This window comes from Pedobacter sp. A2324 (assembly GCF_059693705.1).
The window spans coordinates 1,144,008-1,201,678 of sequence record NZ_JCASSK010000001.1 but is presented as its reverse complement, the minus strand read 5'-3'; the positions used below and the strand labels follow the sequence as shown (position 1 = coordinate 1,201,678).

The window sequence follows — 57,671 nt, the reverse complement described above, 5'->3', positions numbered from 1 at the left end:
ATATTTGAATAACTTTTAGCAAGTGAGTAATTACCCGCGGATACAATTTTGGCGCCGTTAGATTGTAAAAGATAAACATAATCGCCCCTTTTCCACATGTCGCCGGTATTCACTGCACCAACCGCAGATAATTTGTTCTGGATCGCCAGGGTGTTCAGATCAATCTGGTAAACGCCATCGTTCGCACTCACCAAACCCCTTGTGCCCTCTACCTTAATGATGCCTCTCCAGTTACTGGATTCCTGTACATATCTGGCCTCCTCCTTTAAAGTGTATTCGTTTACCTTCACAATAGGCCCGTTCACTTTACACAGTAAGTAAATGCTGCCATTAATTACCGATGCAAACTGAAGGGTAGAAGTTTTAGCCGTGTTAGACAATATCTTTCCAGGATTTTCTTTTTCATAAGCGCGGATGGAAAGGGTATCATCGCCATAGCGGTAAAAACTTACCGCACCCGAATTCTGAGCATAAGAGCCCTCGCCAATGACAAAAAAACCATTTTCATATTTACGTGCAGCGGTATCTGTAACTGGTTCCTCTACGGTATCCTTTTTGCATGAGTAAAGCACCGAGCTGATCAATACAGCACCAATTAATAGTTTTTTAGTTTTGAAATGTTTCATTTGTATATTATTTTATTTTAAAAGCTTCAGATCTGCGGCACCTCCAAATTCGGTTGAGATTTCACCAATGTACCTCGACCGCTCATTGTTGAGATCCGGATAGAAAGGGTTTCCATTATTGTTCTGTGCCGTATACACCTTCACAAAATCGATTGTACTTAAGGCGATTTTTCTCCCCGCAGCATCTGCCGCCCAGTCAATATCAAATGTATTGTAACCCCGGCCAAATTGTTCCTGCAAGGCGAGGTATTCGTTCGAACCATTATCGGTATAACCATATGCCAATGGTTTATTGCTGAGTATAGCCCCAGCCACCAGCGTATTTTTCACCAGGGTTCCGCTAAAGGAGATGGTATTGCCCGTTGCCCAGGACGGGAAATAATCCTGGCTGTGGAACTGGTTTCTCAATACCAGCCCCTCCTTACCCTGGTTATCTGTCCACCGGATATCATCACTCAGTGTAGCAGGCTTGTGGTAGGTAATGGTATAACCTTTAATTGTTGTAGAGGCATTATACTCACTCCCCGCAAGCTCATACCAGGTGTCATCAGGTAAACCGTTTTTATTTTCATCCTTCATCACACAAACAATTCCAGGCTCAGAGAATTCCATACCCGAAGCAATCAAGGGATTGCCATAAATTCCCAGATCGGCACCTGAACCATTTTCAACCGGATGATCAAAACCAAAAACAATAAAACCACCGTAAGCCCCAAGTGAAACCAGGCCGTTGCCCGCGCTACCGATCAGAATATCTGTTTTAACCAGGTCGTTGGTAAACTGTCCGGGAGCCTGCTTGAATTCGTAAATCTTATTGATGTAGGGAGATGAATGAACAACCGGATTCTCTTCCTCCTTTACCTCGCTCACCTCTTTTTTACAGGAAATCAGCAACATAGTGGATAGAATCAAAATTCCGGGAAAGTTGATTTTCATAGTAAAAGTATTTACGGCAGCTGAAAAATACACACGCATAAAGCAGGGTATAATTCAACATGCTCAACCTCATCGGCAAAAGCAGCGACAAAACCTGGTTAAAAAATGATTATTAAACTTAAAGTCTCATTGTTAGTCCCAATCCCCGAGGACTACAAATCATAATGCAATTAGGCAGGTCTCCTGACTTACGTCCGATTTTCTGCCTTCCCATCATGCTTTGAAACACGAAAGTGGCGAGAATAGAAAATCGTTATGACGCTTACAGTTGCGGGACAGTTACGGAGTTTCACCGTATTCCCTTTTAATCCCGAACAAAGCCGGGAACCAAAAGCGTGGCAAAGGTAAAATTTAATCTTTAATACACAAACGTGAAATGCGCCGGAATATCTCCTGTAATAACAGACCATTTCTTCTTACCATTGGCATCGAAACAATAAAGTGTACCCTGGGTAATATAATCCTTCGCATCGCTTACGTAAACATCCTTGGTATGGGGATCAACAATGATCCCGTAAGGAATTTTTATCTGCGAATCGGTTCCATCGGTAATAAATTTTTTACTCATAACCGTTTCATCCTTAACGTTAATCATCGAATAGCTGATGGTGTTTTTTTGTTGAATGTAACTCCATTCAGTCGCAAAGATGTAAGCGGTATCTTCATCAATCCACAGGTTACTGGCCGCAATTTCAAAAGTTTTTTTAACATGATCAGTACGGGTATCAATCACAAACAATCTGGAGGGGATGTTATAATAGTCTCCTCTAGATGTCACATATAAATCGCCATATCGGTCGGCTTTTAACCTGCTTAAATTAATGGCCACATCAATCCTTTTGGTTTCAGTAAAGCTGGTCAGATCGATTACGGAAATGGTCCGCTCATAATTTGGCGGACTATAACCACCTGAATTGGCTATATATAGTTTTTCTCCAACAACGGCCATTTCTTCAGGCTGGCGCCCAACCTCTACTTTACGTTTGATTTCAAGTGTAGCGGTATCAATCTCCGAAATGTTACCATTCGGCGCATTCGGATCGCCTACTTTACCCAGGTAAGCACTCACATAAGCTTTGCCTTTATCGAAAGCGATGTACCTGCAGTTGGGAATGTCAATTTGCTTGATTTTCTTAGCTGTTTTAACATCCAGAATCTCCAGCTTATTAGAAACATTAACCACAACATAAAGCTTCGATCCATACACCCCAATATCATTCCCCACATCTCCCAAGCCTTTAACAACCTCAGGATTAGCTTGTCCGTAAATATTCCGACGGTAAATGCCAGTGCGCAAATCAACATAATCAAGCGATGCCTTATTCATGTTCATATTGCCTTCGTTCAGTACATACATACCCTTTACCACACTCAGCGGATTTGCAGGGAAAGCAGTTTGATTCTGCTCCGGGATTACGCCCGGGTCTTTCCTGCACGCCCCCAGCAGCGCAATAAAAAGGAGACTTACAAGTAAAGGTATTTTGTTCTTGATCATATCGTAAAGCTTATTTTAAAACGGTAAAAGCGGCGCGGCATAGGGAAATTTGCAATCATTTCCCGGTCCTGGTTAAAAATATTATTGACTTCCAGGCTCATTTTCATCGGCCTCCCGGATATCTTCATACCGTAGCCCAATCCAGCATCATGAGTATACCAGGGCTGCATATAATTGTAAACAGCGTTGTTCACAGTACTCAGCTGATTGTATCGATAACCTGAATAAATATAACTGTAGTTGAATTTCAGCCTGTTCCAGTCCAAACTGCAAACAAATGAGCCACTATGAACCGGAACGTAGGGGATATTAAACGGATAAATTTCCCCCTCGGTGACATCCCTCGCCTGCTGAAAGGTGTAACTGATGGATGCATTAACAATAAGATTCTGGGCTATTCTCCAAAACGTTTGAATATTCATCTCAACGCCCTTTATCGCTACTTTGCCAATGTTATACATCGTCCAACGATACAGATTGGCACTTGGTACTGCCACAATCTTATCCTTAACTTCATTGTAATAGGCATCTGCCTGCAGAGCGAACGAAACCAGCGCTACATTTGCAGGTTTTAAAGTGTAGGTAAAACCCAGATTATACTGATCGGTAAACTCCGGCCGGAGCAGTGCGTTTCCAATAAAGGTATAATACAGGTCATTAAAAGTAGGAAGTCTGAAAACGTTCTTGTAAAACGCCCGGAACATTAGCTTTTTGCTCGCAAAGGGATGATAGGTTGCCATCAGTGTCGGACTAAACTCCTGTTTATCTCCGGCGCTGTTATACGCCTTCACCCGGTCGAAAACAAATGTACCCAGTAGCGATGCCTGAAAACTAAAATCATTCAGCTTGAGTTCTGAAGCCAATGAAGCGAGCACCGTGTGCCTGGTGGGATATGGAAAACGATACAGGTTTGCATCCAAACCATTCCACTGATAATCGGCAGATAAAGAAACACCCCATCCTGGTGAAATGAAATACCGGCTGGCACCTGATAAATAGATCTCCTGCTGTCTGAATCTATTATCCTGGAATCCATCGAGCGTTACAAAATCAGGATCCAGATAACGAAGATAATCGTTGGCATACTTCGCATTGAACATCCAGGCATAACGCTTGTTTTCATTGCTTTGAAAATGTCCCTGAATAAAAAAATTTCTGTCCCACTGCCGCTGATGGTAATCGAACCTGTTCGCTACAATTGCTCCCGGTAGTCCCCTTTCAGATGAATAAGCATAAACCTTTGCCGACCAGCTTGAACTATCCTTTAACACCCCGGCAAACCCAAGCTCTGCCCTCAAAGCATTAATATCCGTGTTATTACGGAGGGCAGTGGTATCATAAACACCATTCGTATATCGAAACCGGTATTCACCGTTAGCCTTTACCCACTCGCTGCTCAACGAAAGTGCAGTATGGTTTGTTACTTTCTGATCGTATAAAACCGAAGGATTGATAAGGCCGAAGGATCCTCCTTTCATACTCAATCTCAGCTTACTCATTTCATCACCGGCAAACTGCGGTTGCCGGCTGTGCATGTAAATCGAACTTGCCGATGAGAAGGACTTTGCAGGCTGAAAGATTTCACTTCTTTGCCCGCTATACAACGATACTTCTTCCATGTTATCCAAAGAAAACCTACCCAGATCTACCTGCCCATTCTGAGCATTCCCCATTTGAACGCCATCGTAAAAAACAGTGGTATGGTTACTCCCCATGCTCCGTACGTTCACGGTTTTCAACCCACCAACGCCCCCGTAATCTTTCAGTTGAATCCCGCTGAAATAACGCAGGGCATCTGCAACAGAGAAACTATTTAATCGCTGCAGCGCCTCACCCCCCATTACCTGGGCCGGACTGGCAGAACTATTGAAAGTACCTGTTTTTTTACCCTGTACCCTGACTTCTCTTAGATGGTTGACATTTGCTGAATCTGCTTGCTGCGCGGAGAGATGGTTGCAAAGCAGGCTAAGGGCCGTAATTAGACAGCATTTCAGGAAAACAGAAAGCGGCATATCAGCTTTATTTCGCCGTAAATTACACGCCGGTTCCGTTATCATTTGAGTAATCGGGCTCGTAACGATAGGACTTTAAAATATAATTGAATAACAGATTATGTATCTAAACCCCAATTCCCGAGGGTGTAAATAACCAGTGCCAGTGGCAGGTCTTCTGACTTATCTCCCGGTATTTCCAGCCTTCCCGTGCTCAAAAAAAGCACAGTGGCAAACTGAATGGAAATCCGTTATGGAGCTTACAGCTGCGGGACAGTTCCGGATTTACACCGGATTCCCTTTTAATCCAAAACATCAGTTAAGGAACCAAAAGCAGGGCAAAGGTAAAAATATCTGGCTGTTTCCTATACAAAAGTCAGCTTTTTGAGTAAAAAAAAACGCAGCCTGGTTAGGGCTGCGTTTTCAAAAGAAAGCAATTAGTCTTTATGCTAATTTAACGTTTACCGCGTTAATACCTTTTTTACCGTCTTTTACTTCGAATGTTACTGAATCATTCTCTTTGATCTGATCCTTTAAGCCTGTAACATGAACGAAGATTTCATTCTTACTTTCATCGTCAACGATGAAACCAAAGCCTTTCGACTCATTGAAAAATTTTACTGTACCTGATGCCATAATAATGTTTTAATGTTTACTTTATAGGTTTGATTAGGATTGCAAGATATAAATTACTCAGATTTTTTAAAAGAAAAAAATTAATGATTTTTTTGTGAATATTTCTCAAAACCACTTTGGGGAATAATTCGTATATGATAGCTATTAGTCTAATGATGTCGGATATCTTAATAAATCATATGCAAAAATCTACTTTCCTTGATCCTTTGTTCAATTTTTTTGAGAATCTTCACCCAGTCCCAGATAATTTAAAGCTGGATTACCTCCTGCAATGCAGTGTAATTGAAATCAAAAAAAACAAGTTTATTATCTCGCCAATCGACCAAAATGAATCGTTATTCTTCATCATTTCTGGCTGCGTGCGCGGATTTGTAAAAGACCGCAGTAAAGACATCACCACCCGCTTTGCCTTTGAAGGGGAACTTATTGGCGCCATCCGTCATACCGATGGCATTGAAATTCATTCTAAAGAATACCTGCAGGCTTTGGAAGACTGCACATTAATCCGCATTCCCTATAGCGTTATCGAGCTGGCCTACAACAAATATCCTGAAGCACACATCGTTGGCCGAAAAATATTCTCCTTACACTATTATATGGCATCTGAACGTGCTATACTGGCCAGAATACCAATGGCCGCCGACAGATATGAAACCTTCTTACAATCCGGTGCCAGCCAGATGGATCGCGTACCTTTGCGATGCTTGGCCAGTTACCTGGGCATGAGAATGGAGACACTTAGCCGCATCCGTGCAGCAGAACAGGTGAAATAGAACTATAAAGCCTATCTTAGATATTATCTGTTCACAAAGATAATCTTAATGCTTTGCGTCAGCTGGAGCGTTCGTTGTTGAGTCAGCGAATATCGGCGTGGTATCTTTTACGGTACTATCTAATTTCGAGGTATCAGGATATTGATAAGTGCTGTCGGCATTTTCCTGATCAGCTTTCTTTCCGGTGCAAGAAGATAAAAACAGAACTGTGGCGGCAAATGATGTAAAAAGAATATTTTTCATGGTATCAATTTATATCTAAAATCACCGGGAGGGCAATTTTGTTTTAAAATTCTGAATATACATACGAAATTGTAATTTTTCACGACATATTTTACACCTCCAAGGTGTATAATTCCAATAAACCAAATCGTGTAGCAGGCTGTTTACGCTATATAAACGATAAATTTCGTTTAGCTAATGCCATAATTAGTGAGTTGTACATGATGTGCTTTTTTTAATGTAATCTTTTTACGATTTTTGAACTTCACTGAAATGAATCTGACGCCAACACCCCTTGCTGACCGCTGGATACCCTTTGGGGGCCAGTCTCCTATCATTCCCGTTTTCAAAGCTTTTCATCCGCTTAATACTGAAATCGAAGAAGTAATCAATACACAAACCTTCCCGGTAGAATTTGCAAAAAACAAACATATCGCCTCTCCTTTAAAGCGGAACAAATATATTTTTCTTATCCTCAAAGGAGCCGTGCACGGCTTTATCAAAGCAGAAAGTAAAAAGATTACCACCTGGATCGCTGTAGAGCAGGAACTCGCAGGAACCATCAGCAATTTATGGCACGGTGGCGAATCAGAAGAATATATCGAAACGATAGAACCTGTTCTGGCAATTGCCATTCCACACGAAATGTCGCTATATTTATATGAGCACTTCCCTGTAGCAAACTACGTAGGGAGAAAAATGACCGAACTTTACTATCAGGGCGCTTCAGAACGGGCCTTTATTGCCCGGTTGCCAACAGCAAAGCTCAGGTATAGCCGCTTTCTGATTAGTTATGGCCATCTTTTGGAACGTGTTCCCCTGAAATACATTGCGTCATTTCTAGGCATGCGGCTGGAAACACTCAGCAGAATACGTTCGGAGATGGTAACGCAAAGTAAAACAAGCAAATCGGCTTTTCAGCTGGCCACATAATGGCGGTTATTGTTTTTTTAATCAGCATAACGATGAATAGCTTTGATAAAATAACAGATTTCGTAAAAGGCCTGTTCACCGAAATAACGCCTGCGGGAATCAGAAGAATTGGCAGACCTGAACATCAGCAGGTACTTGAGCTTTGGGAAAAATCGGTTAGGGAAAGTCACGATTTTCTTAACGACCAGGACATCCAGGATTATCGCGCCCTGATGGAGAACCAGTATCTCGATAAAACTAAACTTTATGCAGCTGAGGAGAATGGACTCATGAAAGGCTTCATTGGATTCTCTGGCAATCAAATCCGTTTGCTGTTCATTTCTCCCGATAGCATGAGGAAGGGTTTCGGAAAAAAACTGCTCAACTTTGCCATCAGAGATAAACAAATCAAAGAGGTAGATGTAAACGGACAAAATACTGCGGCTTACCAGTTTTATCACCAGGCCGGATTCAGGATAATAAAAAAATATCCTTATGATGGTGCAGGAAAACCCTATCCGGTATGGAGCTTAAAATTAGCAGAAACCGGGGGCTAAATACGCTTCCAATTCATAAATAACAAAACTTAAGGGGACTGATTAGTGTTGTAATTTAAAAACACCGTTATGATGAATCTTCTTAAAACCAGTCTGATTGCCATCACAGCATCGGCATTATCGTCTTCAGTAACTTTAGATATTAAACCAGCTTCCCGCCCCTTTGTTCATAAGACCAGCCAGCAAAATAGTGATGCGGCTTTGTTAAACGATCTGAACGCGCTTTGCATTAAACAACTGCGTGCATCAGCAATCGCCAGTCAGCAAGGCGGTACCAAAGCCGGCGATTGGGGAAGCCGTTTATCTGTAACACTAAATAAATTCAATGATGAAATCAGAGTGCTCGCTAAAAATAAAAAAGTGGTGTTGAGCAGTGCTTTGCCTGAAGGTGGACAAAGACCTGACGGCCGGGTGGATTCATCTCCCGAAAACCTCCGCGACACCTCAAGAATTAAAAACGGTGGTGGCGAAGCGGGATACGAAGGAACAAAAAAAGTTGAGTCCATAGGCGGCATTAATGATGCTGCAAGCAATGCGCTAATCGAGAGTTTGAAAAAACTTAAAGGTAACGCCTTTGATAAAGCTTACCAAAATCTGTTAATCAGCGATCGTCAGACGGCACAGACACTACTTACAAAAGCTGCGCAATCATCCGACCGAGATGTTAAAACATTTGCTAACAAATACCTTCAAAAGCTTAATTCCGCAAAGTTATAGTTTGTATTCGGAATATAGAATACCGTATCTTTGACGAATAATGCCTGTCCCTATGTCTGAAATACCTTTCCTTGATACTACAAAGATCATCGAAGTTTTTGCTCAAACCAAAACTGCAACAGCTATCCATGTTGGAGAAGATGCACACATTCAGTTTGCGAATGATGCAATGCTGAAGATTTGGGGCAAGGATAAGCGTGTTTTAGGAAAGTCACTTGCAGAAGCGCTTCCTGAGCTTATTGGTCAGCCATTCATTGAGATGTTCAGAAAGGTGTGGTTGGAAGGATTAACCATTTCCGGTTCGGATACCCCTGCGGAGTTGTCTATTGATGGCAAAAATCAGATTTTTTATTTCGATTTCGAATATCGGGCTATCCTGGATGACAACGGAAAAACCATCTGCATTCTGCATAGCGCGGTCGACATTACCGAGCGCTATTTAAAACAAACCGCAATTGAAGAGGCTAAACAGAATGCTGCCTACCTGGCAATGGAACAGGCGCATAATGAAGAACTGGCCAGTAAAAATATTGATCTGGCCACTGCACTCGAAGAACTCAGAATCGCCAATCAGGAGCTTGAAACTGCAAAAATAAGTCTCCAGCAGCTTAACGAACGGTTAGATAGCAGAGTTCAGGAAAGGACTGAAACTATTGCGTTTCTAAACCAGGAGCTGGAAGCGTCAAATGAGGAAATCAGGGCATCCAATGAGGAACTGGCTGCATCGAATGAGGAGATGTATAAATTCACTCAGGAAATCACCGGAGTTTATGAAAAACTAAAAATCAGTCAGGATGATATCGAACTGGCCATCAGTGCGGCGGGCCTTGGAACTTTCGATCTGGACCCCATCACCGGAAAATTTGCCGGCAACGATACACTCAAATCCTGGTTTGGACTGCAGCCTGAAGATCGAATTGAACTCGGGAAAGCAACCAGTGTAATCACACCCGGCGATAGAGAAAGGGTGCTGGCAGCTATATCTCAGGCACTTGATCACAATTCCGGTGGAAACTATGAGGTGCTTTATACCATCAGTAATCCTGAGAATCCAATCCCAAAAATAGTTAAAGCAAAGGGTAAAACGCTCTTTGACAAAAATAAACAGCCCATCCGCCTTAGCGGCGTGTTGCAGGATGTTACTGAACAGGTAACCAGTGAAGAGCGCATGCAATTGCTCATCAGCAATCTGGAAGCCAGCGAACAAAGATTCCGCAGACTTATCGAACAGGCTCCTGTAGCCATTACGGTTTTTAAAGGAGCCGAACTGATCATTGAAAGTGCAAACGAAAGAATGCTCGAAATTTGGGGTAAATCTTCAGATGTTCAAGGAAAAAGATTCGATGCAGTTTTGCCGGAAATTGCCGACCAGCCTTTTATCACTATCCTGCAGAATGTACTCAAGTCCGGAAAGCCTTATCATGGTGTAGAGAGCAAAGCCATTATTTTGAAAGACAATGCACCTCAGGAACGTTATTTTAATTTTGTATACCAACCCATCGAAGAGGAGAATGGTAATATAGAACGGGTATTGCAGGTGGTTACCGAAGTAACGGAACAAGTGAATGCACGCCAGGAAATACTGGAGGTAAATAACAGGCTAAAAATTGCCATGGACGCCGGATCGCTTGGTTCTACAGAGGTAGATCTGGCAACAGGAACAATGGTTTGCAACGATGAGTTCAAACGTGCATTTGGCCGTAATGTTGATCACGACTTTGTTTATGCGGAGATGTTTGAAGCCATGTTACCACAGTATAGAGACCGGATAAGGGAACTCGTTAGAATAGCCAAAGAAAATCATAGTATCTACCGCGCTGAATATGAAATCACCTGGCCTGACGGATCCATCCACTGGATTAGTGCGCACGGAAGGGCAAGGTATGACAGTGAGGGTGTTCCAGTAAAAATGGTTGGAGTAATATCAGATATTACCGAACATAAGGCCGATGAGCAGCGCAAAAATGATTTTATAGGAATGGTGAGCCATGAGCTCAAAACGCCTTTAACCTCACTTACAGGATACGTACAGTTGTTGCAGGTTCGCGCAAAAAAGAATGACGACACTTTTGCATCCGGGGCTTTGGATAAAGCAAATAACCAGTTGAAGAAGATGGCGAACATGATTAACAGCTTTCTAAATGTGTCGCGTCTTGAATCAGGAAAAATACACATCCAGAAACAGCACTTCAATCTCGCAGAACTGATTAGCGAGGTAGAAAGCGAGTTCACCGTTACTGCAAACAGTCATAATATCGTGATTGTAAAATGCGAAGAATTAACGATAGATGCGGATCGCGATAAAATTGGCCACGTACTCAATAACTTAATCAGTAATGCGGTAAAGTATTCCCCACCAGGAAGCACTATAGATATTTCCTGTGAACAACACGATAACTTTGCCGTGGTATCTGTAGCTGATGAAGGAAGCGGGATCAGGGAAGAGGACAAGCATAAGCTTTTCGAGCGTTACTATCGCGTGGCAGATCAGCACCTTACCATTGCCGGCTTCGGTATAGGATTATACTTGTGTGCAGAAATTGTAAGCAGACACCATGGCGAAATCTGGGTAGAAAGCGAATTAGGTAAAGGCTCTACCTTCCATTTCAGCTTACCATTAACATAAAGGTTTATTCGATCCAGCTATCATATATTTTCTTCTGTAACGCATTTTGCTCGTTGAGCTTGCTGATCATGAATGTTTTCTCTTTCCGCTTTTGTAAAACAAGGCTGATCAGTTTTTTTTCTCCTGCGTTCTCCACCAGCAATTTCACCGTATCTCCCGCAGTGGACGATTCCAAGGTTTTGTACCACAGCTCGGGCGTTGCCGGAATGCCGTTAACCTCAAGGAGATTACTCCCGCTCTTAATCTCCAGGTACCATGCAGGCGACTGATAATCAATCGAAGCCACTTTTAAAAAGTCACCTTGTTTACGGATGTTCAGACCCGCCCATGAATCATATTGAACAGTACTAACCGTATCAATCTTTAAGCCACCCATTGCAAAATATTTCGGATAATCAGGCGCTTTCACGGTTGAAGCATATTCGAATATTTCAGGCATTGCAATACCCGCAATCGCCTCACATTCCTGTCTAAATTCCTTTTCTGTAAAACCCCGGTTCAGCTTTTTATAGTATTTGTAATAAAGTAAACGCATTAAATCATCCAGTGATTTTTTATTTTTAGTGGCATTTCGGATATTAAAATCAAGCATTAATCCCAAAATGGGCCCTTTATCATAATAGGAAATGGTTTTGTTGAAGGTGTCATTCACCCTTCCATTCGGACCATCACTCCAGGTATAATAGCTGGCTTGTGTAGCAGATTGATACAGGTGGCCCGGTTGGTTCTCATAATTTTTGATATTCTGCTGTAGGTCCTTAAAAAAATCTTCCGGAGTCATGATGCCTGCTCTCCTGGTAATCAGGTATTCATAATAAACGGTAAATCCCTCCGATACCCAAAGCATGTTGGTATGGTTTTCTTTTGAATAATCAAACGGACCCAGCTCTATAGGGCGTATTCGTTTTACATTATAATGGTGAAAATATTCGTGGGCAATAAAGTTGTATAGTTTTTTTCTGGCTGCTGGTGTATTAAATCCTTCCCCGCCACTAAAACTCAATGAAGATGAATTAAGGTGTTCTATACCCCCACCCCCGGCACCTATCGATAAAAAGCTGTAGTGGGTATAGGGAATTTCACCGATAATGGCGCTTCCGGTTTCCACGATTTCTTTAAGATCATCCATGAAGCCCTGACGGTCAAATTCAGGGAGTTTGTAGCCAATAAAATGATGCGGTTTGTTTGCTACCTCAAAGGATGGCAGTACCTCAAGTTCACCCATTAAAAACGGACTATCATACAAAACATCAAAATTATTGGCCAAAAAGGTATGCATTTTACCCGGAATCGTATCCAGACCTGTTGCCACCAGTGAATTCCATTTGCTGTAGGGTGTCATCTCCACACTAACCGGGTTTCTCAGTTCCTGGTCCAGGTATAAAAACAAACCTCCGGGCGTAATGTAACCTCTTGTTTCGTCGAGATATACATTCCCAACAAATGGAACAACAGCCTTAACATCATAGGTAATGTGTACAGGTTTTCCATTGTTCTCAATATGCCAGACTTCCGGTGCAGTTTTTTCCCATTTCTGGCTCGTTCCGTTTGCATCAGTTGCGCTAAAATTCTGAACTGCTCCGGCAAAATCAACCAGTTGATAGTAGCCGGGTGTCCATGTACACATTTTAAAATCCAGCGTTTTACCCGGGCTTGTACTTATGAGCGATACATGATAAAGGTGTTCAGCTGCTTTTTCCATTGAAACGGAATACTGCATGTGAATCGCTTTCTGCTGCGCGTCGGCTATCGATATTGAAGAAAAAGCAATGCTAAAGAAAAGTAGTTTATATAGAAGTTTCATGCTTAAGAGTGTAGAAACCAAATATAATGATTTCCAGGGATGCTCTTCATTTGTACGCCTTAAAGTTTAAACTTCAGTTACAAAAGTGCGCTGGCGGTGGGTTCAAGGAGATTTTATAACAAAAAAGTGGGTTTAAAGGGGTTTTGAATGGGTTTTACCTGCTTTTACCCAAGCATGACCCAAGGAATGTCCAAGGAAAGTACAAGGAAAACCCAGGCGAGTTACCTGCGACGGTACTACGAATATACTGGACAGGCCGAACTGGGGTAAAGCCATGGATATAAGCTGATTAGCTTAGGGCAGTTTTCGAAAATTTTAAAGAATGGATATCTACGATATTAAATTCTTGCCTCCAAACTATTCCATGGCACTATTTTCAACCCATTGCTCCTGTTTTGAACTTGCTCGCCACCATAAATGACTGCACCTCCTTCGGTACCAGATATCTTTTGCCAAAACTTAAAGTTCTTAAAAAATTCGGCAGTAATCGTTTTTCCTGATTTAATTTCTACCGGATGCAGGGTTCCTCCATTATCAATAATCACGTCCATTTCATTACCAGAATTGTCTCGCCAAAAATACAAGTTCATTGGTTCATTTCTATTATATCTGGTTTTAATCATATCTGTAATCACATAATTCTCAAACAAATTACCTAAAGCCGAATGTGTTTTTAGCTGCTCAGCATTTTGAATCCCCAGTAGTGAGCAGGCCAAACCAGTGTCATAAAAATACAATTTTGGCATTTTTACCAAACGTTTGTTAAAGTTCTGATGATGTGGTTTAAGCAAATAAATAATAAAGCTACTCTCCAGCACACTTATCCAAGAACTTATTGTTTTTGCATCTACGCCTGTCTCATTTGCTAAACTACTAACATTTAACAATTGTCCAATTCGTCCGGCACAAAGCTTTACAAATCTTTCAAAAGCCCCCAGATTATTTACATTTTTAATTTGTCGTACATCGCGCTCTACGTAAGTTCGAATATAATTCGACAGCCATCTATTTGGGGAAATTTGATTGTCATATATTGGAGGATATCCTCCATTGTATATAGCCTCTTCAACACTTTGTTGCTTATGAGTGATCCTTCCGATTTCTTCCGTAGAGAATGGTAAAAGATATAGATAACCTATCCTTCCCGCCAGACTTTGAGAAATGTTCTCTTGAAGCAAGAAATTGTTAGATCCAGTTAGTACGAATTTTCCCTTTTCTGTGTCTTCATCTAAAACCTGTTGTAAATAGGAAAACAGTTCTGGAACACGCTGAGCTTCATCAAAAATGGCTCCAGCTGAGTATTGCGCTAGAAAGCCTCTCGTATCCTCTGTTGCAAACAATCTATTATCCAAATTTTCGAGTGAAACATATTGCTTATTGGGAAATACAGTTCTGGCTAGGGTGGTTTTACCAGACTGTCTGGGACCTACAATGGCTATAGCTTTAAATTGGCTTGCCAGGAATTTTACTTCTTCTTCTGCGGTTCGAGTAATCATATTGCAAATATAGCCAACATTCATCAAATTTATTACAAATCAGGAATCCGATTCCAGAATAACAAGAGTAAGATTCCGGAATTGTAAAGTAATACAATATCTTGAGCTAATTCGAAGACCGGGGACCATTCCATTACGCCTGTCTATTTTTCAAGTTTTCCTACCATAATTTCTTAGCTTTTATAACGAAGTAGACGTACGCAGCTCAAATTAATTCTCAAATACAGAATAAAACTCTTCTAACTTCACTATCTCTTTCGTTAAAGACTTGATAATAATAAAAACTGCCAACAATTTCGTCGTTATCAGTGAAGTTACTTAGCTTTATTCCTTTTTGTTTCAATCCATTTAGGCCTTTCCAATCATTATGAAAAACATATAATGATGGAGGGCTGTGATCAAGTTCTTTTTTTAAAAAGTTAATATCTGTTATAATATGATTTGCTATTTTCTTCTTGGATTTCAAAGAAAAGGCTAATTCGATTGTGTAAGGAATATTAAGCTCTTTAATTATTGAGACAGCCTGAATATAGCATTCTAACCCACCACCAACCCAATTGGATTTGTTTTTAAATACGTTATCGACTTCATCAATATGCAAGTCATTATATTTTTCCCAGGAATTGTCATCGATCACTCCCATTAACCAAGACATTATTTCTGTTTTTATTCTTTCCATAATTTAATGTAAAGTCTTTCCGCATTATTTAAAAGTTAGTGGCTCAGAATTCGGTAAATTGTTAAATCCATGTTTAAAAGCGCCATCAAAATACAAGGCAGATCCATATTAAAATGAATATGAGTTTCTCACTGGCATCGTTTTTAAATTATGAAAAGGCAGTTGTCCTCAAATATGGCTTGATGTTTTCGACTATTGTTTTAAGAGAAATATTGAAATCCTTCATCACTTCCCACTTAAAACTAAGAGTCGAAAACAAGAAAAGCAGCTCTTTTCAGAACTGCTTTTAAAACTCTGGGTCCCTCCCGGGACATTTTTCGTCGACTGACATAGCCCAAATCGCTCAAATCGCATCACTTTTTGAAAAACTTGAAAATCCTGAAAATGGATCGAATTCATAATTTATAAACTTTCAAATAATTTAAAAAAGAGAAGCAAATGAAAACAGCAGATTTATATATTAGAGTAAGTACGGATGAGCAAGCCGAAAAAGGCTACTCGTTAAACCTACAAAAACACATACTTAAAAAGTATTGCGAGCTAAATAAAATTAATATCAGACAGATCATAATAGAAGATTTTTCCGCTAAAACCTTCAATCGTCCCGAGTGGAACAAGTTACTAGCATTCTTAAAAAGAAATAGAAACGAGTCCAACCTTTTATTATTTACCAGATGGGACAGATTTAGTCGAAATACAAGTGATGCATACCAAACGATAGCTTCATTGAAAAAATTAGGCATAGAGGCTCAGGCTGTTGAACAACCCTTAAACCTCAGTGTGCCAGAGAACAAGTTAATGCTTGCTATTTATCTTACAATGCCGGAAATTGAAAATGATCGCAAGGGACTTAGTACTCAGGCAGGCTTAAGAAGAGCAAAAAAAGAAGGTAGATGGACCGGACCTGCCCCCTTAGGATATATAAACAAAACAACCGAGGAAGGGAAAAAGTATATGGCAATAAAAGAACCAGAAGCATCGATTGTGAAATGGATTTTTTATTGCCTTGAAAATTACGACTTTGCTCCAGAAAACATATTGTATATAGCAAATAAAAGAGGTTTTGTTTGCAGCAAATGTAACTTTTATTGCATGATCAATAACCCAATGTATTGTGGTAAAGTTAAAATACCGCAATACCAAAATGAAGAAGCTTATTGTGTAATCGGAAGGCATCAACCACTCATTACAGAGGAACAATTTTATAGCATTCAAAAAAAACTTAAAATAAAATCAAAGTCTCATGGCATTGGAATGCTAGAACCGGAGCAACTACTAATGCGTGGATTTTTATATTGCAGTAAGTGCAACAAAAAGCTAACCGCCAGCGCTCCAGGAGGAAGTAAAACAAAAATTTATTATTACCACTGTACCTCCAAATGCGGCATGAGATTCAGAGCTAATTTCACTAATCAAAAGTTCATCGAACAGATCCACAATTTCTTTGTAGACAAGGACGTAATAAGATTTTTCATCAAAATGATGATCAAGGCGCATACCAGTCAGGTACGCCCAGTACCCGAAAAAAGAAAACACCTGTTGTCCGAGATAAAAGCAGTAAACAGAAAAGCCGTTAGGGCTAGAGAACTAATGCTTGAAAAACAATTAGAAAGTGATGAATATGAGATAATAAAAAATTCTAGTAACAAAAAGATCAGGCACCTTGAATGGGAGCTGGATGAAATAAAGGCAGAGCAAATTTCCTGGAAAAACTTAAAGGCCGTATCAAAATCTGCCCTTCAGTCATTTGCTAACTTAAGCACCCTTTTCGCAGACGCGAATATCGGTGGGAAGAGACTGTTGATTACTACCATCATAAAACCTAAATTAATATCTGATGGAAAAGAGTTTCGACCAGATCAGTTTAACGAAGTTGTTCAGATTCTGATCTACATTAATAATTTAATTAAAAGCAACTATGAAAAAGATTGTCAGGAGCCTGCAATCACGATCAACAGCTCATTTGTTTCAAAACTCAAAGCTATCGGAGATTTACACATGACCGTGCCAGAATTTGACGGTTATGCAGAGTTGATAAAAGAGAAGCGAGAACTCCAAAATTTAGAACCAAAAACAAATACAAAAAAGGCGAAAATTAGAAAAAAAAGATTGGCAAGGAAAATTATAATCAGAAAATGGATCATGGAAAGTTTAGAGTTTGGGGAAACATAAATAGAATCTAAGAAACATAAGATGTGATAATACTTGATGGAACATGGCTCCTATAGATTAAACAACCTATTGTCAAATCTTAAAACTAAAGATTTTGACAATAGGTTTTCAAGTACCAAGAGTTTAGGCACCAAAACTTTAGTTTACAAAACTTACATAAAGTATCTAAATTCGTAAGGTTTGTTAATAAGTTTGTTCATCCTTTTTATCGTAGTTGCAAGCGACTGGGCGTAACCCAGCGTCACCGGTAACCTGTCGTAAAGTGCATCGTGGTTCCAGTTCATTTTGGTAAGTCCAAGAATGGCTTGACAGTTCCTGTCCCAACCACCTTCTCCAGCGAATCTTCGGATGAGGATTGGTGAGGGAATGTTTTTTCCTTCCTTAAAATATTTTTTATTATTGAGATCAACATTTCCCTGTGTCCATAAAAGCACTTCCTGAGGTCCGATCTGAAAATAAGTACCTCTGTTCAATGGATAGCCATCGGCACCTTTCTCACCGTTTTTGTCAAGATAATGAATCCCCCTAAAATTGGTGTTCTGCACAATCTGTAAAAGCTCCAAATTAATGTTTCCGGGGATAGCATCAAAGGCACCGTCAATCTCACTTTGTGTAAAATGGCTTGTTTTATGAACGATTAGACGTTCAGGTCTTCTTCCTGCATGCTTGCGCTGGTAAAGCTCGAGGCTTCTGGACATCAGTTTTCTCATTTCTGCCCTGGTAAGATAGGGGTTCTCCCCGACCCTGGTTTCAATCTCGGCTGCATCGTAAGCTACAAATTCCAGTCCCGTGCCGTCTGCATCAAATACCTGACTGCAACAGGTAGTATAATCATATTGGTTTGTATTTGGGTTAAGCCGAGTGGCATAACTCAGGCCTATAAACGCTGAATTTTGGTCGATGTTTGAGAGTTTCCAAGGAATTCCGCCAGTCTTAACATACAGGGCGATAGAAAGTCTCCACATGACACTGCATCGGCACTTATATTTGATTGCACTGCCCTCTCTTATAACCTGGCTGGCAATATTGAGCATTGCCGATGTGGCCTTGATAAAATCATGCAGATCAAATCCTTTTTCGAGGTCCTCAAATCCCGGAGACCAAAAATCCGGAAGGTAGATCATCAGCACGTCGTATTCGAGTTTTCGTTTGGACATTTCCCTTATGCACCCGCTGATGGATTCGCTCAGTGAAATATATGGAGCTACGCCCTCCTTAAATACATCTTGCGTGGATAAAGAGATAGATGTAGCTTCTGGAACCAGTTCTACTTTTACTCCGAAAATATCCTCAATACCGGTAAAACTTTCCAGATATGCGGTCCGCTCCTTTGGCAAGTGGGTTGAACGAAGTTCTGTTATTAGATTTGATATGATATGGTAGGATCCTTCAGGATAAATAGCAGCAATTCTGATCTTACCGATAGGGTTTAGTTTAATAGAATAGGGCTTGAACGTTTTAAGTCCCCTTAATGGATGTATGTCCTGCGCATTGGATAGCGCTTCGAAAGTTAGTTTTGGTTCGGGAATAATATGATATGCTGGAAATTCCATCTTTAGAGCGTTTTAGTGAATGCGGTAGTTTTTGAAATGGTGAATGATGCGTTTACGCCTTCGATGGGCCTTGTGAACGCAGAGATAGTAACTTCTTTTTCGTCTCCAAATAAAATTTTCAGCCAGCTGTTTAAAATTCCGTCATATTTCTGATTGTACCACCTTGCGGTTATTTCTTTAACGAATGGCGCTACAAGTTTACTCTCTGTCCGCTCTGATGTCTTAGAGGCGATTATAGTAGGGTTAAGTACCAGCAGAGGTTTGGAAAGAACATATTGTATGCTAATTTCAAGCGCTGCAACCCAGGTTAATTTTGACCGGGGAATTGTTCCGGATATGCTTAACATTGAATTCTTTAGAGCCACGAAAGCAGGGTCACTGATCTTTTTCAGATCGGGAAAGATGAAATACCGATCCCTCTTTTTTGTCAATCTAAGTGGTTTTCCATCAATCAGTGACATTTGCAGTGCAGTTGTTAAGAGGCTTTTCGTTGCAGAATCATCATACATTAAATCTTTTTCGCCTACCTGAAAAAGATCTGTATCAAATTTACCATAAGACTCAAACGCCTTTTCGAAACTGATATCAGGTCCAAACCCCACAATACCGGATTGCTTCCTGATTCCAATGATCTGGGTCTTGCTCTCGTTAATAAGTTTTTTAACCTCCTTTGTATTCCCCGCCTCGCATTTATAAAGTCTTGCCGTAGCGGGATAATTTATGATAGGGATAGCATTTAAGCGAATCAAGGGATATTTGATTCCAGCATCGGGGATGGGCTGATTAGTAGATCGATGGTAGTGTTCGTTCAGCTTTTCCATATCTGAGATAGGGATATCATCAAATCCTTTTATAAGATCTGCCCAAGCTGTATCAAATGTCTCTATCTCCACTATCTCGGCCTGTTTTCCATTCGATTTTGCGAGTTCTATAAGATCTATTACTTCCTGAGCAGGACTTCCTCCTGCCCTGTTGAACCAGAAAAGACCATTTGATAGCGCACTGGATTTAACAGCAGATTCTCTCAATACGTCCATAATTGACTTGTCTCTTCCACTATAGCCCATAACACAAAGGCCGTTTGTGTCCAGTGACATTGAAAGTATATCGCGGAGCCGCCTATCCTGGCCCTGGAGTTCCATACTGGTATTTTTTATTTTTTCGGAAAAATAGTCCCCATGGAGCTTTACAATCAGTGGCCGCTTGCCGGACTGAAAGAACTTTAATCCATTGTCTCCGCTATCCAGGTCTGCGGCATACCAGTTTTCCAGTTTTTCAAACTGGGCACTGGCAATGTTTTCAAATGCCTTGTCAAAGTTTGTTGTGAAAATTAGATTTAATTTGGCATGCTTCATTAGTATACCCATTACCTTATGGCCATAAGTGAGTTGCATGCCAGATGTTTGCCTGGCAATATAGCCACTCCGATCCCTAGGACTCAGGAATGCACGTTCGAAATAATAAGAATATTCTTCTGAACTATCTCTTTTGGGACAGCCAGTCTGTTTATCAAAATAGCTCTGGATCTGCTCACGGATACCATTATCTGTCAGATTACTAAAAAGATGTAGTGGATATGCCTGTTCTGCACAATAGATCCGTCTTTTAAAGTCCCAAGTTAAGTCATATGCCGAAGGGACACCAGCGGACACGGAGCTGCCCGCGCCAAATAGCCAAGCCATGGAGCTTGCGCGCAAAGGATAGAATTTTACAAATTCTGAAAGTGAGATTGCCAATGTAGAATATTAATTTAGTGATAATTTATGTACTGCAATATAAACTATAAATCTATTTTACAGAATAAATCATTTTATCAAAAAATTATATTGCCATCCAATGACCATTTATCGTTTAAAAAATTAGCCTTGATTTAAAGAGAGCTATCAAACGGGGCTTATATTAGGAAAGTCAACACCGATATCACTACAAAGTTTTCGCACCTTTCTTCTATAACTTGACTGTGCCATCCTCCAGTTCTTTTTACCTGGTTGGGGCAAAATCCTGTAATCACTATGATTAGGCCGATTTCTAGCCGCCGCGGCTTTTGCCTCAAATAAAAGCAGGCGCAAAGGATCATCTACAGGACTTATTTCATTATCAAGATCAAATATTGTCCGGTGCTCATCTCCATTAAAAGTTTCCTGTTTATACTTCAAGTCTGCCATTAAAGAAGTCAAGGAAATATCTGCAGTCAAATAATCCAAATCATAGATATCCTTAAAGTTCGCACGGTTCGACGCTGTCATCAGTTTAAGAAGGCCAATGTCCCTAACGGTTGCGAGTCTTGCCCCTTCTACAATATCAGGTTCATCCAAAAAGCTGGCATTCTGGAGTATCTCTACCTTAATGCTGAGTGTACCTTTTTTGATCCAGAAGCGCATAAACATATACTGGTCACCCTCGTCACAAGGGTAATCAAAGCGCGAAGCATTTTCACCAAAGTGTGATTTAACTTCCTCATCTATTTTTTGATACCCTGATTTCCCAATTATCCCTGAAAAGAAAAGATCAATATCTATCGATTCCCGATGGTCATACCTAATCGCGAGATTGGTTCCCCCTCCTAATACTGCTTTCTGGAGACTTGAAAGATTCTGAAGTTCAATGATTGTTTCTAACAGTTCTGCGGAAACAGCAGCCATTAGTATCTTGAAAACTGCTTGATGTGATATCTCTGAGCGACCATCGCACACACTTTATTACTGATACGTTCTTTTGTAGCTTTAAGCTCTTCAACAATTTCAGCACGATCGTATAAACGCTCTAAACGACTAATATCTTCTGGAAAAGTACTTTCTGTAGTTGCATAGAGCGCCCTTGGGATAATTAAATCCTTATCTTCCTGTCTATCTAACTTAGAGGGATTAACATCCCAGAAAAGATCTTTTGGAAAAATGGTTGTTATGTTATCTACCGATTTCATTTATACAAATATATGCATTAATTCAATAAACCTGTGAAATTTAAATTAAAAACCAAAGCTATACTAATGATTATCAAGCAATTTACGTGCCGTCAATTATCAAAAACGACTTGAATAGAATACACCAATAAGACGAAATGGTTTCTTAGAACTGTCCTTAAAGACATTTTGGTAACTTCAAGTCAAAGTTTAGCGTTGAAGAATTGCAATAGATAATAAAGTTAATATCATTATTTCAATGCTTTTATCAGGTAAAAAGCCAGATTCGGTTGTAGAGAAAATGATTTTAAAATAAAACATATTTAAAATCATTTGACCCTATATTCTGGTACAGAATACAACATTTAGCTTTGCAATTTCCAGGTTAGTCTAGTAAAGCATCATAAACCCATTCTAAAAAACAAATATATTCATCCAATAAATTTTTATCTTGAGTAATTCGGGCACTCAGGTTCATTTCCATAAACCTGACCATCCCTATATAGTTCAAATCCCGAAACCATGTTCTGATTGTAAATAGCTACCGTTTTTGGAGGCCATATCCTAGGATCATTTAATTTACCCCAATCAATCCCGATATCGTTTGGATAATAGTCCCAGTTCATCCATGCGCGTTCATTTACCATCAAGGCATCGTACCCTAAAGCCTTACATAAATATTCATTTCTGTTCCCTTCCCAATCCATTCCATAACACAGTAAATCTGCTGCCTTGTAAAATTCAGTCAGCTGGTCATCGTGGCGGTAATTGAGATAAACTTTCGAAACTCCGGCACGCAGCAAGATACTCCGGACGCGGGATGCGTCCAGAGCTTGATCAGCATCCAAGATGCTAAAATCCTCATTTACGGATATTTTGTAGATTTTGGCAAAACCAAGATTATCAAAAGCCTCCAAGCCCATCAACCTTGATTTCTGAAGCACAAGATGGCTAAAGAGGCAAGCAGCATCTTCACTTAGAGAGGTATAAAATGCATCTCCAAGAGTGAGCCCGTTCCAGCCGACACCTTTACCGGATTGTATATTGATTCTATCGCCAATAATTCCTAGAGAACCATGAAAGAGATTCATAGCTTCTGGATTTGACACTGTTACATTATCCATATATTATGATCTAGCGGCGGAGTTTAAAGTCCCAGCTCCACCTTAAGGTCAATCGGGTAATTGGCGGTGAGAACTTCAATCTTACTTTTCTGCTTACCCCCTTTTGCATTAATGGAGACCTGTTGCTTTACCGACCATTGATGCCAGCGATGTTCGGTGGCATATTTTTCAAGGAGCGGAGATGGGTAGGAAGAGAGTAGGAACTTGCCTTTTATTCGAGCCAATAAAAAAAGAAGCGCTTCAAAATCCCCTTCAGAATAGCTGTCATAGTGGCCGCAATCAGAATTATAGTAAGGCGGATCACAGTAAAAGAAACTGTCTACGGTATCACGGCTTGCAATGATATAGAGCGCATCCGCACATTCAATCTGGCAGTTTTGTAGCCTGATCGCCATTTCCTCAACAAACCCCTCTTTTTTGAAATTAATTTTTTTGGTGGTTGTATTGCTTGATTTATCATATCCCCAACTGCTGTCGAGCTGCGAGGAAAAGCTCTGTGATGAAGTAAGCCAAACTGCCCATGCCCTTTTGATCTCAGAAAACATGTCCGGATTGTTATAAATCACCGAGGCCTTTCTATGCAGATCCCTGGAATGGAGGGAAATCCTGATCTCCTTTTCCAGAGAAGTGAAATCCTCCTTTGCTACCCTATAAAAATTAATCAGTTCTTTATTGGTGTCATTGATTACCTCAACCTGTGATGGCTCTTTAGCAAAAAACACCGCTGCACCACCAATAAAAGGCTCACAATAAAGCACATGTGGCGGAATTACCGAAACTATACGTTTGGCCAGTTTTTGTTTACCCCCATAATAGCTTATGGGGGTCTTTAATTTTAGTTTGGTCATAAATTCTAATACAAGTCGTCAATCCTCAAATCAACTTTTTCACCCTTTATCATGACCGATACCCTGCTTTTAATATCCGGCGTGGCCATACTTTCCACTTGGAAGCGCTTACCATTTAATTTAGAAAGCGGGTGATTTTCCTTAAGATCAAGGGTAACCCATCCGGTCGCCCGGATGTGGTCTATCTTAGCTAAAAGCTTTCTCATTTTTTCTTTGCCGTGAAAAGCGTTTATCTTCCTATTTCCTGCTGAGCGATATTATCATCACGCTGGTTTTCCCATGGAAAGCGCTCTTCAGTATTGCTGGGATCAATCTCGTTTTTTTGCGAAATCTTTTGCCTGGCAGTCTCAGTTAGTTCTTTTCCCTCCTCCTTTTTAGGAAAGATTTCGTCCTGACGGATAATGGCCATATTCTTATCGTACACATCCAGTCCCTTAAACTGGGGGTTGGCAGTTACCAGCACTGAAACAGCTTTCTTGTCTACCATCATTTCAGCCGAAGCCATATGACCACTTCTTAGCATTTTCATCATGCTATCCTTTCCCTGTTCGGTCAATGCTTTGAAAGGATATTTGTCGATGGCATTAGCGAGTTCAAACTTGAATTCAGGGTAAAACTTTTTCAGAGGATGATTGCCATAAGCATCCTGCACGTCAAGATTGAGTTTGAACCACACTTTTTTCTTTTCCGAAACCTCACTGTTTTCGGATTTTGTATATACATCCCTTTCAAGTGAATTCCCTAAGAGTAGTTTGTAAGCCTGCAAGGCTGTGATACGGTTATCTCTTTCCAGGTCAAAAACCTGTCTAACCGGGAGAGCGCTCCCTGCCTTGTTCAGGGTTACCTCATAATCGTTGAGAAAATACATATCGCTCTGCTTGGAGCGGTTGAAGTTCAGCATGAATTTTACCTGGTCTGTTCCAAGGACCGGATTTTTTTTAGCCTGGGAAGATGTGTAACTTTGCGTTACCCCCAAAGTAAAAGCCGGGAGACCTCTTGAAACCGCTGACTCAAGAACGTCGTTAAGCTTTGTTCCAAAGCCCAGGTAATCCAGGCTCTTTTTTAGGTAATCTAAATTTTGTTCATTCATAATAATAAGTTTTTAATTAAAATAGGCTGAGCTGCTGCTCAGGTTGGGGAGGCTCATAGCCATTTTCTCTGGCGAGGTGTTCGCCAAGGGCGACTGCCAGTTCCTGGATCGATCCATATCCGCACTTGGTTAAAAAGGCAGAAAATAGAAAATGTGACCGATATCCGGTACCAGAAATGATCTGTGAATCTGAGCGGAATTCCAGGTGCACGACGGTTGGCTCTTTCTCATCAGTTCTTTTGCCTGGCCAGTTGTACACATAGTTTACATTTACATCAAATCCAAATACCCGGATATTGAGATTTGCGTCCTGCTTGAAAATTTCTGGGATCATGGTATTGAATTTTACCGCATTCTCAAAGGCCTGACATTGGTCCTAAATCCGGTGAGCTTGCAAAATCTATTGAGTGAAAAGCGTGATTCCGTACATGAAAATTCACATGACTTGAAAGTAAAGATCACTTTATCATTAAAGATTAGAAAAGTTGCATCGAGTCCTTTGAGCCACAAGGAAATCTTGCAGGAGAGCACTATTGCTGACATATCGTTACCGAATGCTGTTCTAAACCTCGCATTCTGAAACATTGAACGGATAGCGCATATGTTTTCTGGGAGCGGAAGAAAACCTACAGTGACCAAGGCGGCATGTTGAACATTAACTGCTGTGCTTTCGCATAAAACTTTCAATGCCTCCCTTTTGTCATAAAAGGCATAGACATTCAGGATATTAATCGGAGGGAGTCCAGATGGAATTAAATAAGAAAAACCACCATGCTCAATCCAGTCAACATCCATTCTTATCTGGATACACCATGGCCATAGCCCCTTGTATATTCACTTTTGAAGTTTATAAGTTCCATCTGCTGCAACTTTTCAACAGAAAGCGAACCGTCATTTTTTTTCATTTCCAGAAACGCAGTCTCAAAAGCTGGAGAAAAAGGACTCTGGTGAATACTTACATCCATGATCGGAGAAATATTCTTGATCAGAAACCTTGTTGCGGCTCCATCTTTCAAAACAGTAAGGATTAAAGCTGTACGACTGGCTAAGATCCCCTGGGGTTCACTGGCCCTGTGCTGAACCATAGTCCCATCGGCGAGCTGGACTATTTTTCCAAGGGCGAAATCTTCTCTTTTGTTAGTATCCAATTGTTCTCCATTGATCTGAAAGGGAATCTCTACCGCTGCCGGATCATAGGAAATAAACTCCTTGGTCTCTCTATCATATTCAAACACAATGGTTTTGCTACCGCCACCCGGAAAACCAATGCTTTTTGCAATATTCTTTGCTTTTCCCGAAATCAGCTCATTAGTTTCGATATCCGATAAATCAACAGAGCGTTTTGGCTCTTTGTAGATAGGGTGCAATTTGATTTGCTGAAGACTATCTGGATCGGTATTTAAGGATAGTTTTGCATCAAGACTATCGATTGTGAAAGACTCGCTGACCAGGTTCTGAAGATTAACCAAGGATGTCCTTCTACCAGAAAGAAGTGCGGAAAGATCCGTTTCATCCAGTAAGTGCCTGGCTCCGTCGTATAGACCCAGCCTGGATAGCTCTGCGATCGGCAGCGCTTCTTCAATAATTAAATTTTTCATAAAATCCTTTTATCTGTTTAAATCAAGTTGTGATTGGTTTCCTTCCTGCGTAATTTGGTTAGCCTGTTTCTCGTTTTGAAACTCAGCACCAACCTGAGTTTTGAGGTATAAAAGGGCCGCATAAAGTTTGTCTTCCCGGCTTAAGGTAAATGCATTGCCATTGAGGCTTTCCTGCATTTTAAGCTTGCCTTGTTTTAAGTGCCCCATCACTTCATAGACAGAACCGTTGTAGGGGATTTTATCTCCAGTAGTGAGATATCCGGGAGTTTTTACCGGAGCGGGCTGCATTGCATTTAAGGAAACCTTTTCATTGGTGATCTCTTGTTTTCTTTCTACATCCATGATATAGCCAAGTATGCGCTCTGCATCCATTGCCGCCGAAAAGATTTCAAAGGGATTGTTCTTTAAGATCGATATCCAACTTTCCACATAGGCGTAATGCTGCCCGGGATCATGACCGATGCCAAGTTCCTGACCTAGGAGCATCGAAGCGATTTCTGCTTTGAGCTCTTCCCTTGCATACAATGGATCACCGAATCCGCCGCCCATCTCCCTGTTTAAGCGCTCTGGATGCCCGGTCCAGTGGCCCAGCTCGTGAAGCAGTGTCGCATAATATTTTCCGCTTTCAGAAAACCAGTCCTTATAGGGTAGCGTGATCGAATCTTTTTTTAGATCATAAAAAGCATTGGCCGAATACTGATGATGGACAACCGCCTCTGAAGAGGTAATAAGTTTTTCTGCCCGCTGGATAGGCTCCCACTGGTTGCCGGGCTTTTCTTTTTCCAGCTTAGGCATGCCCTCGATCTGGGCGGCATTAAACACGTAAGCATTGCGGATAATGGCATGGGGGAGTTCCCTGGTTTCCTTAACCGGTTTTCCCAGTTCATCGTGCACGACCTTCCCCGAACTGTCTCGCTTTAGCTGTTCATCTTTGGTCTTTACAAACTGTATGAGCATTGATTTTTCTCCCTTTCGGACCTGCATGCCGCTTTCCTCTGCCTGTCTGTAGGTCATCCACCTTGGATCTTCCCTGCCTGCCATCAAAAGCGATAATGCATTGATCCCCTTATACCTATTGCCACTCTGAAAATTATAAGGTAGTAACAAAGGCATGCCAGATGAATCCCAGGGAATCTGCCATGGAGCGGTTCCTTGGCGAAGTGCATCGATTACCTTTTCGGCCACCTGGACATGCAGGGGTTTATGAACTTCTTTTTTATCCATCTTGCTCTTCCTCCATATCGGCAAAGCCAATTCCGTAGAGCCATGCCTCATCCAGGTTCAGCTCCACCTCTTCCACCATCGCGAGCAGTTCCAGCTTTTGCCTGAGGGTTAAATAGGCTGAATTTTCCATAAAATTTATTTGATTAATTTTGACCACCTGGTAGTAGCGGAGAATAAAATTTACCGGGTCAATGTAGACGCCATTGCTGCGAAGACTAAAGTGCAGGTGTTCACCAGTTACCCTACCGGTAGATCCAGTAACCGCTATCAGCTCCCCGGAACGCACCTTCTCACCCTTTTTAACGAGAATTACCGAAAGGTGGCCATATATGCTTTCGAGTCCTGAATGATCAATCCTGATAAACTTTCCAAGAATTGGATTGAAGCCTACACGGGATACATTTCCAGCAAAAAACGAAAATACAGGCTCATTCCTCGCGCGCAGATCAAGGCCCCGATGGAAGTCATTTTCATGTGTTACCGGATGGATCCTTTTACCAAACGCACTATTTACCTTCATCGAATTTAGTGGCATGGAGATTTGTGAATAGGCAGATAAAAAAGAGGACGCAAAAATGAGAAGTATACCTGCCAGAAGCCTAGCGCTCAAAAGACACCTCTTCACTGATATCCATAATCTGATTTCGGGAAATATAATCCTCGAGGGAGATCATGCTTCTTTTCATGACCTCAGGACTATCCAAGGCAATTTTCATTGCGGCAGAGACGTTGCCGAAACCAGAACGTTCCTGTTTCATATTGAGCTCCAGCAAGTCGTGAAATGTCTTAGCATCCATATCCTTTACCCCGGTCATGGCATCTTGGTAAAGCTCATTTTTATCTCTGAGCACAAGCAGGGCATCCGATGAATACATGCCTATGGGACCGCCACAAAAGCCGACACTAATGGTATCCCTTTTTAGATCCACTGTGGCAATCACACCGATTTGGCCCTGCCTGGAAACGGGATCTGTGGTCAGCTGTGGATGTACCACCACAAGCTTTCCGGTTAGTTCTTCCATAAGAATTGATTTTAAGAATGTAAAAATATTTTGTTTATCGCTTCATACCGCCCGACATTGAGGCTTTGGGAGTTTCGCTACTTTTTGAGCCGGTGGTCTCGGTTCTGAATTTTGTAACCAGCATCTGTACTTCATTATTGATGCGCATGAAGTTTCTACGCAGTACCTCTTCTTTCTTACCTGCGAAATCATAGTATATTGGCATGTCCGGATAAAAGCTTTCCTCTTTAGCTATTGCTTCCATATCCAAATTTACCCTGCAGTTGATAGCCGAGGTCTCATACTTCCCGGTGTATTCTTCTACCGCGTCTGCTGCCAGCATACCTACAAGCTCACCGGCTTTTAATGAGGCTATTTTACCGGCGGGTATGAGTGATTCGAGTTTTTCCGAAAGTGAAAGCGAGGTCTTGGTCCTGTCAATAGATAGGCTCTCGGACTGCTGCTTAACCTTTCCAAATAGACGCTCAAGCCATTCCAGCGTTTCTTTATTTCTTACCGATCCGGATAGCACATTCCCAACTACTGAGGTAATCGTGCTTGCCGTATCCTTTCCATACTGTTGCTGGAATTGGGGAAGCTCCTGAAGGCCCATGAGTACGGCAACCTTATTGGACCTGGCGGTAGCAATCAGGTTTTCTATGCGGTGGACAAACAGTGTAGGAAGCTCATCAATAATCAATGCTGATGGCCGGTTACCTTTTGAGTTGATCAGCCTGGTCAGCCTGTTGAGCACTACAGAATAGCAGGCAGAATTGATATTCTGCGTATTGGGATCATTGGCCAGGATTAGCATAGAGGGCTCAGTGTGCGAAGAAATCTTTAAGTTGAAATCATCGCCTGAAAAAACCCAAAAAGTTTCCTTTGTAGCTAGCCTGGAGATGAAAACTTTTAGCGTTCCGATCTGTCCTTCCAATTGATTGAATGCCTTTGCTTGATAGGCAGTAGCAAATGGAGAGAGTAGGCTTTTGAGCTCAGGATTGGAGAATAGTACCGAAAAGATCTGCTCATAGCTGCAGTTTAAAAATGAGAGTACATGGGGAAAGGAGGAATACTTTCCTCCCTCGTACTGGGAAAAGAAATAGATGCAGGAAGAAAGAAAATTTACCGCACTCTGGGTAAAAAACTGATCGCTACCGCCTGATTTATCTCCTTTCTTAAGCGCTTCTACCAGTGCTTCCGCCGTTTCGCCTGCATCGGCTAGTGTAAGGATATAATCCGGCCTTAATACATTTATTCTCCTGCTGCGTTCTACATGAGTTAGATTAATGACATGAAAATCAAACCCTGAGAGCTTTCCATTCTTTTTGCCAAGCAGATAATGGTAGTAGGCAATCTGCCCAAGGTCGGGAAACTTAAAATCGTAACAGCAGATACAAAATTCCTTAGCGGTAAGCTGCCGGATGAAAGGCATGACGACCCCAAAACTTTTTCCCGAGCCGGGTGTTCCGATCAAAAGTGTCCCGCGAAAGATGTTTTCAATGTTAATAAAACCCTGATGCACCCTCTTGCGATAATAAAACAGTGATGGAATACTAACTGCAAATGGTCCTTTAACCGGCTTTTTTGCCTGCATAAAGGATTCTTCCTCGGTATTCCACTTATCCTTACCTAAAGAAGAACTGATAATCTTGGAAACATTGTCCATTGCTATGTGCACCAAAATCGTCCCGATTAGCAAAAGAGAGATGTAGCCGAAATCTGGCCAGCTGGTCAGGTAAAAAACTGCATTCCCCTTTTCTCCAAAAAAGAAGATGCTCATCGACATTAACACAAGTCCCGAAAAGAGCGGATAAATGATTGCTTTTCTGCTATCGAGATCTTTGTCTTTTTTGCTCAGTGTTCCGATCGACACCAGCGAAATCAGCAATAGAGAGAAAAACCGGCTGTAGAGCGGGTGCTGATAAATAGTAATACGGGACATACGGAGCAAAAACCTGCTAAGTCCAATTTTCTCCGCGCCGACTTCCGTTAGCAGCTTAGGTGCATAAATGAACATAAGAACGTCTAGCAAAAGGAGCAGATAAATGGCAAATTGTAAGAAGCGGTGCAGACTCTGTTGTTCCTTGCTTTCTTCCATAAGTAACTCTTAAAAGGTATCGGCTTTTAGGATATCAGCGTAGTGCAAGGAAAGACGAAGGTTTCTTCCTGAAATCTGCTTTTCGGAAAGTTCAATCTTGAATACCTTGTCACCTGGGAATGTGGCCTTTTTGATTACATAGATGTTCCGATAAGATTTTGTAAACCTTTCAAAGGGATAGAGCTGAAAAACAGGCTTTATTTCTACAGACTGGACATTGGTTGATTTATTTACCTTTCTGTCCTCTATCTTAAAACGGAGCTCATCTACCTCAAATATAAGATTGGTGGAGTTGGTGAAACTCAGGTCCAAAAGAATACAATCGCTAAGGGTAAAAACCTGGTTTACCACCAGCGATATCCCAAAACCAGAGGCCTTCCTTACCGGACTTTTTCCGCGCAGCTTCAACAGAGAAAGTGCATTGCTCTTCATTTCGTTCTGTGACAATCCAATCCCGGAAATATCCAGTGGCCGCATCTGCGATGGGATGATATCTACCATAGAAGAAATCTGCTGCGGGCGTGAAGGCGATAAAAAGCAGATCCTGTATTGCGCAATAAAGGTTTCTCCAACAATGGTTACAAGGCCACCATCACCGCTCGAGGAAAGAGCGGCAATAGAGTCCGGGACCGCCTTTATCCGCAGAACGTTCTTTTCCGGGAGATCGCCTATGAGTGAGCTGCTGGAAAGGTCCACGTAGGAAATTTTCTCGGGCGAGATGAAGTGGAGCGAAACTGATGCGGAAATACCGATCACTGGAATTTCGGTAAGGGTAACCGAATTTGGCACTTGCGCATAGAGTGAAAGTGCGCTCAAAAATATTTGAGCAAGGAACAATATTTTTTTCATAAAATTTAGTAGGATTGTTGTTTTCTTTTTAGCTCTTCAGGATCGATAAGATAAACCTGGGTATTGTATTTTACCTTGACCTTATTAGACCTGATCAGCTTATTTACCGCTGTTGTGGTAGACTGGAACATTTTGGAAAGCACGCCCATCACCAGCTGGTTGTTGTTTTCTGCCATCTGCTGAATGGTAATCCCACCAGTACCTGAACTGCTCATATCCCTAGTAAATTCGCGGAAGGCGGATGATGGAACATAGATCCCGGCCATCCCGTCGTTATCATAGATCTGAAGATTTACCGGCAGGATTTCCCCGCCGTAAAACACCGAAGAAATTACCAGTGATACCCTTTGGGCAGAAAATCCGGATATAATAGCATACAAATAGGTTCCTTTACGGATCAGGAACTTCCCGGCCAGGATATCATCAGTTAATCTGATGCGTAGGCGTGATCCCGAAAAACCGCTAACATCCTGATCAATGATCGCAGAAATCGGACGATGGGCGTCGCCTGAAACTATGGTATTAAATCCGGTCGAATTACCGGACGCCCTTTTAACCTGCATACTTTTTTTGCTCTTGGCCTCGGCTTCTGCCGCTTTCAAGGAACGCTCTTTCTCCCTCCTTTCTATTACCTCGGGATCGTTCGCTTTTCCCATGCTGTCCACAAGAGCCATCTGTGCCCGGAAGAGCTGCATGGGGTCGGATGAATTAGCAGAATTACTGACCTCCCTTTTTTCACCGCTTTCCTGCTGTTTGATCTTGGACAGCGCTGAGGCAAGGGCCAGATCCTGCTCAGATCTGCTAGGGTTTCGGGACCTCACATAGTCCTTTCCGGCTGAAGAATAGCTGCTTACAATATTTCCCTGTTGAGCTGCCAGACCGTACTTTTTCTTCATTACCAAGTCAATGGAATCAAGCATCCGTTTTTCCCTTTCATTGTAGGATGAGTTAACCTTCGCCTGCTCCTGATTTTCCTCGCCAATACTCCCTACAGCGGTATATCCATCCGCCTGTTTGAATTTGTTCCTAAAGGCATCCAGCTTTCCCGAAAGCTCCTGGCTCCTCACCTGCTGGGAAACGTTCGCCACATTGGTCTGCAACGAATCCTTTCCAACCAATATTTCCCCCTCTTTCCCAAAACTGCTTTTATAAACATAAAAGAAAAGCAAAAGAAAAGGCAGACAGATCACGGGAAGCGCATACCGCGGCTTTTTGACATCTATTTTTTTCATATTCTAATTATTTTTCTGGTGGCTGGCCCGCTCAAGTTCAGTGATCATACCGGCCATAAGCAAACTATCCTGAGTGCTAAGGGTATCCTTGGTCAATAAAACTTTCAGCGCTTCCCGGATTTCCAGAGTCCTTCGAAGGCTGCTAACGGTTGTTTCTATTTCATTGAGACCGCTTTCCACCTTTAACAGTGCTTTTTTCTCTAGCGGAGCCTTTTTAGATTCCAATCTCAGGAGCGTAAAGCATAAAAGAGTAGAAATGCCCATCAGTACGACCATCAGAGAAAAAACAGCCCTGGGATATTTTTTGAAGACTCCGGATAAGGAGGCCGAAATCCGCCCGATTAGACCAGAGAACTCATTTTGGAGTGCTGAAAACACGGTTATCTTTTTCATTGGAATGCATTTTTTTCTGTTGTTGAAATATCCCTGTTCTCTAATGTCTTCCACCTGGTAATCAGCACCGCATGGGGATTATTGTCCGATCTGGTTTCAAGATCTGTAAGACTTCCTTCAGTGATCAGTGAACGGGTTACACTGGAGCTTCTCCTGTCTATCTTCTGGGTTCCATAGTAGCGGAAATACATTCGTTTTTCATCCAGAAAAATAGAATCGGTACGGAGCGTCAGCACAGCTGATGAAGAGAGGATGGAAGAGAAAAAACCTTTTTCTTTCAGGTTATTGTACTGAAGGGCACCGCTTTCATCCACCAGGTACATGGCCTGCTTCATCTGGTATTCGATAAACTTATCATCCGGCACAAGGGAGAAGAAAAGGGAATGAAATTTTGCGATATGTGCGCGGTATTCTGCAGCTCTGTTTAACTGCACATCGGTCTGTTTTGCCAGGATCGGTGTACCCGATGGATCAAGGATATAAATACTCTTTCTGGAGTCGCTGACATAACCATAAGCAAAAAAGGAAACAGTAGCCACTACCAGAAAAGAGAGCACAAAACTCCCAAAGGAGAGGAAGGTAGCAAGACGGATCTTGGATTCGATACTTTTTATCATCATCACCTACCCTCCCATCATGTGTCCTGCAACCCTGGTCATGCTTGATGCGCCTCTTCCCATGGAACTGGCCGCCGAAGATACGCCTGAGGTAGACACTATCCATGTTGAAATGCTCGGCACGGTGAGCATGGTAAGCGCCCCGATGATAAAGGTTACGATCACCATTCCAAAGGAAAGAACCCCGTTACTTGCAAACCAGCCTAGTTTTTCAAGGCTTACCCCACCTGTCCCAACGAGTTCCTGATAACGGGTAATTTCTGCTTCAAGCGCATAATGCTGGAAGAGGGACGCTACATACATCACCAGATACGCAATCCCTGAATAAAGGTTTACCGAGATGAACCTGGCAACCCAGGTCGAAAAGGAATCCCTGAAAGCTGGTAGAATAGAGACGGCGACTGAAAAGGGGCCTAGAATGATGAGTATCGTAGAAAAGATGATCTGGATAATGAAAATAATGTAGGTACAGATCCTGAGTATCCAAATCGCAAGCGTTTCTAAAAGTGAGGTAGCTAAAAGCTGCAGCCCCACCTCCAGCCGGTTTCTCATTTCAACGATCGGGTTCCAGACTTCGGAAAACCCTTCCTTTACTGAAGACTTTACAGATTCCCATGCATTTTCATACCAGGTATCCGCTTCTGTCTTTGCTGTCTGCGTCTCGGCCTGAATTTTATAGAGCTGATCAGAAACCTCTACCATGAGCTTCGCCCGCTGGAGCCTGAGATCATTGATCTCTGCCTGGCTTCCATCGAACATCGCCGAGGTCTTCTGCTCAACCACATCGGTCGGATAGGCAAGGACCCGGGTAAAGATGCTCCACCATAAAATCACCATGGTCAGTCCAAAGGGACGAAGCAGCGGCATGATTTCAAGCTGCTTATCCCCCGAGATCATTTCATAGCTCTTGATAGCAAAAAAGATGAGCATAAAAATTGCCGCCAATGCTTGTGCATCTGCAATAAAGGCATCATAATGAGTCCAGATCGTACTTTTCATCTCGTGCAAAAAGTGCATCATCCCCTCTTCATACACGCCGTTCCCCTGAAGAAAATTAAAAGTGTCCTTGAACGAATCGGGCACCGCCTGCACAAAAAAACCGGCAGTGCCGATCATCATATTTAAAATATACATGGTTTACAGTTTTGATTTTTTAAGAATATCGTTGGCAATCTGGATATCGCTTTTTGGTGATGCTGGTCTTGCAACATCACCGGCCCGTAACTTCTGGGCAGATGAGCGGATAGCGAGATAGGTTTTTGCCCTGGATTTCTTAGTTTCCCAGCTTGCCGAGAGTTTTCTGAATTCAGATAGCATCCTGTGGTACGCCATTATCCTCGATCCCCGGTCTACGGTGGTCGACCTTGCGATTTCGAGCCTTTCAAGAAGTGCACGGCTTTCTTCGGTGTACCATTCCAGCAAACCCGAAGAGATCATATACTGTTTTTCAGTGGGCGAAAGTCCGGAAAGCATGTCAGCATCCGCCTGGTTTAGCAGCCCATCAAACTCATTGCGATAATACATCAGCCACAGAGGGTCCGCAAATGCCAGAGCCGAAGAATAATTGGAAGCCTCGCTCAAAGCGGTATTGCGCAGGGTATCGGCATGCAGTTTATAGAGATTATCGGTGTTCTGCATTGCAGCTGCCAGCATCAGTCGCTGCGTTTGGGGCCCGAGCGGGCCCAGTGGCCTAAGATCCGTTTTGGGATAATTCGGGTGAAGTGCCCATGTAATCCAATACTGCGGATTCAGACCCAGAAAACCTGGCTTGGGCGTGAATTTATCCGCATCCCATTGTTTGAAGACCATGCGTTCCTGCTGGTAGGTAATGTGTTTGTCGGTAATTTTCTTCTGAGCCCCCACGATGCCTGAGAGCAAACAGAGAAAAAGAAGCAAAAAATATTTTTTCATAGTTTTAAAAGTTTTGATTTGAATAAAATATCATTGCTGAGGCGCAAATCCTGATTGATAAAGCCCTGATAGGGATTAAGCGAACGAAAGACCCCCTTCATTTTTGCCCAGTACATGGATTTTTTCATGCTGAATACCAGCGCGCGGATCACCCGTAATTCCAGCGCAATTTTCTTAAGCAGCGCATCCCGCTTTTCAAAATCCATCAAAACATTCTCCCCCTCTTTGAGCACAAAAGTAGAAACCTCTGAAAAAAGGCTCATTCCCCGATCCTTTACCTGTCTGGAAACATCTTCTGCAAAAAGAAGTAGATGGGGATCTGATTTGGCTATATCGATCATCCCGGCGCTCTCCGATGAAATCTCGGCAACTAGCGAGCTGATCTGCCTGACGGCAATCGCACTCTTTAATCCCTGATCGACTTCCCTCAATGACGAGAGGATTAAAGACTGTACCATTACCATAGCGCCCAGGTTGAGGTTAATGTCCGAAAGGCGGTTGTTGATCGTATTTAAATAACTGCCGTAGGTGTTTTCAGCTGCCAGGCGAACTGCCCCGTTTTCGTTTACGATATTAAAATGCCCGCGGTCAAAAACTACCCTTTGAGCCTTAGTACAATAATGACTAATCAGCATTAGAAAAATTAAAATAAGCAATTTCATAACATCAGTTTTTGAGGATATCTTTTTTCCGAAGGATCTCATCTACCAATTTTTTATCTGTATTGATAAATCCTGAAAAAGGGTTCAGGCCATTCAAGACCTTTTTTCTGGAAGAATATTGAAGGCTTACTGCAAGTCCCCTGGAATTACCTGATATCAGGCGGAGCTCTATGAGCACATGGGAAAAAAGCATTTTCCGGTCGCTTTGCTTCATCTGGTCGATGTCTTGCATTGATAGGGTGAGTCCATATAAAAAATTCAGCAGCGCATAGGCCCTATTCCCCATGTCCATCTCTGCCTGTATGGCCAGAACGGAAAGTGCGGGATCATCCATGCATAAATCATAAATTATTCTCTGGCTCTTTACAACATCACTGATTAATGGATAAGCCTCAAGGCCGATCTGCGCTGCATCAATGGCAAGCCCAAGGGTCCTGAACCTCGACTGAATATCCCTGTATTTATCCTTTAGTCTTATCATCAGGGTTTTGTTCGCCTCCTCATTGGTAGTAGCTTCCGCCTGCCTGTCCCGGGCGTCCGACTGTTTTCCGTGTTCGGTTTTGCTATCTCCAACAAGCTGGTGCAAGAGTCCAACATTCAATTGCGCATAACTATGACTTGAGAATAAAAGCAAAACAGCAACAACTACTAACGTTTTCATTGTTTGAGCATTTTCGCATTCCTGATGATATCCTCCGCAATGCGTTTATCGATATTGATATACCCGCTGTACGGATTTAGGGAATTCAGTACACCTCGCTGTTTCGCCCAGTACATTGTTCGGTACATCCCGTAAGCCACTCCCCGAAGGATGGTCAGTTCGTTTACGATCCTGTTGAGCAGTTTGGCTCTCTCCCCGGAATCCATCAGCGCCTCCCTTCCATCTTTTAACACAAAAGAGCTAACCTCGGCCGCAAGATTTATAGACCGTGTCTTAAATTCCCTGGCGCCACCTTCGGCAAACAGCAATAGTACCGGATCAGCGGATGCTATATTTACTGCTTTATTTACATCGATGACGATATCCTGGGAAATCTCGTAAATGTCTTTTACCGAAAGCAGAGACCTCATCACGCCTGAAACTTCAGACAGTCCCCTGTAAATAGTGGACTGTAGATCATTTACTATTCCTAATTGCCCGGTTACCGCCAACTGCGCCCTTTGCACAAGGGTCAAGTTATCGCTGGTTCGGGACAGACCGCTGTTCATGATCCCGGCATGGGCCGCGGTGGCCGCTGCTGTTGTTGGATCAACATAGATCTGCGCAGAGGCAGATAGCGATAGCAGACCAAATAAAAAATAGATGAATATTTTTCGCATGATAACAAAGTTTAAATGGTGGATAAATTGACTTTTTTGACAAATTCCGGAAGCGAAAGCCCGCTGGATCTCATATCTGTGAGGAATGCCTCAAGACCTGCAGGATAAGAGCCAAAACGCTTTACATAGGATTCAACGGCAGTCTTTTCGGGCTTTTCGGTAGTGAATGTCAGATATTGAAACATCGATACTTCTACCCCATACACCTCACCGGTACTTCCGCGTTTGATATACACTTCCTTGAATTTCCCTCTACCGGCTTTATTTTCCAGGGCATTGATGGTGAAAATCTTGCGCTGCTCCACCTCACTCAAGGAAAGAAGTTTGGCGACCTGGGTATAATCCCCCCTGAACTTTGACTGGTCCATCAGGCAGATGGTATCGGAACTGGCCAGAATGGAATCCTTGATGACCGCATTTCCGATAATGTCGCCCAATTCCTGGGTCACCACAATAGGCTCGCCCCAGAATTTTCTCATCGTTTTATAAAGGTAGAGGATGTAGTTTGCCATTAAAGGAGAGGCAATTGCCTTCCATGCTTCCTCTAAAATCATTGCTTTCCGCTGCCCTGTCCGGTGCCTCATTTTCTGGAGGACCAGATCCATAATCACCAAGGTTACAATTGGAAATAATACCCGGTTTTCCTTAATCGAATCGATTTCATATACGATAAAACGCTGAGTAAAATCAGAAAAATCAGCATTTTCGTTGAGCAGTCTGCCATACTCTCCCCCGAAAGAGAATTTTTTAAGTACATAACGGTACTCATCCAGATCAAAACTGATCTTCTCGTTCTCCTTGATCTCTGCGATCTTATCAAGTGAATAATAATAGAAAGAATCAAAACATAGCGCGAAATCTGCCTTCCCCAAAAAGAAATCTGAATAGTAGGCCGAAAGTACATTTGAGAAAACCGTATCCTCAATCTGCGAAACGGTGCCATCTGCTCCTTTTAAAAGCAGGCCGATCAGTGTTTTCAGGAAATCCTTTTTTTCTATGTTATACTCTGCTTCAGAGATAAAAAAGGGATTCATCGTAATCGGATGTTCCTCGGTGTAAGTATAATACTTTCCCCCAAAGTAATTGCAAAGCCCGGAATAAGAGTGCCCTACATCAACAATCACGATATCGTAGTTATAGAGCATATACTGTTCGAGCAGACTGTTCATAAAAAACGATTTCCCTGTGCCTGAACTGCCCAGAACGAATTTGGATCGGTTGGTAATCCTTCCGCTATCCATCGGAAGATCCGCAAGGTCCACGCCTACCGGAATTCCCCTTCTATCGGTAAAGCGCATCAGAAAATCCGAAGGCTCATCCTTCATCAACCGCTCTTTGTAGAACAGGCATAGCGCCGCGTCCGCGGTAGTCAAAAACCAGTCGTATTTTTTCAGTCCCACCGCATTACCAGGCAACGCGCTTCTGAAGAGCTCCATCTGATTGTATGCATTTTTAGAGGGAATGATTCCCTGCTGAAATAGCGAAGCTTCTATAAAGTTACAGCTGGTATCTAAAAGACCCACCTCAGAGCAGACCAATAAAGAGTAATGGGCATTAACCAGCAGCTGATTTTCCCTTGCCACATCTATAAGGAGGTTATCGATATCCTCTACACACATCTGATTGGCCGGATCCGGAACGCCCGAATGTCGCTTTCGCTTTAGCTGCAGCTTGCTTAAGGTCAGGCTCTGCGAAGGGATTTCAATTAACTGGTTATAGCTAAGGCTATGAATCCCTGGAACCGAGGACAGGAAAGAGAGATTGTCCACTGGAAATTCCTGAAGTCCTTTCCCGTCGCTGGCAGTTAAATATGGGCCGATAGATTCGGGCATTTCGATGGAATCGATATTGACCAGGCTCATGCATCGGATTGCCTTCTCGCCAATACCGATTTCGGTATCCCCGGCCCTTAAGTTATTGAGCGAAAAATGATCTGAGGAGAAATCCATGGCCAGCATACGCGATACATAGCGCTCTATCTCGGCGCGTGAGAATAACTTTGGTGATAGCGATGCGCCTTTTAATAGTTCATAGACTTTAAAAATATTTGACACGAAATCTAAAAGTGCTTTCTTGTCATAAACATACATCGCCCTGCGTTTGACCTGACGGGTAACAATCAGATAGCAAGCGTGATCGATATATGCCCGCCCGGAGAAATGCTCATCATATTTTTGCTGCAGGGGCTCAGTTTGCGCTTTCGCCTGATATATTTTTTTGGCGAACACATCCTGTTTCTGAAGGATATACCCTTCACCCAGAATTTTAATCACATTTAAGAGCAGATGGTGAAAGCCTTGATAGGCGTCGGGGTCTGCGGAATAGATAAGTACGGGATTTTCGATAGAAATGATGACCGAAAAATCACCAGACTCACCATACAAAATAGAAAGTCCGCTTATTTTTTCAATTCCTGCATAAGGCAGTTTAAATTCCTGTTTTCCCATAACCTCCCCTTATATAAATACGATGAATGAATATCTCCCTGGACCTATTCTTATCATGAAGACCGGAGGACTGCTTGAAATGAGTATACAAGAGACCGCCGGCTATTGAAACAATGGTGACAAAGCCGCCGATATACATATTCACCAATGCACCGGTTATTCCTCCCAAGACCAGCCCAAGGCCTAATGAAGAAATCCCGTAGGCTATAAATTTCCCTTTGAAACCTCTGTAAACAAGGGGCTTTTGCAACCCCTTGTAAACCGGATACATTTTCATGCTATACGCCAAAAAATGCCTTGATTACTACCGATACCAGGACCAGAAAAAGACAGGAGCCACCCCAGCCCATAATTTCTTTATTGATGTCCTGATCACCGGAGTTCCATTTGATGTACACACGTACCCCACCGATAATACCTACCACGGCACCAATAGCAAGAGTGAGCGTAGAAACAGGATCTATATAGGACGTCAGCGAAGAAGTCGCTGCATTGATTCCCGTTGTTCCCCCGCCTGTCTGGGCGGAGACTGCCTGCGCCAAACCTAATAGCGTGGCCAATGACAAAAGTCTTTTATTTTTTACTGTCATATAAAATTGATAAAAATGGAATGAAAAATATTTTTACAGCCTGAAGAGACCTCGCAGGAATACGCTGATGAGCGATAAAAACAGGCAGGAAAAGAACCAGCCCATAACCTGCGCGTCGATGTGGTGCTTGCCCATCTGCCAGTTGGCATACACCCTTAAGCCCCCGAGGATTCCTGCAATTGCGCCGATGACAATTACCAGGTCAGAAAGCGAAAAATACCAGCTCTTCACCTCTGCCGATGCGGAATAGAACTCTGAGATTCCGGGCTGGGCATTGGCAGAAAAAGCAGAGAGCAAAAAGTGAGCAGCTAGTGCTGCTTTAAAAACAAAAGAGAAAACCCTCATAGATTTAATACGGTATTGCCCGGGTATGTTCAATAAGGTTGTCCTTGGCAAGCGAGAACAGCTGCTTTAAGCCTATGCCTCCAGTGGAAGAGACCGGACCACTTGAGATAGCAACTGCCGGCTTTTCCTCTTTCACGAAAGCCGCGACAGCTTCCTGTTTTTTCTCTTCCAGGGTGATCAGCTCCGGGCTGAAGGTCTCGGCAAAAAAATGCTCATCTTCAGAATTTTCCTCCGTCGAAATCTTGGGAGATAAAAACAGATCAAAGAATAAGTTGAGTAAATAGTAAAGGAGATAAACAGTAAAGATTGTGGTCAAAAAATCAGTCCAGCTCATGGGTCATATTTTTTAGGGTTTGAGAAATGTATTCGTTTAGCCAGGGATGGCTTTTTAGAAAGCGGTCAAGGGAAAAAACAATTACCCTGCTCATATCAATATTAGAGGCGGTCTTTAGCTGCCTTAATTTGCTCATCGTGCGCTTATCGATCCTAATCAGGATTTTCTCCTGCCCGTCCATATTGAATTCCTGCAGGGAGGACAGGAAGTCGGAAAGACGCTTGGGGTCCACGGCCAGTGTTTTTGCTTTCGGTTCATTACGGACAGGCTTTCCTTCTGCCTTGTTGCCGGGAGATTTTTGAGATAAGCCTTTCTGCTCTTCGAGCCTTGTTTTGAGCTGATCTGCGAGAGACTTAATTTCGCTCATGGTGATTTACCTTTCTTCATAAAGCTTTCGTAGACAAATTCCATTGCCGGCATAAAAACCGGTATCAAGGGCGCAGGGATATGTACAGTTCCCACCCGCTGAAAATCAATACGATCAGAAATGCAGGGTGAAACTTTCCCAAACCTGGATAGTACCCTGTCCACCTCTTCCCTGGTTTCATACTTTACGGTCGTTTTGATCCTGTTTGGCACATATACGACCGGAGCGAAACTGTTGATCTCTCTGCAGACAAGGGAAAAGAGCACTGTACTATCCACCGAAAATTCATCATAATTAAACGGGCAGATGATGAGTTCCGCTGAGCTGATAATGGGAATCAATAGATCATCATCCATTTTACCAGGAAGATCAATGAGCACAAACTCGTCCCGGTTTTGGTTCAATAGCTCTAAAAGCGCCGGAAAATATTTAAGGTCTGAAGGAATAACTTCATAAATGGGATCATTCTCCAGGATCTTTGCCTTCTCAAATTTACCGGAAATCGATGCCTGGTAATCCATATCCAATACTGTAACTTTCTTTTTTTTGAGCATAGAGAGATAATAGGCCAATAACAGACAGAGCGTGCTTTTACCGGCACCGCCCTTCTGGTTTCCGATTAGTATAACCATAAGCGTAAATTTTAACGTGTATTTGTTCTTGCCTTTTTCTGCCGCCTTCTGTTTCGACCTAGAATCTGCTCATCATCAATATCATCAGAGATATCAAAGCCAAAAGATAAATCAGCTATAGAAAATCCTTCCGATGGTTCGCTAACCAGGTCAGCCGCATTTACATCAGCCGGCGCAGATAGCAACATCTTCTCATCTGGAGCGAAACGATTTTCACAATGACTAGTCTTGACTTCCGAATCCTCAGCTGGTAACATTTCAAGCTGAAAACTAGGAGTAGTTTCCATAAATTTGCCAAGCGACATAATCTCGCTACCTTTGAAAACATTTTTTCCTGAATGGTCTAGAATGGTGTAACCATATGGAGGCTTGTCATTTTTGAAATGGAATACAAACTGCAGACCAAATGAGCTGGAAAGCTTCTCACAAAGAAGTGATGAATAGCCAAGTACCCTGCCCTCCCCCCCGCCCGCAAGCTTTTCCTTAAGGGGATAAACCCTCGAATCAGTGATCGGTCGATATTTTTCAAAGATCTGTTTCAACTGCGACCGCCGATCCTGAGAAGAATTCCCCATTGAAATATGTTCATCGATCCTTGATAAAGCAATGCTTCCAAGCTGCTGGCCAAACTTTGAAATCTTATAAATCCCGTCTGCCGCAGCGATGGCATACCCTTGCTTTTCTAGTATCAATAAAAACTGCGCATGTGTAGAAAAGCGGTATTGGAGTGCTTTAGACAAAACACTTTCAGCATTTATTTCCTCGTCCTTTCCAATTAGCTTATTAAGCACTTTATAGGCCCTGATCTTTTCATAGCTGTCGGAAATCTTATTTCCCTCATGGTCAATTCTAGAAGATACCATATGAATATGATTGTTCCTGGTATCCTTGTGAAAAATAAGAAGATAGGGTTGATCACCATATCCCATTCCTTTTAGCCAACGCTCCGCTAGGGTAACGAGTTCTTCTTTGCCCAGGGATCTTCCCTTAGGAGATATCATAGCATGGAACTGCGGATATACTACCCTACGGTTTCGGGCAGCTATTGAAGACAAGTAATTGATATAATCCTGAGGCTTTACTTCCGATAGTCCTTCAAGGGCACCAAATCCGGAAACTTTTAAAAGCTCTCCCTTATTTTTCTCTACCTTATTGGTATTGTACCTGACCGCTCTAAATGTTTTAGACTTCCAGAGGATTTTTACGATCATACCTTATCCCTTCAAAAGTCTGAGCAGCGCGCGCGTTGATTTCTCCATTTCCCTGAACAGGAAAATATAATCGGAAAACAGCTCATTGAATTTCTCGATCACTTCATTAGAGAGCATCCCACGTTTATTTAGGAAGTTGGCATGCCGGGCTAACTGATTGATGTTATTGCCAGACCTTCCGATCTCAGCGCCAATGTCATCAAGGCTTTTCATAACCTCAGATGCATTTACTTTAATCGATAAAGAAGATGAATTCAATAGCTTAACGCGGAGAAAATCACTCTCTTTCAATCCCAATGATACCCAAAGCGAGCGGATCAGGGCATATTCCGCTTCGCTGACCCTGGCCTTTATGAACTTTGTTCGTTTTCCCTCAAGCTTTAAAGGTCTTCCATTCTTTTTCCCGGTCATATCAAATGATTAAATGGTATCCTCCCTAAAAGAAAAAACTAGTTGCGACGTTTTTTCATCCCGCTCGCCCCCTTTGGGCGAAAAAAAGCGGGCAAGTTAAAGGGTTTTTGAGCAACAAAAACACAACTTGCAGGTTAAAAAACAAAAAAAATGCCTATACCAGTTTTAGGATAAAACCCAAAAAACAGAAGCCTCTTTCCCTGGCTCCGGCCAAAACAGTCCGACAAAAAAAGGCGAACATAAAATTTATTATTCCAGCTTACCTAAAAATAATACTAACCTGGTACTTTCTGATACTTCGACGCCGAATATCGGCCAATGTAGATGAGCCAATACACGGACCAATATTTTACCTGTTAAGCTGAACGCAAACCATTATAACCATAGCGGAGATAAATTAATATCTGGATATACGTATATTCATATCTCCAGCAATACAAATATGTCTTTTCCGGATGTACCAGCTAAAGAAAACATTACCTGAATCGATAATCTAGTATATTTCGATCCATGGATATTTAAATATATAGAAATGTTAATATACACATGTCTGGATTATAACACTATAGGAATCATCAATCATTCTACCTATTTCCAAATGATTAAAAAGTAAATACTAAAAAAATCAAAAATAGGCAAATGCCCATTCTTGAAATCTATCTTGCCGCAAAATCAAGGCGGACAATTTTTTAAATGCGGAACTACTCACGTCAGATCCCCCGATCCGGGCCATACAAGCCTGCCAATGCGCTCTCACCAAGTTGACGTTATCTCAAGGCTTCGCAGAATTTCCGGCTTTCGGCCGGATAATGTTTCATTCCCAAATGTCAAAGACCAATCTTTTTGTTGGTCAAAAATCATGAGGAAATCAGTGGGGATTTGACACCTTAACCAAAGTGCCTGCGATTTTTCCAAAAAGAAATAGAAATATTCCAAAACGATGAAAGAACCAGAAGAAGATTACAGCTTTTTGACTACTCGGGCAGGCTTTTTGCCTTTTTGAAAGGTAAATTATGGTGCAGTGGAAAAAATTCTGCGGGAGAGTTCAATGGCGGGAAGTACCGTGCAGCACTTTGCCATTCCTATAACCTGAATTGAGGAGAATTCGGAAAAGCTCATCTGAGAAAGCTTTTGCAGGTTCCAATAAATGCTACAGTGCATTTTTCCTAACAGCTCCAATGCGCTTGCTTCCCTACTTCTGGATCCGATAAGTAAAGAATTCTGTTTTCTTTTTTTATCTTGTCAAACTATACATCCATACACGCTCTCCAATGACCAGACCCTATTTCAACAGTACGATCGAACAATTAGAACTGGAATACGCCAACAAAAAAGGCAATCCAGGCCTAATGGATATATTATTAACTGAATTAAGCTATCGAAATACCCCAAGAGCAAAAAAACTTTTTGTCCAGATTACCGAACTGCAGGCGAATGGTTCAGAAAGAAAACAAGAAATCCCATCTGAAATTCAATCAGAGACGATTTCGCCAGCGATAACTAGAGAGACTGAAGTCAAGCCTCCACTACTCAGCAAGGAAAATAGTGAAAACATTCTCTCTGCATGGACCTGTTTGGAAGTACTATCACCACAGACATTCTTGAGACCTGAAAACCTGGCGCAGAATAGCGATCCATATCTCATTTCTTCATTCAAAAAAGGAACCTTGCCATGGGAAGGAACAGGTGAGAAGTCAAAGGTGAACTACCAATTATTTTACCATGTAATTTTGGGAACTATAAAAGTGGGTGAAAGCTTTAAAATGCTGCTGGACGTTTACGGAGATAGAACCGAAGAAAAGCAGGCTAAAAAAGGCGAGGCAGTATTGGCCTCGGTTATCGTTAACAATAAGGGAATAATGATTGAAAGCCCTGCAGTATCCATTTCCAGCTTTGCATGGGCATTGCCACATGCAATTTCCGGGAATTTACCTAAGCTCTCCAATTGGCCTGATCTGGAAGAAAAGCTCCATGAAGAACTCGATCTTTTACTTCGGGGAAAAGACGCTGAAGAGAGCCCGCGGCCTTTGACCTTGGATAAAATATCATACGCCTTTCAGTGGCTGGTCTCAAAGCTAAATATCCCCATTGAACTATCCAAAGAACACCAGTTTTCGGTGAAACACTTCCAATACTTTAAAAGTAGCGGTCCACCAGAGGCGCTGCTGCTTAACAGTTTCTATTTGAATGACCTATCTACAGCAAGTAAGCTCCTAAAAGCAAAAAAATCAACAGCAAACTTAGACCGATATTTAGGTAAAATAAATCCGACTGAAAAATACAATCTTCTTAACGATACTGATGCGCTTGAAAAAAGTATAGCACCAGCACTGATCCCGCCAGCTAGATGGCCTGGAAAAGACCGGCATCCATTAGTACTCTTACAACAATCGGCCGTTAACCTCACCTTCCAGAATTTAAAAACCAATGGGATTCTTCCTGTAAACGGCCCTCCCGGAACTGGGAAAACGACACTGCTAAGAGACATTGTTGCCGGAGTAATCACAGACCGCGCGGAGGTGATGTGCAGTTTTCAAAACCCTATAAACGCATTTCACACAACAGGAGAAAAAATAAATATCGGACAGGCCTGGATGCATTTTTATCAGCTTGATGAAAAACTTAAAGGATATGAAATGCTTATTGCATCCTCCAATAACAAAGCCGTAGAAAATGTGAGCTCAGAACTCCCATCGCTCTCTGCTATTAGCAGCGAATATCCAGAGCTTAGGTTTTTCAAAAGCTTATCAGATACGCTTCACAAAAAAGACACCTGGGGACTTATTGCAGCTGTTCTTGGCAATGGAAGAAACAAAAATATTTTCCAACAAAGCTTTTGGTGGGATAAAGAGAACGGAATGCGTGTTTACCTGGCCGAGGCAAGCGGAAATCCGCAATGGATTGAACAAACTGACCCTGAAACCGGGGAAGTAATAGAAAGAAGACAACCAAATATTATTACAGCCGAAAACGCCCCACCAAATCCAGAGACAGCATTATTAAAATGGAAAAACGTTAGAGAAGAATTTACCCAGCTGCTACAACAAAGCAAAACAGAACTAGCTAATCTGGAAAAAACACGAGCCCTGGTGCAATCACTAAAGCCACTAAAAGTAAACCTGTCCAAAGCTAAACTTGAGCTAACTTTAGCAAGCTCACTAAGTGAAAAAGCAAAGCAGCTTCACCAGGAAGACTCTAGCACCCTTAAACAAATTATAGAAAAGCAAGGTGATATCAATCAGTCTCGCATTATCCACAAAGAATTTAAGCCCGGTTTTTTCGCCTGGCTATTCGGCACAAAAGAATTTAAAACATGGAAAACTGAAGACAACAGGTATCTAGACTCATTATCCCAAGTTCAAACAACCTTGATTGCTGCTAAGCAAACCGAATCAGAGGCGCTAAAGATATTGACATCGGCTCAAAAAAAACAACAGACCCTGGAAAAAAACTATCAGGAGCTTTCGGCAAAAATCGAACTTATTCGCGCAAACATCGAAAGCGTCCGAAGTCAGCTCGGTGATCACCTTATTGGTGAAGACTTCTGGTTGCAAGAAAACAAACGCATTCATCTCACCTCACCTTGGTGCAGTGATGAGATCCAAAGAACCCGCGATAAACTCTTTATCTCAGCGATGAAAGTGCACAAAGCTTTTATAGATGCATCCGCTCAAAGACTCCGTCATAACCTGGGTCTGATGATGATGGTGTTATCAGGAAAAAAAATGCCCGATAAAGCAAAAGAAAAGCTTGTGCCCGACCTTTGGTTATCCTTATTTCTCACTGTACCCGCAATATCCACCACATTTGCATCAATCGAGCGGATGTTAGGTAATATTCCATCGGAATGCATAGGGTGGCTCTTGATCGATGAGGCCGGGCAAGCCTTACCCCAGGCAGCAGTAGGCGCTATCATGAGAAGCAAAAAAACAGTAGTGGTTGGAGACCCGATTCAGATAGAGCCCGTTGTACCGCTTCCAGAAATCCTGACCAGAAGCATATGTCAATATTTCAAGGTAGATGCTGACCGCTACAATGCACCGCTATCATCTGTGCAAACACTTGCAGATCAAAGCAGTACCTATATTGCAGAATTTGAAGGAATAGAGGGACTAAGAAAAGTTGGTGTCCCCCTACTGGTCCACCGCCGTTGTACAGAACCCATGTTCTCGATATCAAATGAAGTTGCCTATAACAAAAAAATGGTACAGGCAAAAAGCAGAGGAGATTCAAAAATCCGCGACCTTTTAGGGCGATCGAGATGGATTCAGGTAGAGGACCATTCCATGGATAAGTGGAGCAAAAAAGAAGGCGAAATCGTTATTAAAGCCCTACAAAAGCTAAAAACAGCAGGAATAGTGCCCGATATCTACATCATCAGTCCTTTCCTCATCGTGGCGGAAAACCTGCGAAAGCTGATTGAGGATAGCGGGATACTCAATGGATGGATAGAGGATTCCTTTTTATGGACAAGAGAGCGGGTTGGAACCGTACACACCGTCCAGGGCAGAGAAGCTGAGGCGGTCATATTTGTACTTGGTGCCCCATCCCCCGAACAAAACGGAGCTAGACGCTGGGCAGGTAGCACGCCAAATATCCTTAACGTTGCAGTAACCAGAGCAAAAGAGGCCATATACGTGATAGGAAACAGAAACCATTGGAAAAGTGCAGGATTATTCAGCCAATTGGTAGAAAAATTGCCTTTATAACAAGCAGAATGATAAAAACATAGAAATTACATTTTCCCATAAAAGAATCTTAAAAACATTCAATATATTACCTCCATCCAAAGCGCGCTCATGATCGGTTTTTATCTTTTATTGATTGGCCTGGCTATCGTTTTTTTAACCACGCCAAATGCCAGAAAAAAAATAGCTGAAATTTATACCAAAGTTTCGGTGTTTTTTGCCCGTTTGTCTAATTACGCTCAGGTCATTTCTCAAGTGCTATTTAAAATTTCGGTCAAAAATTCCGCTCCCAAGGCAACAAACAGTAAGTTATATAGTGAGTTTATTGATAAGAATGTGGCAATCATTCCACCCTCGGATATAGAACCTGCTCTTTCAGACAGCTCAATAAAAATACCTCAACCAAATAAAACAATAGCAAGCGCAGAAACCTTGCTCCCGATAAGCAGTCATCCGCACTCAGACTCAAAGGCACCCGATATTTCATCAGCGGTTATTCTTAGGTCAAGTCCAGAGATAGCAAATGTAATAGAAAATTCAGGCGAACAAGAAAATCAAGCGGACAGGCGTTATCTAATCGCTCAAATACTTTCCAGTCTCATTGAAAAAATAAATACACGACCCGCACAGATAATAGAAATAAAGCAAGAGAAAACCATTCCTGCTGACTGGAATCCTACCCTAGACCAGGAAAAAGTTGAAGCTCAAAGTTTAGTCGATCAATTAGATAAGCCCACAAATATACAAGAGTTGGAAGACCCAGGGCAAATAGAGATTGCTCAAGAAAAAATTAATCAAACACAAACCTTGGAGGAAAAAATAAAGAACGCGCCGCACCCAGAACAACGTTTTATTTCTTCTAATGACGAGATACACTCAGTGATAAAAGAGAGCATGGAAAACGTTAGTTTAGAGCAAGATGAAATGGAGGATATCTGGACTAAGCGCGAGAGCATTATTGATGAGGTAATTGATATCGATGAGGAGAATGAACCAATCGATCAAGAAAAGCTTTCTTTCCGATTGGATCTGGTCATTCCAAACTGGCCACACCGATATATCTATTCATTTTCAGACCTCAATCAGGCTAGTAGTGAGCAAAAGGAATTTTATGGCATCTTCAAACAAGAATTTCTTCAAGGCAATAGCATTGATACCCTTGGAAATAGCAATTACTATTTTATTCTTCTTTTTGACTTATTGCAGGATTATGAATCCCATAAGGACATTATAAAACTGGAAAAGCTGATAGACCGGCTATCCGCTGCATATCCAAGAACGAGAAGTTATGCAACAAGATTTCTACTGGAGAAAATGCGTCAGGCTTCCTATACTCAAGGCATAACCAGACTGGAAAACAAAGTTACAAGCGAAATATCCTATATGTCCTGGGACTGGCGAAGCCGTTACCGTGATAAACTTAAGCTTAGTAAATCGGATATGGATATCCTTGAAAAAATCAGCCTTCCATCCAATGTCTTTGTGAGCATCCCGTTTTGCGGGGCAGAACTTGTTAAGCTTTATATCCGTTCGGTAAAAGTTTTGCATGAAGCCTACAAAAGGAAGAATCTAAGCGAAAAGGTAGAATTTGATATTATCCTCGATCTAATTGCGAGAAAAGAACGCCGTTACCATTTGAATAGTCCAAACTATAACTATGAAATAAAATACGGCTCAAACGGTCTTTATGGATACATCCTAAAATACTGCGAGCAAAACCTGCGGGCACATTACCATTTCAAAAAGCTTTCCGGATTTGAGCGTCAATATACGCATACAGAAGTACAAAAAGCAGTTAGAGAGCACATTATCATCCATATTGAAGAGGCGTTTAATGAGCTTTCCTCAGGCATTGCTCCATTAGACGAACAGACCGAAAAAGCGCTATATACCATCCATCCTACCCGTTGGAAATCTACTCTTATTTTAGACCAAAGCCATTACGAAAAAAAAGGAAAAGAAACCTTTATTACAGAAGCTGAGCAGATAATTACCCTCAATAACAGTAACCCCTCCCTCGAGCAGATATACCTCGAACTTTCCAAATTCCTAATTGATCTGGACAAACAGCTTAGCATAGAGTATTTTTTAAAGTATGCAGCGCAAAATGTATCTGCACTAAAACTAGGATTCAAAGAGATGCCTAAGGCGATGTCTAAAAAACTCTTTAAAGATCCCATAAATGAAGCCCGCTTCCTCGGCGTGTTGTTAAAAGTTATAAAAAGGGACACAATAATTAGCGCGGCCCTGATGGAGGTCAAGGATTTTTATGAGCCCATCAGAAAAAAAATCAAACTCGATGAAAATGCTATTCAAAAAGTCCAAAGTGAATTTTCGGGAACAGTAGGACTGCTAGGAGAATTTTTAGCGGATGAGGATCCACAGGAACAACAACCAGCCGGTATCCACACACCGAAACTGCAGTCAGCTAAGGACGCCTCTAGCAATACAACAAAAAATAGCACCGATTACAAACTAGAAATCAAGGAAATAGAAGCCGGTTTACTGGAACTGTTTGAAAACAACGATTTTACTTTGGAAAGTCAGCTGATAAATGATTACTGTACCTCAAGCGGCACAGTGAGCAGCGTGCTGATCAATAACCTCAACGAAAACTGCTACGAACTAATTGACGACCTGCTCATTGAGCAAGAAGGAAGTCACTACTATATCAACAAACATTATTACGCTCAAATAAAAGACATATGATTACTGGATTAAAACCAAGGGAGGCTACAGCCATCATAAATTCCCTTACAGGAGGAGTAGTTCCAAAGATTGGCCTTCAACACATCACCGTAGGGCGCTCTGCAGAGGTAGATGCATTCTTGCAGGCGCTTAGTGACGTTAAAAACGGACACAGCATGTTTAAGTTCTGGATTGGCGATTTTGGTTCCGGCAAATCCTTTATGCTGCACCTTTTAAACACGGTTGCATTAAAACAAAAATTCGTGGTTGCCAATGCCGACTTCACCCCGGATAACCGCCTATATTCCAATGACGGCAAAGGCGTCGCCCTATATTCAGCCATCATGGACAATATATCCATACAAACCATGCCTGAAGGCGGGGCCCTGCCTACCCTGCTTGAAAAATGGATTGAGCAAATGCTCGGTGAAGCCGCGGCAGAGCACGGCATCAGCCTGATGGATATCAGGAAAGAAGAACATCTGCCTCTTGTGGAGCAGAAGATCATGAAAGCCATCAACACTATTACCGAAGTCGGTGGATTTGACTTTGGGCTGGTGATATTAAAATATTATAAAGGCTATATTACAGGTGAAGACGGGTTAAAGAGAAATGCACTAAAATGGCTCAAAGGAGAATACCGTACCAAAACCGAGGCCAGAGCAGACCTCGACGTAAGAGAGGTTATTAATGACCTGAATTACTATGACATGCTGAAGAACTTCTGTAAACTTTTTGTGAGCATGGGGTATAGCGGCTTTATGGTCAACCTGGATGAGGCTATAAACCTCTATAAAATATCCACTTCCACGATGAGGGAGAAGAACTACGAAAAAATCCTTACGATATACAATGACTGTTTTCAGGGAAAAGTGAATAACTTATTTTTTAACCTGGCCGGCACAAAAGAAGTTCTGGAAAACGAACGCAGAGGCCTCTTTAGCTACCGGGCCCTTAGGTCAAGACTGGAAACCAATAAATTTGAGACAGCGGAGATCAGAGATTTTGCGCAGCCAGTGATCAGGCTTTTGCCACTGGACCATAATGAGATTTTTGTACTGCTGAAAAACCTCAAACAAATCTTTGATTTTAACTTCAGCACCAATATTGCCATAGATGAGCGGGATATTCACCAGTTTATGGAAGAGCTTTTTAATAAACCAGGCGCTGAAGAATTCCTGACACCAAGAGAAGTTATCCGCGACTTTCTGAATATCCTGAGCCTTTTAAGGCAAAATCCAGAAATAGATAAGCAGCAATTATTTGGCGATTTGCAGGTAAAAGATGAACGTCCGGTTGAAATGAGTCTGGATGATATCGAAGAACTATGATCGAGCTATTATCCGAACCTATAAGAAGATATATCCGCGATAAACGGTGGGAAGAGCTACGCGCCATCCAGAAGCATGCCATCAAGCATATTATGGAAAGCGAGAAAAACGTGATTCTATCTTCACGTACCGCCTCGGGAAAAACAGAGGCTGCGTTCCTACCGATGCTCTCTAAAATCGACTTTAAAAAACCGGGAGTAAAAATTCTTTATATCTCCCCGTTGATAGCACTTATCAACGATCAGTTCAACAGAGTAGAAGAACTGTGCGAATACCTGGATCTCCCGGTAACCAAATGGCATGGGGAAGCCAAAAAATCAGCTAAAGAAAACCTGCTTAAAAACCCGGACGGCGTAGTGCTTATCACGCCGGAATCAATAGAGGCCATGCTGGTTAATAAGGAGCAGAACGCAATAAAATTGTTCAGCAGCTTACAGTTTGTGGTTATCGACGAGATCCATTCCTTTATCGGAACAGACCGGGGCATGCAGCTGGCCTCACTCCTTTCCCGATTATCGAGCTTTCACTCTTCCAGGTTTCGGGTAATCGGACTATCTGCTACGATCGGAGCGATAGCAGAGACAAAGAAATTGACCGGAGATGCAGAAGGGACAACATTGCTTAGAGACAAAGCTCCCAAAGAGATGGAGGTGTCATTTCGATATTTCAAAATGGAAGGTGCCGAGCTTCCAATTGAGCTCATGAAAGACCTTTATTTAGAGGTAAAAGACAATAAGGTACTCATTTTTCCAAACAGCCGTGGCAGAGCAGAAGAGGTATCAGTCAAACTTAAAAAAATATCAGACCGGCTCAAAGGCCATAGCTATTACTTTTCCCACCACTCCTCCATTGATAGAGAACTAAGAGAATATATCGAACAGTTCGCAAAAAACAACAAACGCTATCCATTCAGCATTTCATGCACCTCGACCCTGGAGCTGGGCATCGATATTGGTTCAGTTGAAAAAGTAGTACAGATTGATGCAGCACATTCAATATCTTCCCTTATCCAAAGAGTAGGCCGAAGCGGAAGGCGTGAAGGCGAAAAAAGTAGCCTGATATTCTACGCTACAGACCAATGGAACCTATTACAGTCACTTGCCTGTTTATTACTTTTCAGGGAGGATTTTATAGAACCCGTTCTTGCCTCAGAAAAACCCTACGATATTCTGCTTCACCAGATGCTCTCGATAATTAAACAAACCAACGGCAGAACACCTCAGCAGCTAAAAAAACGTATCAAAGAAAACTATGCTTTTGAGCACATCCAGGAAGGTGAAATGGATGAGATCATACAAACGCTGGTTGAAAAAGAGCAGCTCGAGCTAATCGGAGGAGAATTGATTATTGGTGTAGAAGGCGAATGGACAGTTAATAATAAAGACTTCTATAGCGTCTTCCGCTCAGATCCCAGCTTCAAAATCATTCACTACGACAAAACAATAGGCGAGCTCCCGCTAATGTCTGCGTTTCAGATAGATGAAAACATTCTTCTGGCAGCGAGAATCTGGAAGATAACCGAGATCGACTACAAGGCAAAAAAGATATTTGTTATCCCGGCAAAAGACGGCAAAAAGCCCATGTTTTTCGGCACTGGAGGAGAAGTGCATCCAAAGATCAGAGAAAAGATGCTTGAAGTGGTTTCCTGCCAGCAAGAATACCAGGAGCTCAACGAGGAGGCAACCGAAGCGTTACGATTATTAAGACTTGACTTCAAATGTTATCCCATAACCGACATATCATTCCAACGCCCCTTGGTAGCCAAACATGCTGAAACCATATTCTATTCTTTCCAAGGCACTAAGGTCAACAAAAGCATAGATTTCCTGCTAAGACTTCAGGGGATTATAGCAGACTATAACGAACATGAGAGCAGTTTTAACTTTAAAGCTGGTCCAGGCGAAGTCAAAGCCATACTAAAAAAACTTGAAGCATCAAAAGAACAGATAGATTCCGCATTAATTAGTATGTTAGAAGGCAACCCTGCAGTAATGGAGTTTTCAAAATGGGGAACCCTATTACCCCTTCAATATCAGCTCATGATATTAAAGCTTAAAGTCTATGACTTTGAACAAGCTGAAAGTTTCTTAAAAAGATGCGCATTTGTAGAAGTACCCAATGGGTGTTAATACATAAGAAGCCACTAACCACCAAGCCCTAAAGAGTCAAAGAAATATTTACCAAATAAAAGCCTAATGTACCGATTCACAAAACAAAATCAGGACCAGAGTCCGGAACAACTGTGGACTCATATCCAAAAAGTCCTGAAAGGAAAAACGTTTATATTAAGTATTACCGATATCGTCTACGAACTACTGAAGGCTTCAGATAAAGGTATCATTTACCGTGCTAAAAGCAGAAGCGGAAATGAGCCTGAAGCTATTACAAAAGAAAATGCATTAACCATTCTCCAAGGACTTAAGATTCTAAAAACATTCAATACCACCACCACCAAGACCCTGTTTCGCACAACCAAAATCTACCGCCAGAGAAGCCCCCTATTCGCCATTCTAATTGAAAGTGGTATAATAGAGAAAAATACGAAAGACATATCTAACTAGAAAGATTCCTCATGCCAGTCTGAGCAATTCAACTATGTAATTTGAATTAAAAAAATGCCTACCATTCAAACGATATTAATGAATGAATTTGCTTTAATGGTGAATGCGGAAATTAAGAGGTGAATTCTATTTCATTAATTACTCCAAAAGAAGACACTATATAAATCGAACAGGGATCAAAAAAATCGCAAAATCCACCGCTCAACCAGACATGCCTCAGAGGGACGATGTAGAATGCAGATCACACATTAAAACTTCCAAGGCTTTAGCAGACGAAGATTAATAAGTCCAACATTCCCAAGACAATTGATCATTATAGGGTGAGATACGCTCCTAACAGCAACTTAACTTGTAATCTAGCATCCAAAACCTCCTACCCAAGAAGGCGAATACCCAAATCATTTTAACATTCAAATTCTTTTTGGTCCAATAAGATTAATTCTTTAACAGGTTTGGTGCAAAACTTCGTTCTTTATACTTTTTGACTTTGTTTATCTTTATCTCATAGCGAAAATTAATGATTGAGATCTCATACGAAACACCCGAAATAGAAGATAATATAGAAAAGCCCACAGCCTATCCAAACCAGTCCTACCCCTATAATGCGCTTCCAAACCCCCGCAGGTTCGAAGAGCTGATGTATTCTGTTGTTAAAGGAAATCTGGGAAGGAATGCATTTGCAGAATTTGATGACATCAGGCTGATGTCAGGCGTAGGTGAGCAAGGAAGAGACTGTGCACTATACGCGAAGGGGAATGCTACAGGCTTAATCCAGTGTAAGAAATATGACGTTAATTTATCAAAGGAGGATTTTGGAAGAGAGATTACCAAGTTTGTCCTATATAGTCTGCTGGAAAAAAAACTTATCCACGACCCGGTTACCTTTCAATACTTTATTGCGGTATCAAAAGGACTCGTAAAGGAATGCAGCAATACCATCAGTAGCTTTAACCAGGAAATCAAATCAGAGCCTTCACTAAGTAGCTGGATAAACTATAATTTAAATAAATATGTAACGCTAGCCCCATTAAAAGTTGATCCACTGGCTACAGCAGACCGAACGTTGGAGATTTTGGAAAAACTTAAAGTTGTTCCGATCATACCCTCAGATATAGATCTTCTTATCGATTCTTGTGACAACTCGGGGCTAAGTCGGCTGTTTTTTGATGTGAAGGCAGTGACCGACAATTCAGAAATCAAAGGACTGAGAAATGACCTTGAAGGCATATTTGGCAAAACGTTATTCAACGCCGAAAAAATAAACAAAGAATTATCCTGGGGTTCTGTAAGCCTAAAATCGGAAAAAAACGAGCTATCAGAAATCCCTGATTCCCACATCGAAAGAGATGAGACCAAACAGTTGTTAGACTGGATTACTACACCTTCAAAAAAAGACACGCTTGGCAGGGATCTGAACATTTGCCTGCTCGCTGGCCATGCAGGAATAGGAAAAACAGTCATTCTTAAGGACCTATACGACCAGCTGGTTTTAAAAGATATCCCTGTTCTTGGCCTTAAAGCAGACAAACTTGCCTCTTCCAGTATCAAACAGCTACAGGAAAAAATAGGCATTTCAGCCCCGATCTATGAGTTCATAGAAGCGTGTAAACAACAGTTTGAAACAACGCTGATATTGATCGATCAAATTGATGCGCTCTCTCAATCGATGTCTTCGGACAGGTCATTTCTCCAAGTATTCAAGGACCTGATCGAACAGTTTCTATATGATAAAAATATACGTATAATCATTTCAGTGAGGGTCTATGACCTCATGTATGACCCATCGTTAAGGGTATACAAAAACATAGAAAGCATCACCGTGCAAAAACTCCAGGAAGAACAGGTATTTAAACAACTTGAAAAAGTTGGGATCCACCAGCAAATGATACCGGGTAAACTCGTTGAAATACTCAGGACGCCCAATCATTTAAATGTGTTTTCCAGGATCTACAAAGCCAACAATAAAAGTCTTGGCATTATCAACGTACAGCAGCTATACCAG

Annotated in this window: 53 protein-coding genes and 2 riboswitches (2 of these 55 cut by a window edge); of the genes, 12 read left to right on the top strand and 41 right to left on the bottom strand. The window is 41.9% G+C overall.

The features are described 5' to 3' along the window. From AC570I_RS04945 to AC570I_RS04925, 5 genes are all read right to left on the bottom strand, one after another. Window positions 1-626, bottom strand: the 5' portion of a protein-coding gene (locus AC570I_RS04945; protein WP_497404624.1) for a DUF5074 domain-containing protein. The gene continues 478 nt to the left of window position 1, outside the view; 626 of the gene's 1,104 nt are visible here — the first part of the coding sequence; its start codon is at window positions 624-626; its stop codon lies beyond the left edge, outside the window. 12 nt (window positions 627-638) lie between these two features. After that, window positions 639-1,562 carry a PKD domain-containing protein gene (locus AC570I_RS04940; protein ID WP_497404623.1) on the bottom strand — a complete coding sequence of 308 codons (924 nt, stop codon included), beginning with the start codon at window positions 1,560-1,562 and terminating at the stop codon, window positions 639-641. A gap of 156 nt (window positions 1,563-1,718) precedes the next feature. Next, a riboswitch (cobalamin riboswitch) is annotated at window positions 1,719-1,909 on the bottom strand. Window positions 1,910-1,920: 11 nt separating this feature from the next. Continuing rightward, on the bottom strand, window positions 1,921-3,057 hold the full coding sequence (locus AC570I_RS04935; RefSeq protein WP_497404622.1) for a YncE family protein: 1,137 nt from the start codon (window positions 3,055-3,057) through the stop codon (window positions 1,921-1,923). Beyond that, entirely contained in the window at window positions 3,054-5,069 is a 2,016-nt protein-coding gene (locus tag AC570I_RS04930; RefSeq protein WP_497404621.1) for a TonB-dependent receptor plug domain-containing protein, read from the bottom strand. Before AC570I_RS04930 ends, AC570I_RS04935 begins: the two co-directional genes overlap by 4 nt. A gap of 130 nt (window positions 5,070-5,199) precedes the next feature. Then, a riboswitch (cobalamin riboswitch) is annotated at window positions 5,200-5,395 on the bottom strand. A 97-nt stretch (window positions 5,396-5,492) separates the two neighbouring features. Then, window positions 5,493-5,684: a cold-shock protein gene (locus AC570I_RS04925; protein ID WP_047797277.1), complete on the bottom strand. Its 192-nt coding sequence runs from the start codon at window positions 5,682-5,684 to the stop codon at window positions 5,493-5,495. Window positions 5,685-5,863: 179 nt separating this feature from the next. Between AC570I_RS04925 and AC570I_RS04920 the strand changes: the two genes are divergently transcribed. Next, window positions 5,864-6,457, top strand: coding sequence for a Crp/Fnr family transcriptional regulator (locus AC570I_RS04920; protein WP_497404620.1), 594 nt, complete (start codon window positions 5,864-5,866; stop codon window positions 6,455-6,457). 45 nt (window positions 6,458-6,502) lie between these two features. Here the strand turns inward: AC570I_RS04920 and AC570I_RS04915 are convergent, their stop codons facing one another. Then, a complete protein-coding gene (locus AC570I_RS04915; protein WP_497404619.1) occupies window positions 6,503-6,700 on the bottom strand; it encodes a hypothetical protein in 198 nt (65 codons plus the stop codon). Window positions 6,701-6,952: 252 nt separating this feature from the next. Between AC570I_RS04915 and AC570I_RS04910 the strand changes: the two genes are divergently transcribed. The 4 genes from AC570I_RS04910 to AC570I_RS04895 all read left to right on the top strand — a co-directional run bounded on the left by AC570I_RS04910 (window position 6,953) and on the right by AC570I_RS04895 (window position 11,491). Further along, complete coding sequence (locus AC570I_RS04910) at window positions 6,953-7,612, top strand: Crp/Fnr family transcriptional regulator (RefSeq protein WP_047797279.1); 660 nt, start codon at window positions 6,953-6,955, stop codon at window positions 7,610-7,612. A 32-nt stretch (window positions 7,613-7,644) separates the two neighbouring features. Beyond that, entirely contained in the window at window positions 7,645-8,148 is a 504-nt protein-coding gene (locus AC570I_RS04905; protein WP_497404618.1) for a GNAT family N-acetyltransferase, read from the top strand. Window positions 8,149-8,217: 69 nt separating this feature from the next. Continuing rightward, a complete protein-coding gene (locus AC570I_RS04900) occupies window positions 8,218-8,865 on the top strand; it encodes a DUF4142 domain-containing protein (RefSeq protein WP_497404617.1) in 648 nt (215 codons plus the stop codon). A 52-nt stretch (window positions 8,866-8,917) separates the two neighbouring features. Then, a complete protein-coding gene (locus AC570I_RS04895; protein ID WP_497404616.1) occupies window positions 8,918-11,491 on the top strand; it encodes a PAS domain-containing protein in 2,574 nt (857 codons plus the stop codon). Window positions 11,492-11,495: 4 nt separating this feature from the next. Here AC570I_RS04895 and AC570I_RS04890 read toward each other — a convergent pair whose 3' ends face one another. From AC570I_RS04890 to AC570I_RS04880, 3 genes are all read right to left on the bottom strand, one after another. Then, a complete protein-coding gene (locus AC570I_RS04890) occupies window positions 11,496-13,295 on the bottom strand; it encodes a M61 family metallopeptidase (RefSeq protein ID WP_497404615.1) in 1,800 nt (599 codons plus the stop codon). 338 nt (window positions 13,296-13,633) lie between these two features. Further along, window positions 13,634-14,791: an ATP-binding protein gene (locus AC570I_RS04885; protein WP_047797281.1), complete on the bottom strand. Its 1,158-nt coding sequence runs from the start codon at window positions 14,789-14,791 to the stop codon at window positions 13,634-13,636. A gap of 217 nt (window positions 14,792-15,008) precedes the next feature. Then, window positions 15,009-15,470 (bottom strand): hypothetical protein, encoded by a 462-nt coding sequence (locus tag AC570I_RS04880; RefSeq protein ID WP_497404614.1) that lies wholly within the window; start codon window positions 15,468-15,470, stop codon window positions 15,009-15,011. Between the two features lie 438 nt (window positions 15,471-15,908). On the opposite strand from AC570I_RS04880, the gene AC570I_RS04875 reads away from it, so the two are divergent. Next, a complete protein-coding gene (locus tag AC570I_RS04875) occupies window positions 15,909-17,642 on the top strand; it encodes a recombinase family protein (protein WP_497404613.1) in 1,734 nt (577 codons plus the stop codon). Between the two features lie 152 nt (window positions 17,643-17,794). On the opposite strand, the gene AC570I_RS04870 is transcribed toward AC570I_RS04875, so the two are convergent. The 32 genes from AC570I_RS04870 to AC570I_RS04715 form a co-directional block, all read right to left on the bottom strand. Continuing rightward, window positions 17,795-19,195 (bottom strand): argonaute/piwi family protein, encoded by a 1,401-nt coding sequence (locus AC570I_RS04870; protein WP_497404612.1) that lies wholly within the window; start codon window positions 19,193-19,195, stop codon window positions 17,795-17,797. 2 nt (window positions 19,196-19,197) lie between these two features. Continuing rightward, the gene (locus AC570I_RS04865) at window positions 19,198-20,877 is read right to left on the bottom strand and encodes an SIR2 family protein (RefSeq protein ID WP_497404611.1); all 1,680 of its coding nucleotides are present in this window, start codon (window positions 20,875-20,877) and stop codon (window positions 19,198-19,200) included. A 201-nt stretch (window positions 20,878-21,078) separates the two neighbouring features. Continuing rightward, window positions 21,079-21,837 (bottom strand): nucleotidyl transferase AbiEii/AbiGii toxin family protein, encoded by a 759-nt coding sequence (locus AC570I_RS04860; protein ID WP_497404610.1) that lies wholly within the window; start codon window positions 21,835-21,837, stop codon window positions 21,079-21,081. Beyond that, on the bottom strand, window positions 21,837-22,118 hold the full coding sequence (locus AC570I_RS04855) for a DUF6922 domain-containing protein (RefSeq protein WP_497404609.1): 282 nt from the start codon (window positions 22,116-22,118) through the stop codon (window positions 21,837-21,839). The genes AC570I_RS04860 and AC570I_RS04855 overlap by 1 nt, the downstream gene beginning before the upstream one ends. Window positions 22,119-22,543: 425 nt before the next feature. Continuing rightward, window positions 22,544-23,188, bottom strand: a complete 645-nt coding sequence (locus tag AC570I_RS04850) for a hypothetical protein (RefSeq protein ID WP_497404608.1) — start codon at window positions 23,186-23,188, stop codon at window positions 22,544-22,546. 56 nt (window positions 23,189-23,244) lie between these two features. After that, window positions 23,245-24,069, bottom strand: a complete 825-nt coding sequence (locus AC570I_RS04845) for a DNA adenine methylase (protein ID WP_497404607.1) — start codon at window positions 24,067-24,069, stop codon at window positions 23,245-23,247. A 5-nt stretch (window positions 24,070-24,074) separates the two neighbouring features. Beyond that, complete coding sequence (locus tag AC570I_RS04840; protein ID WP_497404606.1) at window positions 24,075-24,275, bottom strand: hypothetical protein; 201 nt, start codon at window positions 24,273-24,275, stop codon at window positions 24,075-24,077. Between the two features lie 23 nt (window positions 24,276-24,298). Next, window positions 24,299-25,159, bottom strand: a complete 861-nt coding sequence (locus AC570I_RS04835; protein WP_497404605.1) for a hypothetical protein — start codon at window positions 25,157-25,159, stop codon at window positions 24,299-24,301. 16 nt (window positions 25,160-25,175) lie between these two features. Continuing rightward, a complete protein-coding gene (locus AC570I_RS04830) occupies window positions 25,176-25,493 on the bottom strand; it encodes a hypothetical protein (RefSeq protein WP_497404604.1) in 318 nt (105 codons plus the stop codon). A gap of 463 nt (window positions 25,494-25,956) precedes the next feature. Then, window positions 25,957-26,757 carry a DUF4099 domain-containing protein gene (locus AC570I_RS04825; RefSeq protein ID WP_497404603.1) on the bottom strand — a complete coding sequence of 267 codons (801 nt, stop codon included), beginning with the start codon at window positions 26,755-26,757 and terminating at the stop codon, window positions 25,957-25,959. Window positions 26,758-26,766: 9 nt separating this feature from the next. Further along, window positions 26,767-27,981 carry an ArdC family protein gene (locus tag AC570I_RS04820; protein ID WP_497404602.1) on the bottom strand — a complete coding sequence of 405 codons (1,215 nt, stop codon included), beginning with the start codon at window positions 27,979-27,981 and terminating at the stop codon, window positions 26,767-26,769. Continuing rightward, window positions 27,974-28,501 carry a M23 family metallopeptidase gene (locus tag AC570I_RS04815; protein WP_497404601.1) on the bottom strand — a complete coding sequence of 176 codons (528 nt, stop codon included), beginning with the start codon at window positions 28,499-28,501 and terminating at the stop codon, window positions 27,974-27,976. The genes AC570I_RS04820 and AC570I_RS04815 overlap by 8 nt, the downstream gene beginning before the upstream one ends. A 79-nt stretch (window positions 28,502-28,580) precedes the next feature. Beyond that, the gene (locus AC570I_RS04810) at window positions 28,581-29,003 is read right to left on the bottom strand and encodes a hypothetical protein (RefSeq protein ID WP_497404600.1); all 423 of its coding nucleotides are present in this window, start codon (window positions 29,001-29,003) and stop codon (window positions 28,581-28,583) included. A 34-nt stretch (window positions 29,004-29,037) separates the two neighbouring features. Further along, entirely contained in the window at window positions 29,038-31,080 is a 2,043-nt protein-coding gene (locus tag AC570I_RS04805) for a type IV secretion system DNA-binding domain-containing protein (RefSeq protein ID WP_497404599.1), read from the bottom strand. A gap of 9 nt (window positions 31,081-31,089) precedes the next feature. Continuing rightward, entirely contained in the window at window positions 31,090-31,929 is an 840-nt protein-coding gene (locus tag AC570I_RS04800) for a DUF4138 domain-containing protein (protein ID WP_497404598.1), read from the bottom strand. Between the two features lie 5 nt (window positions 31,930-31,934). After that, window positions 31,935-33,161, bottom strand: a complete 1,227-nt coding sequence (gene traM / locus AC570I_RS04795; RefSeq protein WP_497404597.1) for a conjugative transposon protein TraM — start codon at window positions 33,159-33,161, stop codon at window positions 31,935-31,937. 3 nt (window positions 33,162-33,164) lie between these two features. Beyond that, window positions 33,165-33,554 (bottom strand): hypothetical protein, encoded by a 390-nt coding sequence (locus tag AC570I_RS04790; RefSeq protein ID WP_497404596.1) that lies wholly within the window; start codon window positions 33,552-33,554, stop codon window positions 33,165-33,167. After that, window positions 33,551-34,174 (bottom strand): conjugative transposon protein TraK, encoded by a 624-nt coding sequence (gene traK / locus AC570I_RS04785; protein ID WP_497404595.1) that lies wholly within the window; start codon window positions 34,172-34,174, stop codon window positions 33,551-33,553. Before traK ends, AC570I_RS04790 begins: the two co-directional genes overlap by 4 nt. A gap of 3 nt (window positions 34,175-34,177) precedes the next feature. Next, the gene (locus tag AC570I_RS04780) at window positions 34,178-35,305 is read right to left on the bottom strand and encodes a TraJ family protein (RefSeq protein ID WP_497404594.1); all 1,128 of its coding nucleotides are present in this window, start codon (window positions 35,303-35,305) and stop codon (window positions 34,178-34,180) included. Window positions 35,306-35,308: 3 nt separating this feature from the next. Further along, window positions 35,309-36,049 carry a hypothetical protein gene (locus AC570I_RS04775; RefSeq protein ID WP_497404593.1) on the bottom strand — a complete coding sequence of 247 codons (741 nt, stop codon included), beginning with the start codon at window positions 36,047-36,049 and terminating at the stop codon, window positions 35,309-35,311. A 29-nt stretch (window positions 36,050-36,078) separates the two neighbouring features. Further along, window positions 36,079-36,744 carry a hypothetical protein gene (locus tag AC570I_RS04770; protein ID WP_497404592.1) on the bottom strand — a complete coding sequence of 222 codons (666 nt, stop codon included), beginning with the start codon at window positions 36,742-36,744 and terminating at the stop codon, window positions 36,079-36,081. 4 nt (window positions 36,745-36,748) lie between these two features. Then, window positions 36,749-37,405, bottom strand: a complete 657-nt coding sequence (locus tag AC570I_RS04765) for a hypothetical protein (protein WP_497404591.1) — start codon at window positions 37,403-37,405, stop codon at window positions 36,749-36,751. Further along, window positions 37,402-38,064, bottom strand: coding sequence for a hypothetical protein (locus tag AC570I_RS04760; RefSeq protein ID WP_497404590.1), 663 nt, complete (start codon window positions 38,062-38,064; stop codon window positions 37,402-37,404). The genes AC570I_RS04765 and AC570I_RS04760 overlap by 4 nt, the downstream gene beginning before the upstream one ends. 11 nt (window positions 38,065-38,075) lie before the next feature. Beyond that, complete coding sequence (locus AC570I_RS04755; RefSeq protein ID WP_497404589.1) at window positions 38,076-40,511, bottom strand: TraG family conjugative transposon ATPase; 2,436 nt, start codon at window positions 40,509-40,511, stop codon at window positions 38,076-38,078. Further along, window positions 40,492-40,788 carry a DUF4133 domain-containing protein gene (locus tag AC570I_RS04750; protein WP_497404588.1) on the bottom strand — a complete coding sequence of 99 codons (297 nt, stop codon included), beginning with the start codon at window positions 40,786-40,788 and terminating at the stop codon, window positions 40,492-40,494. The genes AC570I_RS04755 and AC570I_RS04750 overlap by 20 nt, the downstream gene beginning before the upstream one ends. A 1-nt stretch (window position 40,789) precedes the next feature. After that, window positions 40,790-41,101: a DUF4134 domain-containing protein gene (locus tag AC570I_RS04745; RefSeq protein ID WP_497404587.1), complete on the bottom strand. Its 312-nt coding sequence runs from the start codon at window positions 41,099-41,101 to the stop codon at window positions 40,790-40,792. A gap of 33 nt (window positions 41,102-41,134) precedes the next feature. Next, complete coding sequence (locus AC570I_RS04740; RefSeq protein WP_497404586.1) at window positions 41,135-41,446, bottom strand: DUF4134 family protein; 312 nt, start codon at window positions 41,444-41,446, stop codon at window positions 41,135-41,137. Window positions 41,447-41,450: 4 nt separating this feature from the next. Then, window positions 41,451-41,780, bottom strand: coding sequence for a hypothetical protein (locus tag AC570I_RS04735; protein WP_497404585.1), 330 nt, complete (start codon window positions 41,778-41,780; stop codon window positions 41,451-41,453). Then, window positions 41,767-42,147, bottom strand: a complete 381-nt coding sequence (locus AC570I_RS04730; protein ID WP_497404584.1) for a hypothetical protein — start codon at window positions 42,145-42,147, stop codon at window positions 41,767-41,769. Before AC570I_RS04730 ends, AC570I_RS04735 begins: the two co-directional genes overlap by 14 nt. Beyond that, window positions 42,144-42,779: a ParA family protein gene (locus AC570I_RS04725; RefSeq protein ID WP_497404583.1), complete on the bottom strand. Its 636-nt coding sequence runs from the start codon at window positions 42,777-42,779 to the stop codon at window positions 42,144-42,146. The genes AC570I_RS04730 and AC570I_RS04725 overlap by 4 nt, the downstream gene beginning before the upstream one ends. Before the next feature lie 11 nt (window positions 42,780-42,790). Continuing rightward, complete coding sequence (locus AC570I_RS04720) at window positions 42,791-43,990, bottom strand: relaxase/mobilization nuclease domain-containing protein (RefSeq protein ID WP_497404582.1); 1,200 nt, start codon at window positions 43,988-43,990, stop codon at window positions 42,791-42,793. Between the two features lie 3 nt (window positions 43,991-43,993). After that, window positions 43,994-44,401: a plasmid mobilization protein gene (locus AC570I_RS04715; protein ID WP_497404581.1), complete on the bottom strand. Its 408-nt coding sequence runs from the start codon at window positions 44,399-44,401 to the stop codon at window positions 43,994-43,996. Window positions 44,402-45,672: 1,271 nt separating this feature from the next. Here AC570I_RS04715 and AC570I_RS04710 point away from each other — a divergent pair. The 6 genes from AC570I_RS04710 to AC570I_RS04685 all read left to right on the top strand — a co-directional run. After that, window positions 45,673-49,110 (top strand): DEAD/DEAH box helicase, encoded by a 3,438-nt coding sequence (locus tag AC570I_RS04710; protein WP_497404580.1) that lies wholly within the window; start codon window positions 45,673-45,675, stop codon window positions 49,108-49,110. Between the two features lie 90 nt (window positions 49,111-49,200). Next, on the top strand, window positions 49,201-51,798 hold the full coding sequence (locus tag AC570I_RS04705) for a tellurite resistance TerB C-terminal domain-containing protein (RefSeq protein ID WP_497404579.1): 2,598 nt from the start codon (window positions 49,201-49,203) through the stop codon (window positions 51,796-51,798). Beyond that, a complete protein-coding gene (locus AC570I_RS04700) occupies window positions 51,795-53,108 on the top strand; it encodes an ATP-binding protein (protein ID WP_497404578.1) in 1,314 nt (437 codons plus the stop codon). Before AC570I_RS04705 ends, AC570I_RS04700 begins: the two co-directional genes overlap by 4 nt. Then, window positions 53,105-55,237, top strand: a complete 2,133-nt coding sequence (locus AC570I_RS04695; RefSeq protein WP_497404577.1) for a DEAD/DEAH box helicase — start codon at window positions 53,105-53,107, stop codon at window positions 55,235-55,237. Before AC570I_RS04700 ends, AC570I_RS04695 begins: the two co-directional genes overlap by 4 nt. 66 nt (window positions 55,238-55,303) lie before the next feature. Continuing rightward, window positions 55,304-55,669 carry a hypothetical protein gene (locus AC570I_RS04690; protein ID WP_497404576.1) on the top strand — a complete coding sequence of 122 codons (366 nt, stop codon included), beginning with the start codon at window positions 55,304-55,306 and terminating at the stop codon, window positions 55,667-55,669. A gap of 517 nt (window positions 55,670-56,186) precedes the next feature. Then, window positions 56,187-57,671 carry the 5' portion of an AAA family ATPase gene (locus AC570I_RS04685; protein WP_497404575.1) on the top strand. Its footprint extends 3,105 nt past the window's final position, so the window shows 1,485 of its 4,590 coding nt (coding positions 1-1,485); its start codon is at window positions 56,187-56,189; its stop codon lies beyond the right edge, outside the window.

Excerpts from the sequence above, each read along its gene's own strand:
- AC570I_RS04940 (WP_497404623.1), bottom strand. The coding sequence starts at position 1,562 with ATGAAAATCAACTTTCCCGGAATTTTGATTCTATCCACTATGTTGCTG.
- AC570I_RS04935 (WP_497404622.1), bottom strand. The coding sequence starts at position 3,057 with ATGATCAAGAACAAAATACCTTTACTTGTAAGTCTCCTTTTTATTGCG.
- AC570I_RS04930 (WP_497404621.1), bottom strand. The coding sequence starts at position 5,069 with ATGCCGCTTTCTGTTTTCCTGAAATGCTGTCTAATTACGGCCCTTAGC.
- AC570I_RS04925 (WP_047797277.1), bottom strand. The coding sequence starts at position 5,684 with ATGGCATCAGGTACAGTAAAATTTTTCAATGAGTCGAAAGGCTTTGGT.
- AC570I_RS04920 (WP_497404620.1), top strand. The coding sequence starts at position 5,864 with ATGCAAAAATCTACTTTCCTTGATCCTTTGTTCAATTTTTTTGAGAAT.
- AC570I_RS04915 (WP_497404619.1), bottom strand. The coding sequence starts at position 6,700 with ATGAAAAATATTCTTTTTACATCATTTGCCGCCACAGTTCTGTTTTTA.
- AC570I_RS04910 (WP_047797279.1), top strand. The coding sequence starts at position 6,953 with ATGAATCTGACGCCAACACCCCTTGCTGACCGCTGGATACCCTTTGGG.
- AC570I_RS04905 (WP_497404618.1), top strand. The coding sequence starts at position 7,645 with ATGAATAGCTTTGATAAAATAACAGATTTCGTAAAAGGCCTGTTCACC.
- AC570I_RS04900 (WP_497404617.1), top strand. The coding sequence starts at position 8,218 with ATGATGAATCTTCTTAAAACCAGTCTGATTGCCATCACAGCATCGGCA.
- AC570I_RS04895 (WP_497404616.1), top strand. The coding sequence starts at position 8,918 with ATGTCTGAAATACCTTTCCTTGATACTACAAAGATCATCGAAGTTTTT.
- AC570I_RS04890 (WP_497404615.1), bottom strand. The coding sequence starts at position 13,295 with ATGAAACTTCTATATAAACTACTTTTCTTTAGCATTGCTTTTTCTTCA.
- AC570I_RS04885 (WP_047797281.1), bottom strand. The coding sequence starts at position 14,791 with ATGATTACTCGAACCGCAGAAGAAGAAGTAAAATTCCTGGCAAGCCAA.
- AC570I_RS04880 (WP_497404614.1), bottom strand. The coding sequence starts at position 15,470 with ATGGAAAGAATAAAAACAGAAATAATGTCTTGGTTAATGGGAGTGATC.
- AC570I_RS04875 (WP_497404613.1), top strand. The coding sequence starts at position 15,909 with ATGAAAACAGCAGATTTATATATTAGAGTAAGTACGGATGAGCAAGCC.
- AC570I_RS04870 (WP_497404612.1), bottom strand. The coding sequence starts at position 19,195 with ATGGAATTTCCAGCATATCATATTATTCCCGAACCAAAACTAACTTTC.
- AC570I_RS04865 (WP_497404611.1), bottom strand. The coding sequence starts at position 20,877 with ATGGCTTGGCTATTTGGCGCGGGCAGCTCCGTGTCCGCTGGTGTCCCT.
- AC570I_RS04860 (WP_497404610.1), bottom strand. The coding sequence starts at position 21,837 with ATGGCTGCTGTTTCCGCAGAACTGTTAGAAACAATCATTGAACTTCAG.
- AC570I_RS04855 (WP_497404609.1), bottom strand. The coding sequence starts at position 22,118 with ATGAAATCGGTAGATAACATAACAACCATTTTTCCAAAAGATCTTTTC.
- AC570I_RS04850 (WP_497404608.1), bottom strand. The coding sequence starts at position 23,188 with ATGAATCTCTTTCATGGTTCTCTAGGAATTATTGGCGATAGAATCAAT.
- AC570I_RS04845 (WP_497404607.1), bottom strand. The coding sequence starts at position 24,069 with ATGACCAAACTAAAATTAAAGACCCCCATAAGCTATTATGGGGGTAAA.
- AC570I_RS04840 (WP_497404606.1), bottom strand. The coding sequence starts at position 24,275 with ATGAGAAAGCTTTTAGCTAAGATAGACCACATCCGGGCGACCGGATGG.
- AC570I_RS04835 (WP_497404605.1), bottom strand. The coding sequence starts at position 25,159 with ATGAATGAACAAAATTTAGATTACCTAAAAAAGAGCCTGGATTACCTG.
- AC570I_RS04830 (WP_497404604.1), bottom strand. The coding sequence starts at position 25,493 with ATGATCCCAGAAATTTTCAAGCAGGACGCAAATCTCAATATCCGGGTA.
- AC570I_RS04825 (WP_497404603.1), bottom strand. The coding sequence starts at position 26,757 with ATGAAAAATTTAATTATTGAAGAAGCGCTGCCGATCGCAGAGCTATCC.
- AC570I_RS04820 (WP_497404602.1), bottom strand. The coding sequence starts at position 27,981 with ATGGATAAAAAAGAAGTTCATAAACCCCTGCATGTCCAGGTGGCCGAA.
- AC570I_RS04815 (WP_497404601.1), bottom strand. The coding sequence starts at position 28,501 with ATGAAGGTAAATAGTGCGTTTGGTAAAAGGATCCATCCGGTAACACAT.
- AC570I_RS04810 (WP_497404600.1), bottom strand. The coding sequence starts at position 29,003 with ATGGAAGAACTAACCGGAAAGCTTGTGGTGGTACATCCACAGCTGACC.
- AC570I_RS04805 (WP_497404599.1), bottom strand. The coding sequence starts at position 31,080 with ATGGAAGAAAGCAAGGAACAACAGAGTCTGCACCGCTTCTTACAATTT.
- AC570I_RS04800 (WP_497404598.1), bottom strand. The coding sequence starts at position 31,929 with ATGAAAAAAATATTGTTCCTTGCTCAAATATTTTTGAGCGCACTTTCA.
- traM (WP_497404597.1), bottom strand. The coding sequence starts at position 33,161 with ATGAAAAAAATAGATGTCAAAAAGCCGCGGTATGCGCTTCCCGTGATC.
- AC570I_RS04790 (WP_497404596.1), bottom strand. The coding sequence starts at position 33,554 with ATGAAAAAGATAACCGTGTTTTCAGCACTCCAAAATGAGTTCTCTGGT.
- traK (WP_497404595.1), bottom strand. The coding sequence starts at position 34,174 with ATGATGATAAAAAGTATCGAATCCAAGATCCGTCTTGCTACCTTCCTC.
- AC570I_RS04780 (WP_497404594.1), bottom strand. The coding sequence starts at position 35,305 with ATGTATATTTTAAATATGATGATCGGCACTGCCGGTTTTTTTGTGCAG.
- AC570I_RS04770 (WP_497404592.1), bottom strand. The coding sequence starts at position 36,744 with ATGAAATTGCTTATTTTAATTTTTCTAATGCTGATTAGTCATTATTGT.
- AC570I_RS04765 (WP_497404591.1), bottom strand. The coding sequence starts at position 37,405 with ATGAAAACGTTAGTAGTTGTTGCTGTTTTGCTTTTATTCTCAAGTCAT.
- AC570I_RS04760 (WP_497404590.1), bottom strand. The coding sequence starts at position 38,064 with ATGCGAAAAATATTCATCTATTTTTTATTTGGTCTGCTATCGCTATCT.
- AC570I_RS04755 (WP_497404589.1), bottom strand. The coding sequence starts at position 40,511 with ATGGGAAAACAGGAATTTAAACTGCCTTATGCAGGAATTGAAAAAATA.
- AC570I_RS04750 (WP_497404588.1), bottom strand. The coding sequence starts at position 40,788 with ATGAAAATGTATCCGGTTTACAAGGGGTTGCAAAAGCCCCTTGTTTAC.
- AC570I_RS04745 (WP_497404587.1), bottom strand. The coding sequence starts at position 41,101 with ATGACAGTAAAAAATAAAAGACTTTTGTCATTGGCCACGCTATTAGGT.
- AC570I_RS04740 (WP_497404586.1), bottom strand. The coding sequence starts at position 41,446 with ATGAGGGTTTTCTCTTTTGTTTTTAAAGCAGCACTAGCTGCTCACTTT.
- AC570I_RS04735 (WP_497404585.1), bottom strand. The coding sequence starts at position 41,780 with ATGAGCTGGACTGATTTTTTGACCACAATCTTTACTGTTTATCTCCTT.
- AC570I_RS04730 (WP_497404584.1), bottom strand. The coding sequence starts at position 42,147 with ATGAGCGAAATTAAGTCTCTCGCAGATCAGCTCAAAACAAGGCTCGAA.
- AC570I_RS04725 (WP_497404583.1), bottom strand. The coding sequence starts at position 42,779 with ATGGTTATACTAATCGGAAACCAGAAGGGCGGTGCCGGTAAAAGCACG.
- AC570I_RS04720 (WP_497404582.1), bottom strand. The coding sequence starts at position 43,990 with ATGATCGTAAAAATCCTCTGGAAGTCTAAAACATTTAGAGCGGTCAGG.
- AC570I_RS04715 (WP_497404581.1), bottom strand. The coding sequence starts at position 44,401 with ATGACCGGGAAAAAGAATGGAAGACCTTTAAAGCTTGAGGGAAAACGA.
- AC570I_RS04710 (WP_497404580.1), top strand. The coding sequence starts at position 45,673 with ATGACCAGACCCTATTTCAACAGTACGATCGAACAATTAGAACTGGAA.
- AC570I_RS04705 (WP_497404579.1), top strand. The coding sequence starts at position 49,201 with ATGATCGGTTTTTATCTTTTATTGATTGGCCTGGCTATCGTTTTTTTA.
- AC570I_RS04700 (WP_497404578.1), top strand. The coding sequence starts at position 51,795 with ATGATTACTGGATTAAAACCAAGGGAGGCTACAGCCATCATAAATTCC.
- AC570I_RS04695 (WP_497404577.1), top strand. The coding sequence starts at position 53,105 with ATGATCGAGCTATTATCCGAACCTATAAGAAGATATATCCGCGATAAA.
- AC570I_RS04690 (WP_497404576.1), top strand. The coding sequence starts at position 55,304 with ATGTACCGATTCACAAAACAAAATCAGGACCAGAGTCCGGAACAACTG.